The sequence below is a fragment of the Pseudoduganella sp. RAF19 genome (assembly GCF_052114165.1).
In the GTDB taxonomy this organism is placed as follows: domain Bacteria; phylum Pseudomonadota; class Gammaproteobacteria; order Burkholderiales; family Burkholderiaceae_D; genus Rugamonas.
In genome coordinates, this window is the sequence record NZ_JBFREF010000013.1 from 57,672 (window position 1) to 115,342 (window position 57,671).

46 protein-coding genes and 2 pseudogenes (2 of these 48 cut by a window edge) are annotated in these 57,671 nt (G+C 53.3%); 31 read left to right on the forward strand and 17 right to left on the reverse strand.

Annotated features, from left to right (window positions below; genetic code table 11):
• The 4 genes from AB4Z19_RS27930 to AB4Z19_RS27945 all read left to right on the forward strand — a co-directional run.
• Positions 1-408, forward strand: the end of a protein-coding gene (locus AB4Z19_RS27930) for a methyl-accepting chemotaxis protein (protein WP_442029255.1). 1,608 nt of this gene lie to the left of the window's left edge; the window shows 408 of its 2,016 coding nt (coding positions 1,609-2,016); its start codon lies off the left edge, out of view; the stop codon is at positions 406-408.
• Positions 409-701: 293 nt separating this feature from the next.
• Positions 702-902, forward strand: a complete 201-nt coding sequence (locus AB4Z19_RS27935; protein ID WP_442036791.1) for a hypothetical protein — start codon at positions 702-704, stop codon at positions 900-902.
• 605 nt (positions 903-1,507) lie between these two features.
• Positions 1,508-7,198: a beta strand repeat-containing protein gene (locus tag AB4Z19_RS27940; protein ID WP_442036793.1), complete on the forward strand. Its 5,691-nt coding sequence runs from the start codon at positions 1,508-1,510 to the stop codon at positions 7,196-7,198.
• Between the two features lie 667 nt (positions 7,199-7,865).
• Positions 7,866-8,492: a hypothetical protein gene (locus tag AB4Z19_RS27945; protein ID WP_442036795.1), complete on the forward strand. Its 627-nt coding sequence runs from the start codon at positions 7,866-7,868 to the stop codon at positions 8,490-8,492.
• A gap of 25 nt (positions 8,493-8,517) precedes the next feature.
• Here AB4Z19_RS27945 and AB4Z19_RS27950 read toward each other — a convergent pair whose 3' ends face one another.
• The 3 genes from AB4Z19_RS27950 to AB4Z19_RS27960 form a co-directional block, all read right to left on the reverse strand.
• On the reverse strand, positions 8,518-9,093 hold the full coding sequence (locus AB4Z19_RS27950) for a hypothetical protein (protein WP_442036797.1): 576 nt from the start codon (positions 9,091-9,093) through the stop codon (positions 8,518-8,520).
• A gap of 491 nt (positions 9,094-9,584) precedes the next feature.
• Positions 9,585-9,959, reverse strand: coding sequence for a flagellar protein FlaG (locus AB4Z19_RS27955; RefSeq protein ID WP_442029073.1), 375 nt, complete (start codon positions 9,957-9,959; stop codon positions 9,585-9,587).
• Between the two features lie 98 nt (positions 9,960-10,057).
• Entirely contained in the window at positions 10,058-11,635 is a 1,578-nt protein-coding gene (locus tag AB4Z19_RS27960; protein ID WP_442036799.1) for a flagellin N-terminal helical domain-containing protein, read from the reverse strand.
• 810 nt (positions 11,636-12,445) lie between these two features.
• Here AB4Z19_RS27960 and AB4Z19_RS27965 point away from each other — a divergent pair.
• The 4 genes from AB4Z19_RS27965 to AB4Z19_RS27980 all read left to right on the forward strand — a co-directional run bounded on the left by AB4Z19_RS27965 (position 12,446) and on the right by AB4Z19_RS27980 (position 16,266).
• Positions 12,446-13,378: an S-4TM family putative pore-forming effector gene (locus AB4Z19_RS27965; protein WP_442036801.1), complete on the forward strand. Its 933-nt coding sequence runs from the start codon at positions 12,446-12,448 to the stop codon at positions 13,376-13,378.
• Entirely contained in the window at positions 13,375-14,817 is a 1,443-nt protein-coding gene (locus tag AB4Z19_RS27970) for an SMODS domain-containing nucleotidyltransferase (protein WP_442036803.1), read from the forward strand. The genes AB4Z19_RS27965 and AB4Z19_RS27970 overlap by 4 nt, the downstream gene beginning before the upstream one ends.
• Before the next feature lie 127 nt (positions 14,818-14,944).
• Positions 14,945-15,703 carry a hypothetical protein gene (locus AB4Z19_RS27975; protein ID WP_442036805.1) on the forward strand — a complete coding sequence of 253 codons (759 nt, stop codon included), beginning with the start codon at positions 14,945-14,947 and terminating at the stop codon, positions 15,701-15,703.
• On the forward strand, positions 15,700-16,266 hold the full coding sequence (locus tag AB4Z19_RS27980) for a hypothetical protein (protein ID WP_442026912.1): 567 nt from the start codon (positions 15,700-15,702) through the stop codon (positions 16,264-16,266). Before AB4Z19_RS27975 ends, AB4Z19_RS27980 begins: the two co-directional genes overlap by 4 nt.
• 341 nt (positions 16,267-16,607) lie before the next feature.
• Here the strand turns inward: AB4Z19_RS27980 and AB4Z19_RS27985 are convergent, their stop codons facing one another.
• From AB4Z19_RS27985 to AB4Z19_RS28030, 10 genes are all read right to left on the reverse strand, one after another.
• A complete protein-coding gene (locus AB4Z19_RS27985) occupies positions 16,608-17,447 on the reverse strand; it encodes an IclR family transcriptional regulator (protein ID WP_442026913.1) in 840 nt (279 codons plus the stop codon).
• Positions 17,448-17,592: 145 nt separating this feature from the next.
• Positions 17,593-18,738, reverse strand: a complete 1,146-nt coding sequence (locus tag AB4Z19_RS27990; protein WP_442036807.1) for an RNA-guided endonuclease InsQ/TnpB family protein — start codon at positions 18,736-18,738, stop codon at positions 17,593-17,595.
• Between the two features lie 521 nt (positions 18,739-19,259).
• A complete protein-coding gene (locus AB4Z19_RS27995) occupies positions 19,260-21,971 on the reverse strand; it encodes a hypothetical protein (protein ID WP_442036809.1) in 2,712 nt (903 codons plus the stop codon).
• A gap of 160 nt (positions 21,972-22,131) precedes the next feature.
• Positions 22,132-22,446 (reverse strand): hypothetical protein, encoded by a 315-nt coding sequence (locus AB4Z19_RS28000; RefSeq protein WP_442036874.1) that lies wholly within the window; start codon positions 22,444-22,446, stop codon positions 22,132-22,134.
• Positions 22,447-22,975: 529 nt separating this feature from the next.
• Entirely contained in the window at positions 22,976-23,203 is a 228-nt protein-coding gene (locus tag AB4Z19_RS28005) for a hypothetical protein (protein ID WP_442026032.1), read from the reverse strand.
• Entirely contained in the window at positions 23,203-23,358 is a 156-nt protein-coding gene (locus AB4Z19_RS28010) for an SUMF1/EgtB/PvdO family nonheme iron enzyme (RefSeq protein ID WP_442026033.1), read from the reverse strand. The genes AB4Z19_RS28005 and AB4Z19_RS28010 overlap by 1 nt, the downstream gene beginning before the upstream one ends.
• A 158-nt stretch (positions 23,359-23,516) precedes the next feature.
• Positions 23,517-24,674, reverse strand: coding sequence for a hypothetical protein (locus AB4Z19_RS28015; protein WP_442036811.1), 1,158 nt, complete (start codon positions 24,672-24,674; stop codon positions 23,517-23,519).
• A gap of 860 nt (positions 24,675-25,534) precedes the next feature.
• The gene (locus AB4Z19_RS28020; RefSeq protein WP_442026030.1) at positions 25,535-25,978 is read right to left on the reverse strand and encodes a DUF3592 domain-containing protein; all 444 of its coding nucleotides are present in this window, start codon (positions 25,976-25,978) and stop codon (positions 25,535-25,537) included.
• A gap of 711 nt (positions 25,979-26,689) precedes the next feature.
• Positions 26,690-27,913, reverse strand: coding sequence for a tyrosine--tRNA ligase (gene tyrS / locus AB4Z19_RS28025; RefSeq protein ID WP_442036813.1), 1,224 nt, complete (start codon positions 27,911-27,913; stop codon positions 26,690-26,692).
• Between the two features lie 213 nt (positions 27,914-28,126).
• Positions 28,127-29,650 carry a HipA domain-containing protein gene (locus AB4Z19_RS28030; RefSeq protein WP_442026028.1) on the reverse strand — a complete coding sequence of 508 codons (1,524 nt, stop codon included), beginning with the start codon at positions 29,648-29,650 and terminating at the stop codon, positions 28,127-28,129.
• Positions 29,651-30,151: 501 nt separating this feature from the next.
• Between AB4Z19_RS28030 and AB4Z19_RS28035 the strand changes: the two genes are divergently transcribed.
• Positions 30,152-30,583, forward strand: a complete 432-nt coding sequence (locus tag AB4Z19_RS28035) for a hypothetical protein (RefSeq protein WP_442030184.1) — start codon at positions 30,152-30,154, stop codon at positions 30,581-30,583.
• A 768-nt stretch (positions 30,584-31,351) separates the two neighbouring features.
• Here AB4Z19_RS28035 and AB4Z19_RS28040 read toward each other — a convergent pair.
• Entirely contained in the window at positions 31,352-31,684 is a 333-nt protein-coding gene (locus AB4Z19_RS28040; protein ID WP_442030097.1) for a helix-turn-helix domain-containing protein, read from the reverse strand.
• Between the two features lie 137 nt (positions 31,685-31,821).
• Here AB4Z19_RS28040 and AB4Z19_RS28045 point away from each other — a divergent pair, with 137 nt between their 5' ends.
• On the forward strand, positions 31,822-32,637 hold the full coding sequence (locus AB4Z19_RS28045) for a hypothetical protein (protein ID WP_442030099.1): 816 nt from the start codon (positions 31,822-31,824) through the stop codon (positions 32,635-32,637).
• A gap of 126 nt (positions 32,638-32,763) precedes the next feature.
• Here AB4Z19_RS28045 and AB4Z19_RS28050 read toward each other — a convergent pair whose 3' ends face one another.
• Entirely contained in the window at positions 32,764-33,561 is a 798-nt protein-coding gene (locus AB4Z19_RS28050) for a hypothetical protein (protein ID WP_442036815.1), read from the reverse strand.
• A gap of 399 nt (positions 33,562-33,960) precedes the next feature.
• Between AB4Z19_RS28050 and AB4Z19_RS28055 the strand changes: the two genes are divergently transcribed.
• From AB4Z19_RS28055 to AB4Z19_RS28115, 13 genes and pseudogenes are all read left to right on the forward strand, one after another.
• Complete coding sequence (locus tag AB4Z19_RS28055; RefSeq protein ID WP_442030251.1) at positions 33,961-34,428, forward strand: helix-turn-helix domain-containing protein; 468 nt, start codon at positions 33,961-33,963, stop codon at positions 34,426-34,428.
• 191 nt (positions 34,429-34,619) lie between these two features.
• Positions 34,620-35,375, forward strand: a complete 756-nt coding sequence (locus AB4Z19_RS28060; RefSeq protein WP_442036817.1) for a hypothetical protein — start codon at positions 34,620-34,622, stop codon at positions 35,373-35,375.
• Complete coding sequence (locus AB4Z19_RS28065; protein WP_442029127.1) at positions 35,368-37,413, forward strand: Mu transposase C-terminal domain-containing protein; 2,046 nt, start codon at positions 35,368-35,370, stop codon at positions 37,411-37,413. Before AB4Z19_RS28060 ends, AB4Z19_RS28065 begins: the two co-directional genes overlap by 8 nt.
• Positions 37,406-38,434, forward strand: coding sequence for a TniB family NTP-binding protein (locus tag AB4Z19_RS28070; protein ID WP_442036819.1), 1,029 nt, complete (start codon positions 37,406-37,408; stop codon positions 38,432-38,434). The genes AB4Z19_RS28065 and AB4Z19_RS28070 overlap by 8 nt, the downstream gene beginning before the upstream one ends.
• Positions 38,431-39,897: a hypothetical protein gene (locus AB4Z19_RS28075; RefSeq protein WP_442027337.1), complete on the forward strand. Its 1,467-nt coding sequence runs from the start codon at positions 38,431-38,433 to the stop codon at positions 39,895-39,897. The genes AB4Z19_RS28070 and AB4Z19_RS28075 overlap by 4 nt, the downstream gene beginning before the upstream one ends.
• Positions 39,898-39,913: 16 nt before the next feature.
• Positions 39,914-40,309 (forward strand): annotated as a pseudogene (locus AB4Z19_RS28080) (TniQ family protein); the annotation flags it as partial.
• 339 nt (positions 40,310-40,648) lie between these two features.
• On the forward strand, positions 40,649-41,467 hold the full coding sequence (locus AB4Z19_RS28085) for a hypothetical protein (RefSeq protein ID WP_442027341.1): 819 nt from the start codon (positions 40,649-40,651) through the stop codon (positions 41,465-41,467).
• A gap of 321 nt (positions 41,468-41,788) precedes the next feature.
• A complete protein-coding gene (locus tag AB4Z19_RS28090) occupies positions 41,789-42,457 on the forward strand; it encodes a hypothetical protein (protein ID WP_442027335.1) in 669 nt (222 codons plus the stop codon).
• Between the two features lie 73 nt (positions 42,458-42,530).
• Positions 42,531-42,688: pseudogene (locus tag AB4Z19_RS28095) on the forward strand (IS5/IS1182 family transposase); the annotation flags it as partial.
• A 166-nt stretch (positions 42,689-42,854) separates the two neighbouring features.
• Positions 42,855-43,187 carry a hypothetical protein gene (locus AB4Z19_RS28100; protein ID WP_442027333.1) on the forward strand — a complete coding sequence of 111 codons (333 nt, stop codon included), beginning with the start codon at positions 42,855-42,857 and terminating at the stop codon, positions 43,185-43,187.
• Positions 43,188-44,203: 1,016 nt separating this feature from the next.
• Positions 44,204-46,654, forward strand: coding sequence for a penicillin acylase family protein (locus tag AB4Z19_RS28105; protein ID WP_442036821.1), 2,451 nt, complete (start codon positions 44,204-44,206; stop codon positions 46,652-46,654).
• A gap of 771 nt (positions 46,655-47,425) precedes the next feature.
• Positions 47,426-48,721 (forward strand): porin, encoded by a 1,296-nt coding sequence (locus AB4Z19_RS28110; protein WP_442027385.1) that lies wholly within the window; start codon positions 47,426-47,428, stop codon positions 48,719-48,721.
• A gap of 19 nt (positions 48,722-48,740) precedes the next feature.
• The gene (locus tag AB4Z19_RS28115; RefSeq protein ID WP_442027386.1) at positions 48,741-48,953 is read left to right on the forward strand and encodes a hypothetical protein; all 213 of its coding nucleotides are present in this window, start codon (positions 48,741-48,743) and stop codon (positions 48,951-48,953) included.
• A 570-nt stretch (positions 48,954-49,523) separates the two neighbouring features.
• On the opposite strand, the gene AB4Z19_RS28120 is transcribed toward AB4Z19_RS28115, so the two are convergent.
• A complete protein-coding gene (locus tag AB4Z19_RS28120) occupies positions 49,524-50,834 on the reverse strand; it encodes a YifB family Mg chelatase-like AAA ATPase (protein ID WP_442027387.1) in 1,311 nt (436 codons plus the stop codon).
• Positions 50,835-50,903: 69 nt separating this feature from the next.
• On the reverse strand, positions 50,904-51,152 hold the full coding sequence (locus AB4Z19_RS28125) for an accessory factor UbiK family protein (RefSeq protein WP_442027388.1): 249 nt from the start codon (positions 51,150-51,152) through the stop codon (positions 50,904-50,906).
• 204 nt (positions 51,153-51,356) lie between these two features.
• On the opposite strand from AB4Z19_RS28125, the gene AB4Z19_RS28130 reads away from it, so the two are divergent.
• The 8 genes from AB4Z19_RS28130 to ptsP form a co-directional block, all read left to right on the forward strand.
• Positions 51,357-52,124, forward strand: coding sequence for a TorF family putative porin (locus tag AB4Z19_RS28130; protein WP_442027390.1), 768 nt, complete (start codon positions 51,357-51,359; stop codon positions 52,122-52,124).
• Positions 52,125-52,135: 11 nt separating this feature from the next.
• Entirely contained in the window at positions 52,136-52,474 is a 339-nt protein-coding gene (locus tag AB4Z19_RS28135; RefSeq protein WP_442027391.1) for a P-II family nitrogen regulator, read from the forward strand.
• 11 nt (positions 52,475-52,485) lie between these two features.
• On the forward strand, positions 52,486-54,033 hold the full coding sequence (locus tag AB4Z19_RS28140; protein WP_442036823.1) for an ammonium transporter: 1,548 nt from the start codon (positions 52,486-52,488) through the stop codon (positions 54,031-54,033).
• 193 nt (positions 54,034-54,226) lie between these two features.
• Positions 54,227-55,525 (forward strand): glutamate--cysteine ligase, encoded by a 1,299-nt coding sequence (gshA, locus tag AB4Z19_RS28145; RefSeq protein WP_442022401.1) that lies wholly within the window; start codon positions 54,227-54,229, stop codon positions 55,523-55,525.
• A gap of 130 nt (positions 55,526-55,655) precedes the next feature.
• Positions 55,656-56,609 (forward strand): glutathione synthase, encoded by a 954-nt coding sequence (gene gshB, locus AB4Z19_RS28150; protein WP_442022403.1) that lies wholly within the window; start codon positions 55,656-55,658, stop codon positions 56,607-56,609.
• A gap of 11 nt (positions 56,610-56,620) precedes the next feature.
• Entirely contained in the window at positions 56,621-57,022 is a 402-nt protein-coding gene (locus AB4Z19_RS28155) for a PTS sugar transporter subunit IIA (protein WP_442022405.1), read from the forward strand.
• A gap of 39 nt (positions 57,023-57,061) precedes the next feature.
• Positions 57,062-57,331 carry an HPr family phosphocarrier protein gene (locus AB4Z19_RS28160; RefSeq protein WP_442022407.1) on the forward strand — a complete coding sequence of 90 codons (270 nt, stop codon included), beginning with the start codon at positions 57,062-57,064 and terminating at the stop codon, positions 57,329-57,331.
• 17 nt (positions 57,332-57,348) lie between these two features.
• Positions 57,349-57,671 carry the 5' portion of a phosphoenolpyruvate--protein phosphotransferase gene (ptsP, locus tag AB4Z19_RS28165; RefSeq protein ID WP_442022451.1) on the forward strand. Its footprint extends 1,426 nt past the window's final position, so the window shows 323 of its 1,749 coding nt (coding positions 1-323); the start codon lies at positions 57,349-57,351; its stop codon lies beyond the right edge, outside the window.

Consider the following 57,671-nt stretch of genomic DNA (forward strand, 5'->3'; position numbering starts at 1 on the left):
GCTGCTAAGGAAATCAAGAATTTGATTGCACACAGTGTTGAGCGAGTCGAATCTGGCAATAAGCTCGCGAGCTTGGCTGGTGCGGCGATGGAAGACATCCTAAAAAGTGTCGACGGGATTACGGGGATTATGTCCGAAATCGCCATGGCGTCTCGGGAACAAGGAATGGGCATCGAGCAGGTGAACCTTGCAGTGAGCCAGATGGACGAAACGACTCAACAGAATGCAGCTTTGGTTGAGCAAACAGCCGCTGCTTCTGAGAGCCTTAAGGAGCAGGCGCAATTGCTTGTTAATGCAATCAGCGTCTTTCAGCTGGATGAGCGTGATGTAAGTGTTTCTCCTTCTTCTTTCAACAGCACTCTGAAGTTGAGTCGTCGTCCCTCAATTATGATTTCAGGAGCGGTTTAAGTTGAGCGCGTGAATAGAGAGGCGTCGGACTCAACTCAACTACCCTACCAAGCGCTGGCTTAGCCTTATGGCTAGGCCAGTGGAGTATCTGAGGTGTGGAAATAACCGGCTATTCGCCTGGACCATCGCGTGCGACAGTGGGAGATAGCAGCTACATCACACTATGGAAAGCAGCCAGGTGCGGAAATTAAAGTCGGTTGCATCGAAAACTGATAATCATCTAGCCGTCCCCCTTCGGCCGAGCCGACGGATAAAGTCACGGTACGAATCCGAACTTTATCGAGGAGGACGTCATGTTGTTTTGTGGCATTGATCTTCATTCCAACAACTGCTTTATCGTCGTCTCCGACGATGCCGACACGGTCGTGTATTCGAAGCGGTTGCTCAACGATCTGGCGACCATTTGTGTGGCGCGGAGTCCGTATCGGCAAGAGCTATTTGGCGTGGTCGTGGAGTCCACGTATAACTGGTACTGGCTGGTTGATGGCTTGTAGCAGCTGGGCATTCGCTCCACTTGGCCGATACCACGGCGATCAAGCAGTACGATGGTCTCAAGCTTCATGGCGACGAATCCGATGCGCGTCATCTTGCGCACGTTCTTCGGCTTGGTCTGCTGCCGAAAGCCACATCATACCCAAAGCCGATCGCGCGTTCCGAGACCTTGCACGCAGGCGCATGCAGTTAGTTGGGCAACGGACGTCACAGATCGTAAAAGTGATGACTCGCACCCAAAACGAATTCACGAACAGCTACAAAAGAAGAGTCTTGAGGAGGATATGGGGGAGTGAAGCGAGGGGCGGACTAAGCGAGTAGATCTGGCAAGCAAACGATCCATTTCGTGCTGAGCGTTGTCAGTATCTGATGGAATTTTGGCGGAGTTTGGATTCTTCGAGGTTTAGGATGAGTCTTACGACGACAACACGAAAACAGTGGTTGGAAAGTGATTTGCAAAAGCTCGGATTTTTTTCGAGCTAACGGCATTATCGGTGGAATAGGTTGTACCACTTTCTGGCACAACCTAATTGTTTCTAGATTTGCTTTGCTTCTGACTTGCTTACCCTGAGTAATCCCGTACATCACTTTACAATCTGGAGTGCAAATGAGCTCACGACGGGCTGTCACAAATCTTACTAATCTCGATGCACTCCTTAGCGCGATTGATAATGACGCCGTAACTAATGCCCTGTATGAGATGCGTACGCCAGAAAGATTGATGGGGACGCTCCCTGATGGGAGTACCGTCAGTACGAGTCTCGCGAGCTATATCCTTGGGAATAATGTGGCGAACCTGGTGGCGATCGGCAGCGCTACATTTTCTGGCAAAGGCAATCTCCTCGACAATCGTATTGAGGGAGTCGCAACTGCTGCCAATAAGCTTGATGGCGGAGCTGGCAATGACACTTTGATTGGCGGCAGCGCTAACGACAACCTGCTTGGCGGCGATGGCAACGACAGCTTGGCCGCTGGCACCGGCAACGACACGGTAGATGGCGGGAACGGCAACGACGTCGTTCAGCTCGCCGGTAATATTTCGGACTACCATATCGCTCGTCTGAATCCGGCAGACACCCAGCTTGTGAGTGAGGCGCTTGGCATTACGCTCACCGCACGGAACGTGGAGAGTTTCAGCTTTGACGACCGCATGTATTCGCTGGCGGAAGTCCAGTTCGGCCTGTTCAGTAGCGGTAATGATCGCATTCTTGGTACTGATGATGCCGATACCTTGGCTGGTGGACTGGGAAACGACACCATGCTTGGTGGCGCTGGTAACGATATCTATATCGTGGAACAGAGCGGCGATGTCGTCACTGAGATTGCCAACGAAGGCTTCGATACAGTCAGGGCGGCTTTGGCCAGCTATATCCTCAAAGATAATCTCGAAGGTCTGGAATATACAGGTACCGGGGCATTTACCGGCACCGGCAACTCTCTGGATAACGTCCTTAAAGGTGGTGCTGGCAATGACAAGCTGAGCGGAATGGCGGGCAACGACACACTAGCTGGCAACGGCGGCACAGACCGTCTCGACGGCGGCGCAGGCGACGATACCGCCGTGGTGCTTGGCAACCTCGCGGACTACAAGATTGTGCGCGTGAGCGCAACGGACACGCAACTGGCCAACGTCATCACCTACGAGACGGTAACACTGACCGGCATCGAGTCCATGAAGTTTGCGGATGTCGGCACGCTGGCGATGAGTGCGGTGTTGACCAACGTAGTCAGCGCATACGGCGATAACCTGGTGGGTGGCTCCGGCGCTGATACTCTGGATGGTCTGAAGGGCAATGACACCATGGCCGGCATGGACGGCGATGACACCTATGTGGTCGACAGCGCCGGCGATGTCGTCGTCGAAGCCGCGAACGCTGGCAATGACCTGGTGAAAGCCGCGATGTCGTCGGGCTTGTATATTCTAGGCGCCAACATCGAAGCTGGTATCGTCACCGGCACAGGCGCTGCAGGCATTATAGGCAATGATCTGGGCAACACACTGACCGGCAATAGCGCGACAAACGTGCTGAATGGCGGCGCTGGCAATGACATCATCGACGGCAAAGGCGGCGCGGACAAAATGGCGGGCGGCTTCGGCGATGATACCTACAATGTCGACGTAGCCAGCGACACGGTCACCGAGCTACCAGGCGAAGGTACCGACACTGTGCTGTCCTCCGCCACATCCTACACTCTGTCGGCCAACGTCGAAAACCTGACTTACACCGGCAGCCTGGCGTTCAAAGGTACCGGCAATGCGCTGGAAAACATCCTGACCGGCAGTACTGGCAACGATTCTCTGAGCGGCATGGCGGGGAGCGACAAGCTGTTTGGTGGTGCTGGCAATGACACCCTGATGGGGGGCGATGGCAATGACATCCTGAACGTGGGCGCTGGCATCGATATCGCCGATGGTGGTGCTGGCGACGATACGGTGGCAGTCCTTGGAAATTTCGCTGATTACACGCGCAGCCGCACCTCGCTGACGGACACACTGCTGGTCAACCCATCCACTGGCGAGAGCGTCACCCTGCGCGGCGTTGAAAAAGTATTGTTTGCTGACGGTGCGAAAACTCTGGCTGATATCCAGCTCAATGTGAAGAGCCCACTGAATGATGTGTTGACCGGCTCCAACCTAGCAGACACCATGGACGGTGGCCTAGGTGCGGACACCTTGCAAGGTGGCAGCGGCGACGATACCTATATCGTCGACCAGGCAGGCGACATGGCCGACGAAGCGCCGGCAAATGGCCACGACACCGTGCAAGTTGCTTTCACCAAAGCGGGCATCTACACCCTGGGCGTCAATGTGGAAGACAGTGTAGTGACGGCAGCAAGTTCGCTGGCCGTCGGCATTACGGGTAATGCGCTTGACAACCGACTGGTCGGCAATGCGGGTGTCAACGCGCTGACAGGTGGTCTCGGGAACGATACTCTCGATGGCGGTGTTGGTGCCGACAAGTTGGCGGGTGGCCAGGGCGATGATGTCTATTACGTGGACAACGCGGCCGATAGTGTCACTGAACTGGCTAATGAAGGCGTAGATCGCGTGATCACGACACTGACAAAATACACGCTGGCAGCCAATGTCGAAGAACTGGTGTACTCCGGCACTGCAGGTTTCGCAGGCACGGGCAACACGCTGGACAACACCATTACCGGCGGCAGTGGCAATGACACCTTGCTCGGTGGTGACGGCAACGACGTGCTGCGCTTTGGAGCTGGCCATGACATTGTCGACGGCGGTGCGGGTAACGACGTAGTGGAACTGACCGGTAATATTATCGGCTATGCGACCACCCGTGTGAACAATACGGACCTGATGCTGACCAACACTCAAACGGGCGACAGCGTCACTCTGCACAACGTTGAATCGGTCCACTTTAACGATGGCGACCTCACCACGGCACAGCTGGCAATGAACGTCAGCAGCAATTTCAATGACAACTTAGTCGGCACGGCGGGCGATGATCAGCTCGATGGTGGGGCTGGTGCCGACACCATGGCGGGCCTCGGTGGCAACGACGTGTATTGGGTGGACAACAAAAGTGATGTGGTAATTGAGCAGTCCGCTGGTGGCGACGACTTAGTCATGGTCAATATTGTGGCCAATGGAATCACTTACCAACTGCCTGCCAACGTCGAAGGCGCGCAGGTGTATAGCAACGCGGCCGTTAACCTAACGGGCAACGGCGCGGATAACAGCCTGGTTGGCAATGCTGCCAACAATAGCTTGCTAGGCGGTGCTGGAAACGACTACCTGGACGGCCGTACAGGCAATGACACAATGGACGGCGGCTCGGGAAACGATACGCTAAACGGCGGTAGTGGCCTAGACAAGATGTCTGGAGGGGCCGGGGATGATACGTACTACGTGGATAGCACGGGCGACGTCGTAATGGAGGTTGCCGAGGAGGGAATTGATTCCGTGATTTCGAGCGCAACCTCTTTCGCTCTGCCTAACGGCATTGAAAACCTAACAAGCATTGGGGCGGCTCCATTTAAAGGAATAGGGAATTTACTGGACAATCATCTGACCGGAGGCACAGCGGATGATACTTTATTTGGTGGCGGCGGTAACGACGTATTAGACGGACGCGGTGGTAAGGACACAATGGATGGCGGTGATGGCGACGATGTTTATTACGTCGATTCACTTGCAGATGTAGTTCTGGAACAGTCGTCCGCAGGTACAGATAAAGTCTTAACCTCACTCGAGGCATACACCTTAGGCGCAAACATAGAGCGCTTGCAGTATGGCGGAGTTAATTCTTTTGTCGGAGCTGGAAATGCGCTGGACAACACATTGGTGGGGGGCGTTGGAAATGATACGTTGGCTGGTGGTGACGGCAGCGATTTGCTATGTGGCGGAGGCGGTAAAGATGTAATTGATGGCGGGGCCGGAAACGACATTCTAGAAGTATCAGGGCGATTCAAGGATTACACGTACTCACTTTCCACGAATTCGAATCTGCATCTGATGAGTTCCATCACAGGTGAAAGTTTGACTGTGCAGAATATCGAGTCAGTCAGGTTCCAAGATGGGTTATGGTCAACGGCAGACATTGCTAAAACCATTAGTAGTGGTGTCCACCTTATCGGGACTGCGGCACACGACCTTCTGGATGGAGGCAGCGGCGCCGATATGATGGAAGGGCTAGCCGGTGATGACACTTACGTAGTCAATAACCTGGGTGACACGGTGGTTGAGCAAGCCGAATCGGGGCACGATATAGTTTCACTCCAGATTGTCGGCGATGACATCACTTATGCATTGCCAAGTCAGGTCGAAGACGCAGAGATTTTTGGCGCATCACGTATCAACTTAGTGGGTAATGCGCTCGACAACCGTTTGTTTGGTAATGACGCCAACAACCAGATGAGTGGCGGCGCGGGCGACGATACGCTTGATGGTTTTAGTGGCGCTGACACAATGGCTGGCGGGGACGGTGACGATGTCTACTTTGTCGATCAGCCAGGCGATGTGGTGGTGGAAAATGTGTCGGCTGGCACAGACCGTGTCGCGACGGGCCTCGTCAGTTATACGCTGGGCGCGAATGTAGAAGACCTTTGGAGTACCTGCTCTGCTGCCTTCAATGGCACAGGTAATGATCGCGACAACGTGATCGTAGGCGGCACGGGCAAAAATATCCTGTATGGATTGGGTGGAACTGACAACTTGTTTGGGGATGCCAATGCTGACATGTTGGATGGTGGTGATGGAGACGATGGCCTAACTGGTAACGGCGGCGATGACTCCCTTTTCGGTGGCAATGGCGATGATTTCTTCGCGGTCACTCAAGCAGGTAAAGTCCTCGTAGACGGTGGTGAAGGCGATGGTGACGTCTTATGGCTACTCGAGAGTCGTGATTCATATGTCGTGACCATTATTGGTGATAACGAGGTGAGACTTGTCAACAACGCGATCGGCGTTGACGTGACCGTAAGCAACGTTGAGGTTGTCCAGTTTGGCGAACAGGTTGTGCCATGGAAATCTCTCTTCCTGAATGCCAGCAAGGGCGACGACGATTTGTCTGGTACGACTGATAACGACTGGTTAGACGGTCTTGCAGGAAGTGACACGATGACTGGATTTGCGGGGGACGATTCATACGTAGTTGATTCGGATGGAGATGTCGTAGTCGAAAAAGTTCACGAGGGTCTAGATGAAATTTATACGTCGCTGATGAGTTACCAGCTGCCTGCCAATGTTGAGAACTTGTCCTTCACAACAAACGTTGGCGTTAGAGGAATCGGCAATGAACTTGATAACGGACTGTACGGCGGAAGTGGAGACGATACGCTTGAAGGCGGAGATGGGCAGGATGGGATCGTGGGCGGTGGCGGAAACAATGTTCTAACTGGTGGAAACGGCGCCGATACGTTTGCGTTCATTTTCTTCGAGGGCGCCAACACGGTGACGGATTTTGTCGCGAAGCTCGACTGTCTGATGTTCTATCGGGCACAAATGGGTTTTGGTAACGGTAATTGCGTCCCTAACACGGTCCTAAACATCGATGCAGAAGTACTTCTGGCCCCAACTTATGAGGTGGCTATTTTCCAGCAACAGGCCAAATCATTATCTGTCGAGGATGCGGCGGAAGCAATCGGTAGCGCCTCCGAATCCTATGCCGTTGGGGACCGCAGATTGTTTGTCGTGGGGGACGGAACTTCTACCGCGGTCTACGTGTTTACTTCGTCCGATTCAAATGCTCAAGTCACCGCATCAGAACTAACCATGTTCGTAGAACTAACAGGGCTCAAGCAGATAGAGGCGGTTGATATCGTATGTTATTGACTGTCGAGACGCGACATCGGGTCGTTTGCGAATTTCGGCTGTTCTCTGGTGTATCTTCATTCGTCAGCAAAGGTCGTCGAGATAATCTCTAAATCGACCAGCGCAGAACATTGTCAGTATTTGATGGGATTTTGGCTTCGTCACACTTCCTTAGACACTAGAGTGAGATTTGCCTCGCCTTGATGGTCGAATCGAGTCTAACTCAAATATTGCCGCCGCTTAGATAGCCTTTTGCTCGATAAGAGTGTAATAGGTTCGCCTCAACACAGGTAGCGAATGCAGGACGTCAGCGATACATGGTGCTGTCATCAAAATTGTGGCTTAGCTACCTTCATGATACTTATTATCAACAGTAAGACACCAATTACAACACCCAATCGGTGGCCTTAGCGGGCCTTCGAACGATATCGCTTTGAGTCAGAGTTCTGCGTATTGAGTATTTGAATTTGCTGACGCAAGATCGGGTGTAGGCAAATAAACCTAATGCGGCTACAGCAAAATACCGTAATAGTGATATTGCTAGCCATGGCGCCGCTAGGGGGATTCGTGCTGCATGCGCCATTCCCAACACTGTTAAGAACAATGCTGCGTATGCTGGGTCAGCAACGTAATTGTCGATGATCTTAGTTGCTTGATTCAATGATGCATAAGCTTGTAACATTCCTCGATGAAACGAACTGACATTCTTGGTCACGGCCTAACCTGGTGCGCACTTCTCTCACTTTTAACAGTCTCTGCCGTCCTATTCAACATGTACGTTGATTGGCAGCGTTGGTCGCGGCAGGATTGGGCTGCTTGGGCTAGTGCTATCGGCACTCTTTTAGCTTTTGCCGGGACAATTTACTTAGCTCGTTCAGAAGCTAAGCGTCGTGAGGATCTTGAGTATGCCCGAATGACGTTGCTTGTCGAAGGCATGCGAGATGAAATTAAGTTTTGTGGTGACAGGTGCCGATATATTGCGGCTATGCTTCCCACCATTAGGTTGCATTGGAATTACGACCCATCCAGATATAAACATCATCTCGAAAGCATTGAGGAGTTCCCGAGATGGAGTGATGAACAGTTGTTATCTCTTATCGTCATCGATTCCAACCTTCCATGGCGACTTAAGCGTACGTTTGGCACTGTCAGTAGCGCCAAATCTCACTTAGACGTAATGTTCAGGATCGCCAAGCGCGGCGGCGATATCCGAGGGACTAATGAAGATCAAGAGGCAGCAAAACTTCTACAAACGGCAAGCGAAGCTTTGGCTGAAATTTTGCGACAAATTGAAACAGCAATGCCAGCGCATTGATACGTGGTGATAACCTCCGGACGATCTAATTGCTCAACTTCGTCAACTTTGCGGCGAGATCATGAGGCAGCACATTCGGACAAGCTAGTTGGATCTCCCGAAGGAAGTTCACGCACAAATCAGGAGATTTCTTCCCAGGCGCTTGTAACACGCCATCGGCTAGAGTCATCTCAGGTGAAACTAGATGCGCGCGCTGCAATGCTTGTGCGGCGTCCAGTTGATCGCTAAGGCCCTGCATCGCGCAAGTCTTCACTCCTGCTCCTTGAAGGTAGTGCACCCGGGAAGGCGGTAGTGGGCACTGTAGCGGATCGAGCGTAAGGAAGATATCCACGCCTTCGGCCAAAACTTCAGCCCGTCCTGCTTCAAACGCGCGGTGTTCAGTAAATACTGCAAGCAGGCTCAGGCCGCTGACGACTGCAAAGCCACCAATAAAAGCGGGCCTCTTGATTGAAGAAAAGTCCCCAAGCAAAAAAAGAGTACCGGTCAGCATGCCAGCTACAAGATACTCGACCGCGCTAACCCAATGTTGCTGCAAGATCTGCGAAATCGATAACGCGATGCCGCACAAAATTGCTGCCCCCGCCATAATTTTTTTAAACATCGCTCTCCTCTCAAAAGTAGCATTGCTGCGCAGAGTATTAGTAGTTCGAACTACGCCGTAACTTGAGCAAGTCATTGGTCGAGTGAGGTGCCTGGCCGGAGGGCAGCGTTTGTCATTGCAGATTATTCGCCTTCAGTATTCGTGCGAACGTTCAGTTTCCACTGAACTGGCCCCTGGCCGGTTGGGTGTTGATGGTGGTTTTGTGGCGGGAACGGGTCTCCCTTGTTGCAGGTGACCTCCTTCTTACATCCGACGCATTTGTAAATTCCGGACATCGGAACGGTACTCCCGGGGTTGTGTTTTTGGTTCCACCATTCACCGCCACTGCTTTTCGTCAGACTAGATTGGTCAAGATACCAAGACATTGAAATCTCCTATAGAAATCGTTGAAAAAAGTAACGCGGCAGCTTTTGACGATACGGATACAGCAATTAGAGGGTGACAAGAAAGTCGTCCGAAACACGATGAAGATTGCTCTTCATTTCGTCATCTCAAGCAGTATCCCTGATGAGACTGAGCTTGCAGTCGATTGATTTTGCAATCTCCAAAACTTCTTCAGTTGGTATCTGGCGAAGCACTTCCTTGGAGTTCAAATCAACGACTTTAACGACTAAGATTTTTGTGTCGCTGTCGATGGAGAACTCCAGGTCTAACGCCTTCTCGTGCGCAGCCTTGTTCAGCTTGGATACGGCCTTCGTGATCTCAGTCGAAGCCGGTGTGGGAGTACCGTCATTGACGGCGTTATCAATTCCAGGTGAGGGACTTCCACTCGAAGCAGGCTCCCAACCTTGTCGGAGACTGACTTCGTTCGAGTTTGGACGTTCTACAATCTGGTTGGACTTACTTGTTATCGAATCGACGCTCATGATGCTTCCCGTGTGCATAAGCCCCGGCCTGCCTAACGGCATACCGGGGTGATAATTACGAGATATGTGATCCCATCACATAAACCGGCGATACTGGATTAGCCGCGTAGCAGGGACAGGACACCGTTAGGCAACGAGTTGGCTTGTGCCAGCATTGCAGTACCAGCTTGTTGCAGAATCTGACCGCGGGTCATGTTGGCGGTTTCAGACGCGAAATCAGTATCTTGGATTCGGCTACGAGACGCGGACAGATTTTCAGAAGTCGTTTGCAGATTTGAGATCGTGGAAGCGAAACGGTTCTGGATCGCACCCAAGGATGCACGGTTGCTGTTAATTGAGTTCAGTGCCGAGTCGATGGTCTTCAAGGCGGCGTTGGCACCGTCCACGGTCGACACGTCAATTTTGGCTACGGACTGCAGGTCGGAACCGGTAGCAGCGCCAACAATCTTGCCGGCACCGACGCTACTTGACAGGGTAAAGCCGCTGTCGGACGAGAAGTCAAGCTTGCCGCCAATCGTAGCGAATGTGTTCACCGCGCCGACAGCAATCTTTGCTGCGGCCATAGCTGGACTGTTACCGGAGGCGGGCTGATCTGCACCGCGGATATTGGCCGTTGCCAGCTTGTCAGTCGCGTCGGCGTTGGTGTTTTTGATCTGGATATCGGAGCCGGACGAGTTGGTCAGCTGGATTTCCTTACCGCTTGCACCAGACTTGATCGAGGCCGAGATACCGGTCGTGCCGCTCTGAGCATTAATTGCCTGAGCCAGAGCTGACAAATCGCCGCTTTTGACCTTGGCCGAAATGGTCACGGCCTTTGAGTTAGGATCAGCTTCCAGCGAGTTGTCGCCGCGCAGTTCGAACTGGTAGGAGCCATCCGCCAGGTCAGAGAGATTGGCTTCAGTGGTTGCGGTCGCAGTTACTCCGGAAGTACCGGATTTCGCGTTGACGTTCGCCGCAATCTTTTTCGCGCTGTCGCCGAGAGTGTGGGCGGTATTGGCGCCGTCAGTGATGATGTTGGTGCCCTTGACGTCGACCGTGGTCGACACGCCGTTGCCGGAAGTGAAGGTCAGCGTCTCGTCAGTGATAACGCCGTTCGATTCAGTGGCGTACGCGTCGGACACGAATTTGGCAGCGGTGCTATCGAAGCCGGACTTCATGGTGTTGTTGCCGATATCGGTCGCACGGGCCGACTGCACGCCGATATTGATGGTCTGACCAGAGTTCGCGCCAACCTGGAATTGTGCGGAGGTGAGGGAACCGTCCAGCACGTTCTGACCGTTGAACTGAGTGGTATTGGCCACGCGGTCGAGCTCCTTTGCCAGCGACGACACCTCGTTCTGGATCGATTTGCGGTCGGAATCAGAGTTTGTGCCATTAGCAGACTGCACGGAGAGTTCTCGGATGCGCTGCAGCAAGTCGCCGGCGGTGCTGAGACCACCTTCAGCCGTCTGCGCCAGCGAGATACCATCGTTCGCGTTACGAGCCGCCTGGTTGTTGCCACGAATCTGCGAGGTGAAGCGCTCGGAGATTGCTAATCCGGCCGCGTCGTCTTTAGCGCTATTGATTCGCAGCCCGGAGGACAGGCGCTGCAGCGAGGTCGACAGGGAAGCTTGAGACGCATTCAGGTTACGCTGTGCGTTCAAGGATGCAACGTTGGTGTTGATGCTCTGAGCCATGATCTAGGTCTCCGGTACTGTAAGTTGGGCAAATTGCTCATTCACTTTGGCCTGCCACTTACTTGTGACAATGAAGCCGCTGTTGTGTCTGATTACGGGGAACCGTCGGAAACCTTGAAGTGCAGTGACGAGTCCAAACTGCTAGTTTTGGCTCTATAGTCAAAGAGGTGCCATTGCTACCGTCTCACGCGACAAGTTCTGCTGGAACTTTAGGGTTCAAACGAATATTTGTAGTTGTCCTAAAACTCCTTCTTGCCACTTGATGCCGTCACGCCCCGCCTTTATCAAAAGTGTCATCGGTGACTAGTCACGACAATCTGTTCAACTTCAACAATTCGTTAGCTTTATCTAGGAAGCTTGCGGCGAGCACCTGGCAGTATTCTTTCAAACGGTAACGCAGCGGGCGATATATAGACCTGACGTGACAGCAATTTGGGACCCACACGGGTTCGCTTTCGTCGTCATGACCGCTCGTTACTGTCATTAAACCCATATCCTTGCCGCTACGGTACTCATCAACGAACTGCGTTGAGATGAAGCGAAGTTTCGGTCATAGCGGCCGTAGTTCCCCTGCGGATGTAACTCTTGGAGTCATATTCAGCAGTGATCTATGGACCTAGATTTAGTCTTTGGTGAACACGTTTCAGTTCTCGAAGTGCCTGATGTTTTTGAACATGGCTTCTGGTTGTTCGGTGCTGTGCACAGCACTGCATGAAGATTTCGTAACAGCAACTAGTGTTGGATTTGAGGCAATTGATTGAAATGTCTGTTACCATTTATCGGTGACTGGGAAGATTTCATTCAATGACAATGACTACACTTATCAATAATGAGATTGCGGAAAAGCAGCGTAAATCGGAGTTCATCGCCTTGCTGCGCGCCAGATTTGTCATTTCCAGCAGAGCGAAAAGTACGCAAGGTTGGTTCATTGTCCTTACGGTTGCATTACCGGTACTAAGTCTCCTGCTGGCACCACACTATCCAGATTTGAAACCGTACTTTGCGTTGGCCGCGCTAACGGTTTTGCTCTTGGATACTGCGGTAGTGGAGCGAATTCAAAAGGACCGCACAAAGCGGAGTGCGAAACTGCAAGAAGAATTCGATACCAAGATTTTGGGTATGYCGTGGAACCGATTTGTGGTTGGTGCCCCTGTGGATCCGGAAGACATACGTGAGGCGTCCGGAAAAGTTCTGTCGAAAGAGCGTGAAGCGGGATTCTTGGATTGGTATGAGACCTGCGTCAGTGATGTCCCGCTACGCTTCGCGCGATTAATCTGTCAGCGCACTAATCTCTCATACGACGCCCGTATTCGTAAGCGCTACGGAGGCTGGCTTCTTGCGCTTGCCGTCATCTTGGCTGTTGGTTTGGTAGCCTCAGGGATCGCGTTGAAGCTGAAATTGCCTGAACTCCTGCTGTCCGTGATTACGCCCGTTATGCCGATATTCAACTGGGCGATTCGTGAGCACCGCAAGCAGATCGACACCGCGAACACTTTGGTAACGCTTAAGACTGAGTGCGAGAAATTGTGGGATAAAGCCCTGGCCGGCGCCAGCGAGCAAGATTTGGTTAAGGGCTCTCGCGAACTACAGGACGCCATATACCAGCACAGGGCCAGCAGTCCGTTGGTGTTTGACTGGATTTATCGCCGCCTCAGGACAAAGAACGAAGATGCCGCTCGCCACGCCGCCGAGAAGCTTGTAGGGCAAGTCAAAGAGATGCAAATGAAGGAGATGAAAGTATGAAGCTACACGATCATTTCCGCACCTTTCTTGAAGACTTTGTTAACCTCAATGCCACTCGACTGGACTTATTGGAAAACAGCATCGAAGCCGTTAAGACAGCTGTGAAGGCCAGTTCCTGGGAGGCTAAGATCATAGACTTCGCGCCCCAAGGGTCTTGGGCGCACAAGACGATCATCAAGCCTTTGCCAGACAAGGAGTTCGATGCCGATCTTTTGGTCTTCGTGGAAGCAAAAGAGGATTGGACCGCTAAAGAATACGTCAATAAGCTGGCAAATGCATTGGAGGCTAACGCAACATATGCAGACAAAATTCGACGCTACTCGCACTGCGTAACCATTGAGTATGCATGCGATCGTCGCATCGATATTGCTCCATGCGTCGTCGATAGAACGTACAGGGGACAGTACGAAGTTTGCAACCGCGGCACCGACATGTTTGAACAGTCCGCACCCAAGGCGTACACCGACTGGGTTATTCAGAAAAACAGTATCGCGGGAGGCAACGATCTCAAAAAGGTGACGAGGCTCTTGAAATACCTTCGTGATATCAAGACAAACTTCACCTGCCCTTCGTTCTTGTTTACTACCCTGCTGGGGATGCAGATATATTCAAGCGATAAGGATTCCAGCGCATTTGCGGACTTACCGACCTCCCTGAAGACTTTGGTCGGCCGCTTGGACGACTGGCTCCAGGCACGCCCCAACGTTCCTCATGTCTCCAACCCAGTGCTTGCAACGGAAAATCAAAGCCGTGGGTGGAACGAATCCACATATTCGAACTTCCGCGACAAGATCAATCTGTATCGAGGATGGATTGATGACGCCTATGATGAGACCGATCGCGACGAAAGCATCGGCAAGTGGCAGCGTGTCTTCGGCGATAACTTCGCGGCGGGTGAGGCCAAGGAATCTGCACGTATTAGCGAAGCAGTCGCAAGGGAGGACGGGGCTATTGTGGTCGCCGGCCAGTATCAGGACTTGGTGCAAAAGGTTATAGCGATCGGCGGCAGGGCTTTGCCCGCGCGTCTTACCAAACTGCCATACATCAACCGGCCAAAGTGGAGACGTGCAGCGCAGCAATCACAGCTTACCGTGAATATCATTGCAGCTCTCTATCCGAGCGAGTACGGTCAGCCGATTTGCGCGGTGCAGTCGTTGGATCCTTTGAAAAGCGGCTACTGGGTCAAGTTTACCGCGATGAACGTGACTGGCGTCCCATTCCCGCCGGATTACATCGTCAAATGGCGCATTACCAATACTGATAAGGCAGCCTACGACGCTCAACAGTTGCGCGGCGACTTTTACGACTCGGATAAGGGAGGTAGCCGGATGGAACATCTGTCGTACCGCGGTGTTCACTTTGTGGAAGCATTCCTCATCAGGAGGGGCGACAGCCGTCTTGTTGGACAGTCCCAGCCATTCTATGTGGTGATCATGTGATGACAATGGTGCGCGCTGATCCCGGCTATCTGTATGCTGGCCAACGGCACGTGTCAATATTGAGATTCACTGTAGCAGGTATGCGCCTCATAAGTCTGAGACGCCAGGTTGTGCGGGGACTCTGGTGGTGTCCACCATTGCTAGCATGCCGCGCTGGGCAAATCATGAAGGAACCTTAGCAACGATGGATATCTACGAAAATATCGTCATTGGTAATTTTCTTTTTTCCTTGGGCGTGGCTATGGGGCGGCGTCAAGATGCGGAGGGACTCCCCATATCCGCAAATCTACTACAGCAAACGCCACTGGATCAGGGCTGCGGTGATGTCCTCATCCGGGGCTCCCGCGCGATGCGCATTCTTGAATTCAAGCGCGCGAAAAATGACAATTCAAAAGAGAAGGCAAAGTTGCTGCATTTAACTCGGGCACTTTCTGCAACGGGAAATGAGGACCTCAATTCGATCTCACGGTCAGTACACTGGTACATAAGTTCAATGATGCGTGATGGTGAGCTGAATTTGCGCATTGTCCCTTACTTGGACTTTCAGGAAAGCCAGGGGGACGGTCGCAAGTTCCAAGTGTTTATAGATGATCTGGTAAGTGAAGCGACAAAGTCGGGAAGTGATAATTCGAATCTCTACAACCGCTACTTGCAACTTGTCGCGATGTGCCAAGGTTCGGCTAAGGGATCTTCAGGCGGAGTGATCGTTTCAGTGACCAACGAAGGCAAGGTGAACTATTTTGTAGTTGAAGATTTGCGAGAACTGGGCTTTGAACTTTCTCAACTGCATACTAAATTCCTGCAAAGACAAGCGCAACAGCAACGTGAAATAATGCCTCAGCATGAGCGGACCTCTCGTCCGGCAGGTCGGGAGTACACGCTTTGACCACCGACAAACAACTAAATGTTAATGCGACAATCGGGGCGCTTTTAGAGGCCGCCATCCGAGATCAGGATGCAGTCCATAAAGCCGCTGAAGGGCTTGCAAGCTCAAAGAGAACACTTGACGCGGTAGCGAGTCAATTGCCTGGTGCAGTTGCGTCGAGTGTTGACGCATCGCTAGAGAAGGTTCTCGATAAGGCCGCAAAAGCGTTATTGAAAAATCTAAATGAAGCCGACGCCAATGCGGAACGGGCTTCCGCGGCATATGAAAGGGCAGCTCAGTTTGCGGTTTCCCGCATTGTGATTTGGGCGCTAGGTATCACCACTATTGCTGCAATGACCATCATCGCTGTGGCTTGGCTATTCATGCCGGACTTAGCTGAGCTACAAGCGCGCCGTGCCGAAAGGGATGCCTTGGAAAAACGCATAGCTTGGCTCAAGCAGGTAGAAGGAAGCGACATCTCAAACTGCATTTTGGCCGATCGACGAAGTAATCGTGTTTGCGCACGAATTGACTCGAAGTTTCCAGATGCCTGGAATGGGTACCGAATTCTCTCCAGCAAATGAAGTTGTCCGTTTTTTTGGGAAGTTTAGCCGCGCTAAGCTCGCGATGGGCGGAAGGAAACGCCGTTGGACCGAAGGCCATTGTTGCGTCTATCTCACGCGACGAGTGTGGAACGCTGCGGTAGCGGGCCGGGTATGAGGTCATCAAAGCCACTCAGCGGCTTCTGCGCCGGATAGCTTATCTATTCTCCGCCAGTAGGAAGTAACCTCTTCATGGAAAACAGCTGTTTAGGCATAAGAGGCTGCTGCATGCAGGAGCTGCTCCAGTAGTCAACGCCGAGCTGGTTAACGGCGCGGCGGCCAAGGTGATGAAAATAGACGGCAAAAGGTTCTTTTGTACGGCATTACACTGACGCATTTCGTGCCGGCGGCGCCAGGAGCTCAACATTGGGAGATGAGTAATTTCGAAGTGATGTTGCGCATTCGAGTGGCACTTTGACTCGTTTGCAGAATGCCCTAAGGGCGTTCGCAGTTCTTCCACGCCATCCCCAATCAAATGTGCTTGAAGGACCAACTACAGATACTGCCCCCCAAAAAATCCCTGACTCATTGAATACAGGTGAGGACATAGCTGACAGACCTTGCAGATATTCTCGGCTCCGCGCTGCCTGCCGTTTGACGATATCTGCTCTCATATCGTCCAGGTCGAAGGAGGTCAGCTGGGTTCTTAGCCCCGATTCCTTATGAAATCTAAGCTCTCGTTGCACTAAGGGCTCGGTCTCCAATCGATTGGCAAATCCCAGCCCCACCAATCCTCCGGCGGTTGATAGAATGGGTAACACTGCACCCAATCGGAGGGTTATCGGCAAATTGGATTTACCGTCGAGAACCAATACCACTTGAGGGCCTTCGCGAGTCCATCGTGAGAGCGAAACTGTTTGGTTCATCTCTAGTTGAAGATTGATGATGGACTGAACGAATGGCGACAGATGTTGGTTCTGGAAATGACCGCTTGACTCCGCGAGCTCTTCAAACAGTGGGCCTAAGAAGTAGCGGCGTCTCTCATCCTTGAGTAAAAAGCCGGTACTCAACAGTGACTTTGCATAGCGATGCGCTAGTCCCACGTCGATGCCTACCGATTGTGCAAGCTGTAAAACGCCCATGCCGTCTTTGGCCGAGCCTACCGCGCGCAACAGTTCTTCGACTCGATATACGGTTCCAATCCCGGTTTTTCCCGTGTTCATCTTGTCGCTCTTCCAGTACGCGCGCAAATTAAAATATCGCGGTTCATTTGGTGAACCGTAACGTTGACATCCTTCCCAAAGGGAATCCTACGGCGATAACAATGTCGCGTAATCGCTTCGGTGGGTTCCTGCTTCGCCGAGAGGCCTAACTACTCCGCTCTCCACAGGCTAAAACGCGATGTCCTCGCGCTAATATGCTGATCGCTCCAACTAAATCAGCGTTCTTTTTGCAGCCACATGTGACGCACAAGAATTGCGTACGATGCTGTTGATGTTTTATCGATTGCTCACAAGAAGAACATGTCGGGTCCTCTTGTCCATGCGTCATTGCTAAGAAGTGTCCGGCGCGCCAGGCGAGCTTATATTCCAACAGGCGTCGAAACTCTCCCCATCCTCGCGGAAAAGCTCCAATGTCTAATTCTCTTTTTGCCTCAGCTTCTTCGGGCACACTCTTACGACCGTTTGGTTGGGCCTTTGCCTCTGAACTCTGGAAGCACACCAGCGAATGGTTCTTCGTAATTGATGTTGAAGCCTTATGCAGAAAATCTTTGCGGGCGTTTGAAATCCGTGTGAGCATTTGCTGAAGTCGAGCATAGGCTTTCTTCCAATTGCTACTCGACTTAACTTTACGGTCCAGGCTTCGCTGAAGCTGGGCGAGACTACGAAGACGCTTTTCGGGTTGGTGAGGCTGCAGTACAGAGTTCCCGTCGCTCAGTGTTGCGAAGCAGTCAGCACCCTTAACGATACCGACGGCGCTCTCCTGCAATGGAGGCAGTTCCACCTCTCTCTGCGTTTGGATAGACACAAACCATTTTCCGTTCGACTCGCTAACGGTAACGTTGCGTAGATCGCCAAGGACATCTCGGCTTTTTCTATAGCGCAGCCAACCAAGCTTTGGCAGAAAAATGCGTCCGTTCAATTGGTCCAGCTTGATCTGATTCCTGTCGGGATAGCGAAAGCTGTCGCCTTGAGTTTTTCTCTTGAAGCAAGGAACGGAAGCGCGACCATCAAAAAAATTCCTGTACGCCTTCTCCAGGTCCTTCAACGCATGCTGAAGTGGATGCATTGGTGCCTCCTTGAGCCAAGGTATTTCCGGACCATTTCGCCAGGCAGTAAGTAGTTTCGCCATAGCGAAATAACCTATGAACTTGCCTCCAGTCGCTCGTGTCTCCAGTTGTAATGAAAGGCCTTTGTTATACACAAATCGGCAGGCGCCACCGAACCGTCGCATCTTGCGCGTCTGTTCGCCATTGGGCATAAGCTCGAATTTGAAGGCTTGGAGTCGAAGCATACGAGGTGTGTTCAGTAACCTATTCCGAAAATATTGATGCTGCTAGGATGGATATAGGTTCTCACAGTGATATGCGCCTTTGCTGACAAATCCGTGTGGATTGCTGCCAAGCATCGCTCAAAAAATTGGGAGGACAGACTGGGCTGCTGCCAAGTTCGGCATGCATCAGAACGCTACGGTGCGTACGGAGGATAAGCCGGATCGCCAATGTCGCGACCATTGACTATTTGTGGCGCGGTAGCAGTGTTCTTCACGTTCGGTTCCCGCGGTCAGCTAATGCGTGCGTGAGCTGAATCGTTTCTATCCCAAAAAGCACCACGGCGCTGGTCGCTCCATTTCGGAGGTATGTCGTCACTACCATGATTAATGAAAATAAAAGCTAGCAATGAACTGTCGATGCCTCATTTCTGTTTGCCCTCGTGCGTGATGCGCTCTGCAGTCTGAGTTGCATTCAATCTGCTCTGCCAAAAAATACGGCAAGGCGGAAGCCTTGCCGTATTGAGCTAAGACGAAATGTCGTATTACTTCTGAGGACTGGTCAACAAGCCGCTGTTGCCCTGCTGTTGCAGTGCTTTCAGACGCAGCTTGCTGTCGTCGCTGTTGGCCATCGCGTCAGCTGCAACGTTCAGCTTGCCGTTCGCATCGTAGCCCCTCATCACGTCAGCCATCTGAGCCACATTGGCTGCAACGTTGTTGCTGTTGAAGCTCAGGTTGCCTGCCGGAGCAGCCGGGGTAGCGCTGCTGTCGAAGGACGAGATCGCTGCGGCCAGGCTGGAGGCGCTGGCTGGCTCGCTGACTTGGAACCAGACGTCGGCGGCTTCGTGAGACTTGCCGTCGCTGGTCTCGAAGGTCGAGGTCAGGCCAACAGTATTGCCGTTGGTATCGACGTTGGCTTTCTGAACATCCAGATTCAGCTTGGTGACGTTCAGGTCAGCCAGCGACTTCAGCTCGTTAGCCTGGCTGATGCCGTCAGCGTTGCCATCCACCCACACCTTCAGACTGCCGAAGTCCTTGTCGGCTGCGGTGATCATGCCGTCGCCGTTGGTATCCAGCTCAGCCATTGCTTGGTAGCCGTCGGATGCCTTCTGGCCGTTCGCCAGAGTGGTGCCGTTACCGAACAGCTCGGAACCATCGTTGATGATGCCATCACCGTTGCGATCCAGAGCGAGCAGGCCGTCGTCGCCGCTCACCCAGCCGGTGTTCAGCTTCTGGCCGTTGGCCAGCAGGTCGAACTGCACTCCCTGAGTGACGTCCAGCGTTTCGATGCCGTTGCCGTTGAGGTCTAGAACAATCGGGCTAACCTTGAGTGCTTGAATCTGGGAGTTAGTGGTCAAACCTTTAAGCTGAGCTGAGGTCAATGTTCCAGCTTGAGCCATGCTGAAGGCACTGAGCTGAGCGATAGTCATATGCCCAATCTGATCAGAGGTCAGGCCTTGCATCTGCGCCGTGCTCAATGCCGCGATAGTACTGGTCTTCAGGGCCGCAACGTCTACAGTTTCCAAAGCGCCGATGGCTGCGGAGCTCAATGACTGGATCTGCTTGGTCGTGATCATGCTTGCCTGAGCTGTGGTCAGAGCAACGAGCTGGTCTGTAGTCAGTGAACTGAACTGTTGTGTGCTCAATGCAGCGATCTGCGAGGTCTTCAAGCCACACATGTCGCGGGTCTCGATTGCCTGAATATCGTTGGTAGACAGCGATCCCAACTGTGTGGTGGTCAATGCGCCCAACTGATCGCTGCTCATAGCGACGACCTGGTCGGTGCTCAGCCCAGCCAGAGCTGCCGTGGTCATTGCTGCGAACTGTACGGTGCCCAGTGCGCCAATCTGGTCAGTGGTGAGAGCCGCAATCTGCGCGGACTTCAACGCTGCCATAACCGTGACCTTCAACGCACCGATGTCAGCAGTTTCGATTGCTGCGATTGAGTTACTGCTTAGAACACTTACCTGTGCCGAATTCATCACGCTGAACTGGGTCGAGGTCAGAGCCACGATCTGGGCGGAGCTTAGACCGTTTGTCATCTGGTTGGTGGTCAGCACAGCGACATCGGCAGTGGTCAGGTTCTTCACCTGGTCCGTGGTCAAGGCGGCAACCTGCGCAGTACCCATCGCGGCGATCGCCGCCGTCTTCAGGACTACCAAGTCAGTGGTCTGGATGGCTGCAATCGCGTCGGTGCTCAGCGCTGCCACTTGGTTGCTGTTCAGAACCGCAGCCAGTTGGGTGCTCAGGGCAACGATCTGGTCGGTCGTCAACGCTTTGGACTGGTTGGCGGTCAGCGCGGCAATCGCGGCAGTCTTCAAGTTGGCGAAATCAGCTGTTTCCATCGCGGCGATGTTGGCAGTGCTCAGTACCGCCACTTGGGCGCTGGACAGCGCTCCAGCCTGGTCGCTCGTCAGCGCTACGATCTGGCTCGAGTTCAGTCCACCAGCCATTGCTGCCGTGCCAAATGCCGTCACCTGGGCAGTGGTCATTGCAGCCACCTGGTCTGTAGTCAGCCCTGCCAGCTGTGCCGTCTTCAACGACGCAATTGCCGCCGTGCTCAGGCCGCTGAAGTCTGATACCTGGATCGCGCCAAGGGCTGCCGAGGAGAGTGCCCCCACCTGGGCGGTGGACATTGCGGCAACCTGCGTTTGCGTCATCGCCACCATCGCATCGGTAGAGAGCCCGCTAATGCCTGCGGTACTCAGGGCGGCGATTGCATTGGTTGTCAATCCCTTTACCTGGTCGGTCGTCAGCGCTGCGACCTGCGCTGAGCCCATTGCTGCCAGTGTCGAAATTTTGATCGCGTTCAGGTCTTGCGTCTGCAATGCGGCGATCTCATCGCTGGTCAGAGCAAGGAACTGTTTCGACGACAGGGCAGCGGCTTGCGCCTGAGTCAGCGCCACAATCTGGTCGGTGCTCAGCGCCACGAGCTGGTTAGTACTCAATCCTGTGATTGCACTGGTACTGATTGCCGCGAAATCCATCGTTTCCATCGCAACCAACCCGGCTGTAGTAAACGATGCGATCTGGGATGAATTTAAGACACTAGTTTGAGCAGACGTCAAAGCTTTTGTTTGATCGCTGCCAAAGGCTTGTGCGATCTGTTGCGTTGATAACGCTGGAATTTGTACAGTGGTAAGCGCCGCAATTTGGTCCGACGTCAATGCCATCAAATCAGCTGCCGAAATAGCAGAAACTTGGCCCGCGCTCAACGCAGCAATCTGATCTGTTCCAAAACTAGTGATTAAACCCATTTCTTCTCCTGTTCTTGTGGAAAGTTCTCTACTTGTATCAAGACTGCCAAGCAGAAAAATCGACCGATATTTCGTTTTTGCGCCGTGGAACCAGGAGCATTCTTCGCAGCGCGAAATTTTTAAGCAGCTCACAGACGCCGATCTGCGCGACTACTTTCGCTTAGGCGCATCGACCTTTGCGGGACGGAACAACCTTACCGTCGTCGAATTCAGCCCCCTTCAGTTCAGCCAGACGATGGACTTCGTCCATCGGTAACTTCGCGAACAAGGCGAAAAATCGTCCGACTTCGTGATCATGGACGTTGCGCCAAAACTGCCAGTAGTCGAATGGGTTCCGTCCGTCAGCGTTCAGCCATACCGCATCATTGGTGGACTTTCCCATCTTTCGCCCATCGCTCGTGGTCAGCAGAGGCATCGTTAGTCCATACAGCGTCTGGGCCTGGGTGCGACGTCCCAGGTGAACGCCGTTGATAATGTTGGTTCACTGGTCTGCACCACAGCCATGCCTTCTTGCTAGTTCAACGAAGTCATACTTCAGTAACCTATTACGCAAATATCGATACTGCTATGCATGGAAGTAGGTTCTCACGGCAACTGTCGCGTTTGCTGACAAATGCATGTGGATTACTGCCACGCATCGCTGGAAATTCGAAAAAGACATACATGAGGCCTCTCTGCTGCAATGCGGACTACTAATCGCCAGTCCGAGTCAACGGGTCGAGCACCACCAAGCGTGTGAAGACGGTATGTTGTGTTTACTGGACGGTCGTTATGGCTGGCTGCATGAATTCGTGATCAGTACCGTTCGCGGTTCAGCGCATGAACTAATCACGGCAAGCAGCGGCGAGGAAATGAAGCACTAATGGGTCTCGCTGATGTGTCCGGAAGGAGAAAGTGCACCGGTGAGTCAACGTGATCCGGGTAGTATTGCGCGAAGTGGGGTCTCGAATTTGAGTGCCCCATTTTTATGATTGGTAACGGTCAGCGAAGGCCGGATTGATCTTTTATCTTTGAGGCTTTGCATGTTTGCCGAGCTCCGCGGCCTGCGCTGAGGTCAGTTCTCTTTCAAACGCAGTTGTCCCTGTGGTTTTGTCGGTGTTGTCTGTCAAATCCTCAGCAATACGGAATCTCTCGGCCACGCTGTTGCGATTATCGGTGCTGGTATGCCCGCGATAGGTCGGGCTGGCACCGATTGCGCCGCTGTTATAACTTCCGCCACGATGGATTACCATTATTCCACCATCGAATGGGGCGCAGCCGTTGATCCAGGCGCTTTCATCGTCGGCGCGCCTTCATAGTTTAAATGCTGGCAGTCTTCGACCTGTTCCCCTGCATTGCCTAGCATGTCGTACAGGCCAAAGGCATTCGCTTGGTACGTACCGACGATTGTCGAGAACTCGGGGTGATCATCGCATCCGACCGCTTCCGGCTTTTTCCGACGAGGTGGAAAAGCTAATTAGCTAAGCTTGCTCGCCAAAGAGAGCGGGTTAGCCTGAGCAGCCAAGGTAAATACATGCCAATCAGCAAAGCTCAGGCAACGTATTCCTATTTTTGTATTTGAGGATGTGGAATTGGATTCGCGTAGGCAAAAAGGCGTGTCACGATATCTCTCATCTCTTCTTGAAGCTTGAGGCCTATCAGTCCAGGCGAAAGCAGGCCTTTAGACATTTGATGCATAACTAATTCTTGAAATTTCTTGTATTTTTGCAAAGTATTAATTTTATTCGGAGTTAGTTCGTCGGAAAATGACGACCGGCTTCGAAGCGCCATACTTTCGGCAAAAACTATATTCGCTCTAGAGTAATCCCAAAAAATCCATACTGCGGCAACAAAATACGCAAACGAAAGGCCACGACCATTCTCCTTATCAAGACTCGCGCGGCAGAGGGAATAAGAACACCATGTCGGGCTCACGTAAGCGAAGTCCTTTAAGCCCTCTGGTGTCCGTTCAACATCAAAGAAATCAGGCGCCAGCTGGATGGCGTCTTTTAGGGCGGCTACAAAATAGGGTGTGTGAGCATCCATTGTCGCGAAAAGGTTGGCCGACTCGACTAAGTGCTCCTTGATTGCCAAAACCTCTTCCTCCGCGGTGTCGGAAAAATAGTGACGAAAGCCAGCAATGCTGGCCATGTTACCTTCAATACTGACATCACTAGTGGAGTACCTTGGCATCGTCTTGATAAATGTGGTGTAGTGGTTGACCATTGATTTCGGGAAATATCTTGCTGCCATTTGAATTCCTTCCGCAGATCTAAGCAAATCACGCTCGATCCGGTCTTTCAGATACCAGTCGATTAGTTTCCCAGCTTTCTCTACACCTTCTATTAGCGACTTCACTTTAGTTGAAGGTGAAGTTGTATAAAATGGAATGAAGCCGTCACAATCCCATTTGAAAACTCTCTCAAGAATGTTTTTTTCCTCGTCTTCAGAGACCGCTGCCTTTGAGTGAGCTTTGTGTTTGCAGCTCACAAGCCATCGTATTTTGCTTCCATCGCTGAAGGTTTCTTTCACCCCTAAATCAATCCCATTATCTGCACCGGTTGAAATCTGCTCGAAAATGACAGTGGGACGAACCGATGTGAAAAAGTCAAGGCAAAATGTCTCGAAATCGTCTGGAAGAGATGATTTGCCAATCGGCGTGTCTTTAACTGACGCATGGTCTGCTTTTGGTGAGACGATCTCGCGAAAATCAATGATTCCCATAGTTCCTTATTGAGATATAAGTCATATCTATGATTATAGAGCTGGCATCTGCAATATCGTACTTAAACTTTATCAAAGTTTTGCGTCTGCGCGCCCTTGAAATGATAAGGTGCTGTGACGCGGTCAGTGTATTTGGACGAGCTCAGTCGACCGGTTCAAGTCGTGGATGTCGCGTTCAACCAGCAAAAAGGTGTATCTGGCCTACCTTAGCATTTACGCTCTGGTCTGCACCCGACATGGCTGCTCCATTGAAACGCAGCTCACGCCCAGCAACTAGCCGACGAGCAACCCGAGGCCAGGACAACCGAGCTTCGCTCCGTTCGGGTCCCACTAGGGCAGGCAGGCGATAGACTTCGTCCATCAGTAACTCCGTGAACAAAGCTATGAACCGCCCCGCGTCGCAATCATCTACGTTATGCGTCAAGCGGAACAAGTTGGCTTGTGGTCGCTCTCATGCTGGCGGTTCTTGAGCTAGCGGTTGAGCTTTTTTGAGATTGAAAGAAAAGCGTTCCCCCTGCTGTATGTAATGGCGCTTTGCTTGAGCCAGCTACTTGCGACCACCGTATACTCGTCTGCACCGTCGCCAAGCTGCTGCGGCATTTTGCACCTCTGTTTTCAAGCGCGCGATATCCAATTGCTGTACGGCTCCTGCTCGCCCGATGTGAACGCTCCTCCGCAAGTTTGTCGGATTCGCGCACAGCGCCACATTGTCGCCGGGCTGGCGCGGTTCACTCTGGTTGTCAGACCTTTGATTGCGAATATTTCGCGTCGCAGTGAAGCCAGGCTTGCTGCGGATCGAATGTCCTGACTTAAGCTGCTGAGGCCCTAACCTTGACAAGCCGCCGGTTCGCCTCATCTTCTCATTTCAAGAGGCGCCATAGCGAAAATCCTAGCACGCCAATGCCGAATAAGAACAAACAAACATGTCCCGACTTCATGCCAGGATAGAGTGTGCTCTGCTGCGGCTGTTGCGGGTCAACGTAAACATCAATGTACTTGCCTGCGATAAAATCGCGCGCGCAATGCATGACAATGTCGCGATCTTCGTTGCTTTCACCGACATACTGTCCATTGCGATAGCGCGCATCTTCGAACACATACTCGAAGTCGACTCTCGCGGTGAATACATCGAGTTTTGAATCGATGTCGCCCCGGCGAGACTCGATTACCACGTGGCGCACTACACCGCCCACTTGGCGCCAACGTTTGGACGCGGATCCGGCCCTCAGTGCACGGGTTGAAAGCGTAACAAACCCTAATCCAATGACGCAGCCGACAATTAGAAATAATTCTTCCATCAGCATTAAAGATCTAACTTTCTAGTATTCTCGCACGAAGAATGCAAACTATTCCAGCCAGCGCGACATGCGGTAACGGGCAAGCTTGTCGATATTGAGAACCGCAAAATTCAAGCGACTAAGCCGAAGCTCAGTCGACAAGTTCAATTCGTACATGTCGCATTCTGCCAGCCGAAAGGCGTATCTGGCGTACCTCGGCATTCAAGCCGTTGTCCGCATGAGCGACCACGATCCCATTGAGCCGCAAACCTCCAGCAGCAGCTAAACGACGTGCATCGCCCGTTGAGGCGCAGAGTCCAGCTAGGACTACAAGCTCGCACAGAGTGATGCCGCCGGCATATCGTTTACTCCCGCTATCGTCGTCTTGCATAAATTCGCTTATGTTGACATGCGACGTCAACTCTTAACGCGCAAGGTGCTGCCATTATGCAATTCCGCTGAACGCTGGACTGACAATTATTGCTAATTTCGGCCACGGCGTTTAAGTTGCCACTTTGATCTGAACAGGATCACAGTCAGCCATGCGGTGTAGCCTCGAAGACTTTGCTTGCGCGCCATGTGTATCCAGGAGCCAAATCCTGAACGCGTACAAGGGAGTACCGCTGCCATCGCATTATCCGAAGAGTGATGATTGCCTAGCGCCGCAGCGACATGTGGTGCCAAGGCAAGCATTGTCGGTATTAAAGACAGTAAATTCGGAGAGGCGTAGCTTGGGGGTTAGTCGCCGAGTTCAATTCGTACATGTCGCTTTCGACCAGCGGAAAGGTGTACCTGGCCTACCTCGGCATTCACGCTCTTGTCTGCGTCCAAAACCGCTACTCCATTGAGGCGCAGACCGCCACCAGCAGCTAGACGACGTGCGTCGCTCTTCGAGGTACAGAGTCCAGCTAGGACCGCGAGTTCGCCCAGCGTGATGCCGGCCGCGTGTTGTGCGCGACCTAACGTCACAGTCGGTAGGTCTGCACTATCAATTTCATTGTTGAATGCCGCGTTGGCTCCGCGAGCAGCGTAATTAGCTGCGTCATCTCCATGAGCTAAACGAGTCGCTTCCGACGCTAGGACGACCTTAGCGTTGTTTAGTTCAGCCCCCTCTAGTGCAGCCAGGCGATGGACTTCGTCCATTGGCAACTCCGTGAACAAAGCGAGAAACCGTCCGATATCGCGATCATCTACGTTGCGCCAAAACTGCCAGTAGTCGAATGGCTTCAATCGGTCAGCGTTCAACCACACCGCACCATTGGCGGACTTACCCATCTTTCGCCCATCGCTCGTCGTCAGCAGCGGCATCGTTAGCCCATACAGAGTCTTGACCTGGTTGCGACGTCCCAAATCAACGCCGTTGATAATGTTGGCCCACTGGTCTGCACCACCTACCTGCAGTGTACATCCATACCTTTTTGCCAGTTCCACGAAGTCATACGCTTGGAGTAGGGTGTAGCCGAACTCAAGGAACGAGAGCGAGTGCTCGAGTTTCGTGCGGATCGCATCGAAAGTAAGCATACGATTTACACTGAAATGGCGGCCTACGTTGGATAGAAACTCGAGATAGCCTAGTCCATCAAGCCAGTCTGAGTTATCGACGATCTGGGCGTCGCTCCCCAGGAAGCGGTGGAATGCATCTTTGATGCCGCGAATGTTCGCAGCAATGACATCGGAAGACAATACAGGCCGAGACGTATCTCGGAAGCTTGGATCTCCGATTCGAGTTGTCGCCCCGCCGATTAGAAGCAATGGCTTGTGGCCGGCACGCTGCAGCCAGCGCATCAGCATTAAACCTTGGATGTGGCCGACATGCAGGCTATCTGCAGTTGCATCAAAGCCGATGTACGCAGTGACCTGGCCAGCCATGAAGGCTTGCCGTAAGCCTTGGTCATCTGTGCACTGATGGATAAATCCGCGCTCGCCAAGCAGGTGAAGCAGGTCATTTGAGACATCAGACATTACGAACTCCTTAAGTGGTGGTTAGCCGCTCAGGAGATCTCGATGTCGCAACCCGTCCCCTGATGGCGGACCGGGTTGCATGCGCAAGCTCCTACCGCCGGAAGCGGTAGGCGTAATAGCTAGCGATAGAAAAAATCGACGAAATCATGTTTGGCATCTTATAGCTGTTCAAGACATTGAGTCAAATGCCTGCTAATACCTTGGGTCGTGCGCTTAACTAGACAAACGCCAGGCCATCTCTTTCCAAATTGTGCTTCTTACGATCCGCATCAGGTGCGCTTCTCCAGCAATGTAAGCTCGTGCCGCTCCTTCAAGTGCTGCGTGCCGCTGCGCGACGGCGTCGAGTTCTGCATCAAGAGCAGAGGTGACGCGAAACAAAACATCGTCCAAGATCTGGCTGGCAGCGCTACTCGAAAGACCAAGCTCGCAACCTGCGCGTAGCATATTCGCCCGCCGTACTTGACCGAAGAAGCGGGCTTCTGGCAAACCAATTGTCATGTCAATCCAAGGCCATCCATCACCATTCGTGATGGCCCTAGTCGCATAGGGGCCAGTCGAAAGCAGGTCGTAATGCGGTGTGAGTTTTATTCCTTCGTTAGACACAAAGAAGGACAGATTTTTTAGATGGGCATCGTCGTTCCCGATTAGCACATTGAAGACGAGCCAACGGTACAACGCTTGGCGCGTCTGTTCCTGATCTGTGGTCAGTGAAATGAGACGCTGCAGTGCTGTCAGAGTAGCGACGAGATACTTGTTTGTTCGGGCGATGTTTAGAAGCTGACACGCATCGACGACATGAACGCTGTCTGCGCTTTGCTCAGAAACCGACAAATTGAGGGGAGGGCGCGCGACTCGGTCAAATCTCTCAACGATGTAAACTGGCTCAGGCACGTACGTGAGATAAACTCCAGGTACTTCCAGACCGGCTGCACGAGCAAGGCGCATCACTATGTATTCATTGATGGCCGACGCGGGATATCGAAGACTCTCCGGATGGTCCGGCTTGAGTATGTGCGTGGAAGCTGTTGTACCTACAGGCTCGAAGAGTCGTCCGTCATTCATCACGACGACGAGGAGCTTGTGTTGAGCGCCAGCGACGGCGACTCGCTTGGGTGAGTACGCTGCCATTGTGCGAGTTCCAAGTGCCGTAATGCGTTCGCTTAACTGCTCGCGACTCAACTCTCTTAAGCCTGAGTCACACGCCAACTCTTGCCCAGGTTCGCGGAAATTAAGTGCACCGGTCGATTCCTCTCCCAGATACTTCAGCAACGCGAAGGTATCTCCTCCGGGAATCCCGGCCTCTTTGAAAATAGAATGTTGAAGTGCTTCCTCTGGAAGTAGATTCTCGAAGTACCATTGCACGTGCCTGTTACGCTCGTCATCCACATGCACGTGCCGTGTGCGGGTAAGTGCAGGTGAGAGGTCAAAACTGATTGCGCTCCTCGCCCATTCGTGCTCATAGGTAAAGCTCCATCTGCCTTCTTCTTGGAGTTGTCCAATGCAATCATGGTCAATAAAAACGTCGAGGCACCTCATTTTGAGAGTCCGCTCATCGAGACAGCGTTTCAACTCGCCGCGTCGGGTATGGGCCAGCCCAGTGTAGTCGCGGTTCTTCGAATAACCCAGCGCATCTCTTCGTCGCTTCCCCAGCGCGTGAGCAAAAGCTTTTTCAGCAGTCCCGAAAGTATTCCCTCTTCGGTCATTGCAGCGTACTTGGTTGCTCGATTTCGCTGACACTTCTCTACCAGCTGGTTGGCTATGTCCTCGCATATTTCGAACCGTTTTGCCAGCTCTTTTGGTAAATATCCAGAGTAGTACTTACCGTCCTCACTATTAAAGCGAACGGCCAATTTGGGTTGAGCTCCGCTAAGGGATGCGATTGGTCCTCGCGGGAAGTCTTCCGGAACAGTCACATCGCCTGACATCGAACCTCCTATTGCTTAGCTGCCAGTCATCCCAATTCGCTATGCGCCCGACACACCTCAACCGAGCTCACCCTCCGGATTACATCTGATCATGTTATTACGAAAAACGTAGAAGTCAACTCAAGCTTAGTTGACGTGGAGGAAAAGGAGCCGGACAATGAGGTGGAAGAGTCCCCGCGGAAGAGGTTCGGGATTCGCAAGCATCGCGACAAAAGATGCTATGTCTCCCCACAGCATGCTCTTTGGTGAAAGAACATGTAAGACCAATGGTAGACTACGTCTTGTCTACTTAACCGATCCGCTGAGGCGCGCTATGGCTGTCTGGCAGTTTGATCTGTATTTCATTCATATTGGCGCTCCTCCACCAGACACGAGCGGTGAAGACTGGGACGCTCCCACTCTACCGCCAGAGCAAGTACGTCAGGCGCAGGAGCGGTTAGCGTATTACTTCGGCCCACCTTGGTTCATGCTAGACGACTGGCTTGTGTTCGGGCCAGAGAATGGCAACCGCATTGATATCCAATTTGATGAGGAGCACTACGCCAGCATCTTTGTGCGTTGTGACGTCCGTAGCGAAGCCCCACAATTTCTGTCTTTGGTTGCGGACCTGGCACAAATATTGGACTGCATGCTGTTCAGCATCGACAACGAGCAACTGATTCCCGCCAACGCTCAGCGACTTTTGCTAGAGGTCGGGCAACGAAGCAGCGACCTTGATGCAGCACATATGAAAGACATCGAATAAAGCATATGGGCACGGATGCAAAAATAGTCTGCTTGGGCTGGGGTTCGTTAATATGGATCAACGAGAACTTCCAGTGCAGGGAAATTGGATGAACGATGGGCCAATTTTGCCCATCGAATTTGCTAGGGAATTCTGAGATGGGCGTATCACTCTCGTACTTTGTGCAGACGCAAAGCCTGTGCGGACGTGCTGGTCGCTTCTGGATCTAGAAGACGTGTCCGACGCGATAGTTGCTTTCGCCGCGCGCGAAGGCATCACGAACGCTATGGCGCATAGTATCGGACGCTGGAATTCAGTCGACGGCAAGCATTACGGTCTTCATGCCTATACCATTGTGGACAGGGCCGCGCGCCAGAACCTCAAAGGTGTGGTCTGGACCAATCTACCTTGTGGATTTAGGAACTCGCGCTCAGATGCCTACAGAGGCAGCTGTTCTGGCATACCTGGCTGCCTTAAGGGTGAAGCGCTGCTCGCGGCGAGACGCGACATCGCGAACACATCAGCGCAAATCGAAACTAAATTCCGCCCGTCTTTGACCGCATACCTTCAGCTGAGCGCTGAACTAGCAGCATCGCGGTAGTCGAACAGAAACAGCACGCACCTATCGCTACTTCTATACGCAAAGAGGAAACCAAGGAACTCGACAATGACCTATTCGCTTCAATGAATCGACGGAACATGATCATTCGAGACTTGCGCACTTTTATCAACGGCATGACTGTCGATGGCAACCAAAAGGCGGTGCCCGGCGCCAGCTTCCTGGACAAACTAACTGTTTGAGGCTGCAAGCCAATCTTTCATCAATCGAACAACGTGCTTACGGTCCGACTTAGTCAGACCGTGCCAAAAAAGCACCCATTCGGCTAAATCATCACCGTCACAGTAAAAGTAAGCAGCCGGCACGTTCAACACTTTCGCTAGCTTTGCCGCAACTTCAAATGCCGGCTCATGCGCGCCAGTCTCGTACCTGCTTATCCGGGCACTGGCGACATGCTCGTCGAGGCCAATCGCGACCCCCAATTTGTCTTGGGGAATACCAGCGTTCTTGCGAGCTTCCCGCAGGCGATGTCCGATTAATGATGCCAACTGCTGTTTTGTCATTGCACGAATATCGTAGAATTTGCTTGAGAATTCTCTACGAAATACGTAGTATTTCCCCGTAGTAAGGCACTTTCCCTAAATCGCCAAGCGAGATGCAATGCCTTCGCCCGTGTAGCACTTTCACAATGGAGGAATATTTGAAGCGTGTAATTCTGACCGGAGCGATCTCGATATTTATCTACGGGTGCGCTAGTACGTCCTCGTTGAAAGACTCGTCGGCTTCGTTGACTGGGTATGCGGACAACCGTGTCGGCTATATTTTGTCCAACGGGCGAGAAGTCACAGGGACTCGGGTATGGTCAAATGACAATCAAATTTTGGCCCTGCGAATCAAGGGCCGACTAATCAATGCGAAGGACTTAGACTCAGTTACTGTGACAGAGACCAAACAATCACGCGCGCCTTTGAAAATTACAGTTACGCTGAAGGCTGGCGAAGTCCTGGCTGCCGATGTTCCAGACTGGGGATATGAAGTCGAGTGGGTGGCTTGCACTGCGGCCAAAGTCTGCGAATATCTTGTTCGTGCGCCTTCAGCAGTTCGGCATTTATCGTTCCCAACCTTCCCTGCTTTGTTGTCCGTTGCGACCTTCCCCGCCATCGAGGTTGCTGCTCACAAAGATGGACTTCCAGAGGCTCTTGCAAAATCCGTCCTGACGCATAACCTTGACGACGCATTCGGGTATTCTCAAAGCAGCTACACAATCAAGTTCCAGCCTGTCGACCAAGCATCTGATCTAAAAGGCGCCATCGAAAAGCAGCGCGCCCGGCAGCTGGCCAAGGCTCAATGCATCTCTGAGGCTATGCGGCGAGGTGACGATGAGCGTCAAGCACAAGAAAAGGAGGTTCGCCGACGCGCGCCTCCAGGGAAGGAGAACGAATGGGTAGAAGCTTGGCGGTCATCCAATTCTCCGAGTTTCTGGCGAAGCCAAGCGGAGATGGCCTGCAACCGGTAGACGAAGAACGCCCCCCAGCCTTGAGACAGAGCGCGTTGTATTTTAGGGAGTGAAAAAAAGAGAGCCGGAGCATCAGCGCTTCAGGTAAGTGGCTCCGGCGAATTGGTCCCGCCGATGAGTGAAGAATTAAATTTCAGCTTTACTCACACGTGATCTGTGATTGCGAGACCGGCGTTTTATGCGAATTGCAGTGCTGACTGCTGTCATAGTAACGACCGCTGCAAGCGCTATCCCTAAAATGGGAAACATCTTCATCGCCATTGATGAAGCAGAAGAATCGCTGACAGAGTCGAACACTCTGCTGCCGATCAGAGACGTCGCCAAGGCGGCAGCGACACCTAAGAGGGGTGTTGTTACGGCCAACAAGCGTTCCTTCGATTCCTCCGTCCGAATCGTCGTTTCCCGCAGTTTCTGAATCAGGGATGCGACAGTCAAAAGCACCGCTTGGGCCTCGGCTGTTTTTTCGGCTGGCAAAAACTGCTGCAGTTCCTGGAGCTTGGCTGAAAGCTCTTCGTCTAAGTCTTCCAACCGGAAAGGCTCACGGCGTTCTCGGATCTCACGAATCAGGTGGTCAATCTTTACCGAGTACTCGGACTTCTGTGGAATATCTAAATGTCGACTCCGTTGAAGGCGCAGCGCTACATCTTGCAGCAACGAAATCGCAGTGAATTCTGGACGGAGCGCGACCAAGTGGCCGCGTTCAGATGCGTGAATAAGGTTGTCAATGACGTGTTCGGAAAGTTGCTGTTTGTTAATGATGTAGCTCTCTATAACGTCTAGCAGTTCGGTGGCGGCATGTTTTTTCCGTTCCGCGGAAGCGGACGCGCTGTCTTTCTTTTGCAGCCGATAAAACACATAGGACACAACAATACCGATAACGATAGACAGAATCGATAGCCAGTTATTCTCGATGAACACCTGCATAGGCTTGAATAATGAGTAGGGATATCGCAGTGTAGGGGCGAAATGTTCCTATCGCAACAACAATGGCAGGCATCTTCTAGGTGTTCGGTCTATCGCGGATATGAGTGGCGTGCGTACGCGGCCGTGACTCATTAGAGTTGGCCCTAGTGGGCGCTGCCGGAAATAGGCTCTATTGCACCGATACGCACAATATAGTTGTCTGAAAAATATTGGATTACCGTAGGGAATTAACTGCTCAACAAAGCTTTTGAATGAGCTATTTCGCGTTATACACTGTACGGATTCACAGCGTATAACATAAAATAAGCTTTTTAAATCAATAGCTTACAAACATATTTTCATATTGCAGAACTGTGCAAATGTGACTACACTGCCGCCATTACCCGATTAGAGGCGGCCGTGAAAAAGCAGTTGCGTGATTCAATCGAAGTGGTCGTCAGCGAAGTTTCTTCGCTGCGCTCTCCCACGCCTGAAGCTTGCGCACTCCATACGGATCACCCCGAAACTTTCACGCCGCAATTCGGGGGCGAGCTTTTTCGATTGCGCCAAATTGCCGGATTGCAGCAATCAGCACTCGCAAAGAAATCCGGTTTGACAAGGGGTTATTACGGCCAGTTGGAAAACTCAAAGAAATTGCCGCCCCCGAGCAGGACGGTTGAACGAATTTCTGACGCGCTAGCGCTCACGCGGTCGCAGCGCTGTCGACTGGCCTGTTTAGCGTTGATTGAACGGGAGAATTATTTTGCCCCGCTGATGTCGGAAGCGCTCGAGGCTATCCTCAAAGACCTGGCCTTCAAGGCCGATGGCCTTTCGACGAACCAGATTCGACGAATCGCCGAGATTTTGGAGGAGGTGCCTAGCGCATAAAGACAAAACGACGAACCACATCACTGCAGTCCGTCGCCCTGCTGGCTCGGAGAAATATACCCCCAAAGACCGATCAATCCAAAGGGTATCTTTCCTAGGCCTGCAGGTCAAGCCACTGCTTTCTAAAAAGCTGCATTTCTAAGCGCTACGGCGCAGAGAAAGGGGAAGATATGTCCTTAGCAAGCCACCCTATGACGAGCTTGGCCTGGGTTGACCAGGTCTTCAACGCGCCGCCTGCCCGCGACTTGAAGGGACCGGCCAAATATACCCAAGCTTTCAGGACGCCAACAACATCGGATCTTGAGGGCGTTGTCGATACACAAGGCTATACCGAGACCGCCGCCGCGCTTCTGTTTGACTACTTCAGAAATCGAGGCCTCGTGGGGCGCTTCAAAGCTCAACCTTTCGTTACCGTCAAAGCAGAGTTTGGAGCTGAAATCTGCCCAGACTTCCTGGTGGAAGTCTTGGTGCCGACCAAAGCCGTATTCATCGTTGAAATCAAGACGGAGGGATACCTCGACGATAACGTTCGGCAAAAGCTTGATGACAACAGGAGGAAATTTGCTGAGTTCGGTTTGCCATACCTCGTATGGACTGACCAAGAACACCTCGGAAACGTGATGACCCTGAATTTGGACATGTGGCGCGTGAATGGCGCCAATGTTCCTAACGCAGAAACCGACACCTTCTCGGCTTGGCTGCGGCGATTCGAAGCGACAACCATCGGAGATGCCGTCCGGGCTGGCTTTACCCTGGATGTGATTGAGGCGGCTGCGTGGCGGTGGAAAGCGTTTATGCCGCTGAATGAGGCGACACGTTACGACATGCTGCTGACTCCCGAGCCGCAAGATGACTTGATGGGCTCCTACTTCGAGCTTCAAGTGGCGCAGAGAAGCTGGTGGAGCAAGCTTGCTACCAAGCACAGGACGGGAGTACGCCATGACTAATCAATTGCAATGGGAATTCACAATGCGCCCTGGGGTGCATTTCCGTCACAGCACTTTGGCCAATGAGACTGTGGTCATTGACTACGTCGCGCCTCAGCAGGTCGCGGTCAGAGAGCTACTCAGTGGCGACCTGCATCAAATACCTAGAGACGTCTTTCTTCAGTTATTTAGCAAAGGCGAAATTTATCCCCTTGCCCCGGAAGAGGCTCACCGTAGCGTGATAGCAAAACGGCCGCCAGGAGCGAAAGACGAACTCCCGGCAGTATCAGGTCTGATTGCTGACAAGAGCAAAGCTGAGCAGGAGCAAGGGTTCAAGAAATTGGCTTATCGGGAAGACCTGCTCAAGGAATTCGACAATCTACGGCCTACTGAAGCCATTGAGAATGCAATTGAGGAGATACGGATACGGCGCGGTGACGCGCGAGCTCCGTCAAAGTGGACCATCTATAGATGTGACTTGGCAATTAAAGAGGCAGGTGGAAATGTTGCCGTGGCATTTCCAAACTACGCGGATCGCGGCGGACCAGGAAAGCGCCGGATGGATGCGATAACTTGGGACGCGCTCAGTGAGACATTGCAGAAGGTAAGGAGCAGCAAAGGCCGCATTTTGTTCTCTGACGTATACGACGAAGTCGAGCTGAAACTTATCGCCCGGGTTGACGATGACGCACCAAAATATAGACCCGCCTACTCCACAGTCAGGCGTCATACGAAGGCGGTAGTGAGCGCGTTGGAAATGACAAAGCGCAATAAGGGGGATAAGCAAGCAGCGCGGGAGTTCGATGAATGGAGCCGCAGAAACAGGGCAATAGCTCCGCTCCAGCGCTATGAATGTGACGACAAAAATACCGGTGTCTTCGGTGTCTGCGAACGTAGCGGCCTTCCATTAGGGAAGATATGGCTGACCGTGGTCCTGGACCAATATTCAAGAATGCCTGTCGGGCATGTGGTCTCTGGCAGAGCGCCCAACCAGTGGACGGCGCTAAACGCTCTGATAAATGCAATCATGCCGAAGGACATGTCGTCCCCATTGATGTGCCGAGTAAAAAGCGAAGTGCCGTACTGTGGCTTACCGTCGCGAGTGATTTTTGACAACGCATTGCAAAATCACGCAAGGGTAATTGATGCCGCGCTCGTTGAGTTGTGCGGAATTGGAACCGCCTATGCGAAGCCATATTCTCCGCGTCACAAACCCAACATTGAGAACTACAACGGAAGAGCGGTGAAGGAATTCCTCGCAGATTTGCCAGGATTTGTAGGACCAAAGTTGTCGCTGGACTTCCGTAAGGAGGCCAAGGAGAAAGCGACAGCGACAGTTGAGGAGTTCGCCAAACTCTACTTTGCTTGGGTATACAACGTTTATGCCAACAAACCTGGTGTCGACGGGTATACGCCTTTGCAGCTGTGGTCTGAGGGGATGATAGGCCGTCAGCCAAGGTTCCCGGGTGATGTCTTTAGGATGAGGCTGGCAGCAATGCCGATTAAAACGCGGAAGCTACGCCCCGAGCATATCGTTTTCCACGGCCTGATCTATCAGCATCCCGGTCTACAGCAAATGATTAAGCAAGGATGGCTAGGGCACGACATTTTCTTGAAATACGATCCAAACGATCTGGGATGCATTTGGTTCAAAGATCCTCTTGGCAAGGACGTCCAGTGGTACCGCGCTGATAGCGTCAACCCAGAATACACAAGCGGCCTGACAATGTACCAACACCGCGCGGTGAGGATATTGGCCTACCGCAACAAGGTGAATAACCCAAGCCGTAAGCAATATGTCCAGTTCAAAGCAGAGTTGAAGAAAGAGGTAATGAAGTTGCGATGGTCCCCGAAGATGGTCGAGCGGGTAGAAGCACAGATTCTAACGTTTGATGAATCCTCTCATCCAATTATGTTGTCGAACCCTGTTCAAATGGGCGAGCTTGAGGCGGTCCTGCATGATAGGGAGCTGGAGGTCGCACCGGAGATGGATGAGCACGATCTTGAGCTTGCGCTGGATTTGGACGAACACATGTGGAGCTTGGACGAAAATGTTTGATGACACCGGCAAAGCGAATTGGCGACATCGCTTAACAACCGAACGCCTCGCACACATCGCACATGAGCTTTTTATCGTGCATCCAGATTTGCGCATCGTTTACTCAAAAATCTCGCATTTAAATAGGCGATGTGTAATAGAAGGCAAAGGAAAAGGAATGCTTATTATCGCTAATAGCGGGATGGGAAAGTCTCGCCTGGCAAAACTTTTTCTGCAACGGAATGAAGCAGACCATTCCGGCACTGTCAGCAGAGTTCCAGTGGTAGTGTTTAGTTCACCAGTAGATCCCAGTCGCAAACAGCTAGGGATCGCTTTACTAGCGGCATTGGGTGACCCTGTGCCAAAGAAAAGTGATGCCGAGGAACTTTTTCGTCGAGCAATTAAATTAATAAAGAAGATTGAAACAAAGATAATTTTCATTGACAACGTTCAGGATGTGCCGGACAGACGCGGTACGAACGTGGTGATGGGTATTGGTAACTGGATACGTGACCTCATTGAACAGTCTCAGTGTCTAGTGGTTCTATTGGGCACCCCAGCAGCCAAAGAGATTGTCAGGGTCAATTCACAATTGCAAAGGCGGGTTATAACTGAACTCCCCTTACGAATGTTTGAAGTCGAAACCCCTGCCGGAAAGCAGCTCTTTCGAATTTTTATAAAAAAGCTGGATGAGTTATTGCCTGTGGCTGATATGTCCTTTGTAGATGATCCAGAATTACCTGATCTTATATGCTATGCCACTCATGGGATCCTTGATTATATTATCGAATTAGTGACAGAAGCCATGCTGGCGGCAAGGGCGAGGGAAAGTGAACGAATTAGCCGAGATGACTTAGCTCTTGCTTTTGAAAAACGGCACGGTAGACATCACGCTAACGTAAATCCTTTCCTCATCGGTGGACCGAAGCGACGCCTTGATCAATTTGGCGAACCGTTTTACGCGTTCTTCGATTCAGCTAATCCGATAGCTTATGAGCCGAAAACAATTAAGCACCGAGTTTCACGGGGTTCGATTAAATGACTGATGATTATTTGGCAATTTCAGTTCGGCCACGGCTGTTAATCAGGCTAGATGCTAACTTCTATCCTAACAGACAGGATTATTTGCTGCGTTTGGCTGACAGTAATTGCTTTGATGGCATCAATGCGCTTTGTAGGGTACTCGGCGTGGGATTCGCGAAGATGGTGACCGCATCTAATGAAGGAATTAATAACTATCTTCGGGGCTATCCTGAGTTGAAAGGGCTTGGCTCCCAGAAAGGACTGTCGCTTCTTCAAAGAGCACGGGGGCGTAAACGAAGGATATGTCCTGCCTGTGTTTTGGAGGACTTACCGCACGCAGCTTGTTTAAACTTCGCCCTTCCAATAATTTGCCCTCGCCATAATATAGTGCCACACGACGTATGTCAGGCATGTGATAAGCCGATTGACTACTTAGCGAGTTCCATTCATCGCTGTAGTTGTGGGTTTTTCTTTGGCGACAGTGCCAGAATAGTTCCTGCCGGTTGGTTTACAGAGTTCCAAGAGGTCTTCTCTCCACAGGTAGCTGAAGGAAGATCTTACGACGAGCTGGCAAAAAGTTTTGTTTATCTGGCACACTTCGCTGCATATTTGACCAATTATGAGCCAGATACCTTTGGAGGAAGACATGTCTCTACTGCATGGTTGTCACAGAAGGAATTTCACCGAGTAAGTTCATTTATGATCAATTGGGTTGATAGGATAAAAGATCGAGCCGCATATCATCAACATCATATGGGTCCAAGAGGTAGAGCCTATTGGAAGAATGTGCTTAAGCACATAAAGGCCCCTTTGCTTTACAATGCGTTTAGCCGTACCTCTACAAAATCTAAGATTCCTCCGAATAGGCTATTGCGAAGCGAGCGTGGCATGGTGGAGGTTTTACCTCAAAATATGATTCCACTTCAGGCTACTTTTAAAATGCTAGGAGGCGGCAGAGGATATTTCATCAACCAATTTGTGAGCGAATTTGAAAAGGACATTATATATTTTTCCCGTAAAAGATGGATCAAAGTCGAACTGGCTGTACCATTTCTTGAGCTTATTGATTCAACGGTTTCGCTTGAAGAGGCAAAGTGCATATCGGGAGCGAGCATATCACAAATTCGTTCGTTTATACGGCTCAAAATTTTAAAGGGCTATAAGTTGTTGCCTAGTATGAAAAATACTCGGAGAGTAAGCAAAGAAGAGTTGCATAACTTGATTTCTAGGGTAGTCAAGCAATCCCAAGACATGCGTGTTGCTGATGGGCCAATGGTTGCCTTGTCGGCGATAGTGCCAGTACGTGATGAAAGTGAATGGCAACCGATAGCACGTGCATGGGACCGGTTTTTTAAAGCGGTTTTTGACGGCAAAGTTCCAACTTTTTTGAGGCGTCGTAACGTCAATTTAACTGAAGTCTACATTTTGGAAAAGGATTTAAGGACGTATAGGGTGCCGCAATACTTATCCCCGATTGTCTAAGTGTCCAGTGGTCACCATGTTTCTTATTCGCCCACTCCCAAATCCTGATGAGTCGCTCTCTTCATGGAGGCAGCGCGGCGGATTGGCGAATGGGTTTCGAATCTATCCGAGACTTTCTGGCTATCGCAATTATGGCGAGTCCGACCTGTTAGTGAAGTCGGACGAGCTGCAATGGCTGAGTGACCACTTCCTCGTCGGGACAGCGGCTATTCATGCGATAAGTCTTGATTCGATAGGTGCGAACCTGCAAAGTAACTTTGCTTCCATTCCCAAGCGCCCCTGGGTGCTTCCATATTCTACAACTCGAACCGTAACAACTGGCGGTGTTTGTTGCCCGCTTTGTCTGCAAAGCGATGAATCGCCGTATTTTCGACTGAGTTGGCGCTTCGCATTTTTGACGCGCTGTCCTGTTCACGGTTGTAGGATGCTCGAGCGGTGCCCGGTCTGTCGGAGCCCCGTCTGGCCGGGGAATTTGCCTCTGCTATTAACAAGGCCGCCTGGTGACTTCGGCGCCTGTCAAATTTGCGGAGCTCACTTTGCATTGCCGGACTCAGTAGGGTGTGGCGGTCATGCATTAGTTCAGACTTTGTTGAAATGCGCCGAAGAGAGGGTTATGCCGCAGTGCGTGTATCCAGGCGCTACGACGCAGGAATTCTTTGGTGCGCTGTGGTGTCTGTGTCAGCTTCAACTTCGAAAGAGTTCGCGACATTTGTCAGAGGCACTTTCAAAGGTGTGCTCATCGTCGGCGATTATGGACGGCAACGTTGTAAACAAGCTGGAATCGCTACCAATTACAACTAGAGAAAGTTTGATTGCAAGGTCTTTCTGGATGTTGTTGGATTGGCCCCGAAACTTCATTTCTGCATCTAAAGTGGCAAATCTTAGCAGGTATCATTTCGCGGCTACTTGGAATCAACAGCCCGCCTGGTTATCGGAGATTGTCGAGACCGAACTGTCAAAAAGGACGATGGGCATTACTACTGAAAAGGTGATAACAGCGAAGCAAAGGCTGGAGCACGACGGCGTCGCGGTTTCCAAATCCAGCCTGCGTCGAGCGTTGGGAGTCCGTGATGCTGTCGCAATTGACGCGGTGGTAATACATCGTAGAAGAGCGAACATTGATGAATTCTCTCTGATTTGCCAAGAGTATGAGAGGCAGCTTATGTCTGCCTCTACAGCGAGGGATCAAAGAGCTTCGATACACAGGGACTACGCAATACTTTTGTTGAGCGCGTTGGCTGGACAGAAAATAGAGCAGATTTGCGCATTGTCGAAGGTCGACCTTACCCACTTGTTGGCGATCCTAAACGCGGAAGCTGACGGAAAATCCTCTGAGTTCAGGAGGTTCCTCAGACGAGCCGAAGATTTAGCACAGGATGATGAGTTATCCGCTCGTGCAGAGAGGAGTGCCTGGTCAGATGCGTGCAAACAGTTCGTTGGCCGATATGGAGAAGTGCTTGCTGGCCACACTGTTAGAGCGCGCGTCGCGAGAGATATGCGCAGAATCTTACCCGCCGAACTGTGGAATAGCGCCGATGTGTTCCGTAAGGTGTTTGTTGCACTTCGTTAAATATTAATACCAAATAAATTCCAAATCGGTTAGGCCACTATTCCTGTATTTGCGAAGATAGAAGCATCGACTGTATTGCAGAAAGTCTCCCACGCGCTTAGAGACCAAGTCCGGAGAAAAGCATAGCTATTTGAAGGGAGCGGCGAGCGGCTGTCTTTGACCTTGAACAAAACATATCTGGCAGTTCGACGCGTCCCCCAAGATGTAAATTTCCTAAAGTTAAGTGTGGCAAGCCGTGAGCTTCGGTTGAGCCTATGCGGACTCGCGCAATTTGGCCCCCTTGAATGGCGTTGTCCAGCAACCTAGACTAGGGAAACTTGTATGCAAGCATTATTTAAGAAATGCAAAGGCGGCTGCACTCGCCAAGAAGTCAATTCTTCCGGACATCTTCGCAAACTGCCTCGCCAAGGCATGCTCTCGTTGTTTCTGGCCTTGGCAGCACCGGCTTGGTCTCAGGAACCACATATAGGTCAGGCCGAGCCGCATGTGATGACCGAGGAAATACGTCATTCTTATACCGTTTATCCATATCAACCGCAGTTCGTGCTCGATGCTCGTTCTGTGACCGTACTTCGCGAAGAGGAGCCTGAGTCTGCTTTGAACGCTTGGATTGGGGCCATGCGCGCAGGCCAGTATGATCTTGCCATGAGCTGTTGGGACGTCGAATCGCAACGTCAGATAAGCGAAAGAGACAAGGCCCTAGGTAAGCAACCCTCTCAATGGCTCCAACAGTGGAAGCGCTTGTTCGGAAACAGCAAGGTGGTTCTCAGCAACAAGATCAAGTATGGAAAATATTGGATGATCACCTACACAGCCACTGACCCAGCTGGTCAAGTCTTGATTCATGAAACTGTGGCGCTGGGCAACAGCAAGGGTAAGTGGAAGCTGACGTTGGCTTTGGCTGACAACGCTGTTCTGAATAATTGGGAATCGGGAAAAACCCGCATCGAGCGCCTTGCCGCCCCCCAATTTAAATCCCGCGTCGACTAGACACTCGCTAAGAGGTCGTTTCAAGAAGAGTCCGCGGCAGCTGTTAACTTTAGCCATAGGCTGTTAACCTTGGTCAGGACAACTCGATTTTTCACGCGATGCCGTCGATTCATCGTCGGTGGGCGCGGTAGGGGCGGGCCAAAAACAGGACCGAACCCCACCGATCGCGCGCGACCCGGTTCCAAGCATCCCCTCCTCGTCGATGCCAATGGCGATCCCGTTAGCACTATAACCTGACAAATTAATCTACCGGACGGCTTACGCGCTGCACGCTTCAGCCGCCGGTTATTGCGCACCTTAGCTCCCTTCTATGGAACCATCAGCACGTCATCTAGCGCTTCACGGAGCCATTGTCCTGTTGGTCGGCTTGCTTTGCGGCGGCCCCTACGGCCGCGCCGTGAACCGCAACGCCGCGCCGCATGTCGTTCACTCGTGGCGCGTGGCTCATGCAAGCCTGCCCATGGGCGCATTGCTCATGTTCACTGTGGCTGCCCTACTCTCATCGTTCGCAGTGGCGGTTTCCATTAAATGGGCTATCGCGGTTGCGCTCATTGTTTCGTCCTACGCGTTCTGCTTTTCACTGCCACTGGCAGCCCTGGTAGGCCAGCGCGGTCTGTCGTCGCAAGGGCCCCTTGAAGCCAAGGTCGTTTTCGCCGGCAACATGCTGGGTGCATGGGCGGCGCTCGTAGCAACGCTGGCGCTTATCTATGCGGGGTTAGTCTTGCTGTGAGGCAGAGAGCTCGCCCCTCCATCGAACAGGCAGCCTCAAGTCAAGCCATTGTGTCAATTCCCCAAGTTACACTCGCGCTAGAGCCAACACAAAGTCAGCACCCGTAACGAGGAACACATGCCACTCATGGCAATCACTCGACTTCGAGTGCGATCCTGGCGGTATCTGCCAATATTCTTCTTGCAAGCATTCCGTTCCACCATTCAGGCGAAGGCCGCGAACGGCAATCTTGTAGTGTCAGTCCTGAGTGAAGCCAATAGAACGTTCTGGACTCGCACCGCCTGGGCTGACGAACAAGCCATGAGCGCGTATATGTCCCCAGGAGTGCATCGAAAAGTCATGCGGAGCCTGGCGAAATGGTGCGACGAAACATTCGTCGCGCAATGGACTCAGGCGACTCTCTCTCTGCCTTCGTGGGAAGAAGCGCATCATCGGATGCAATCTCAGGGGCGCCCTTCGCGGGTAGACCAACCGACTCCGGCCCTTCGTGCCTTTCAAATCCCGGCGCCACTGGTTCGTCGCAGCGACACACCTTGCGCCTGAAGTTGTCAGTACCCGTTGGCTTGCCTAACGATGAATGTGAACCCATCCGCGTGACGTTTGTCGATGAAGGCCATTAGGGCTTGAGTCGGCGGTCGAGCATCGCTTATCTAAGTATGCGCTCGCTGGTTTGGAAATCGCTGGCGTTGCGAAGCACTTCAACTTCACGTTCTTGGCTTTCAGACGTCCTTGCTTGTCCGTATTCGTACCTTCCGATTTGGCAGTATCACGGCCGGGTAACCAAGCGCCGCAAGGCGATCAATGCAGTGTCAACCCCAGGCAACATAAGCTCCAAGGCCACTTCAGTGAGTTCCCATTCGTTGCTTGAAGCAGCATTGCAACGCTGTGCGAGCCAACTTTGGCAGTCTTGCGAGGTTATATGGCGGTCCAAGAATGTGGTTTTTGGTGAGAATTTTGTTATAGAAATCTATCGAAAAACAACTGAAGCGAAGCATTTTCACCAACTGGAGACAGCAATGAATTGGAAGAAGCGGAGTAAGCTCTGCTTGGCCGCTATGTGCATAGCGGCCTTGAGTGGCTGCGGCGGGAAAAAAGCTGGGGAACCGGACGTGACGCCAATGAGCAAAGATGAGGTCGAGGTAACTCGCACGTCATTTGGGGTGCCGCACGTTAAGGCGACAACCGAAGCCGGTCTAGGCTATGGGTTAGGTTATGCGTACGCGCAAGACAATATTTGTCTCATGGCGGACGCTTTGGTCACAATGGCTGGCGAACGATCAAAGTATTTCGGTCCGAATGAGACATACAGGCTGTTCGGCGGGGTAGGGAACGATGCAGTAGTCAATATTACCAGTGACTTTTACCACAAATATTTGAACGAACCTGAGTCTGTTAAGGCGACACTTGACAGTCAGCCGGCAGAGCTGCAGTCGCTGCTATCAGGGTATGCCCGCGGATATAACCAATACTTAGCATCCGTTGGAAGCAACCGCCTTCCAATTGCCTGCAGGGATAAACCATGGGTGCATCCAATAACGGCAGAGGATCTGATCCGTCTGGTGCGTCACTACACCGTTATGATGAGTGGGGGGGATATAACGCTCATGCAGGCATTTGTGGACGCTGCCCCGCCCACCGGTAACGCGATGGTCAGTTTCCATTCGAAAAAATCACCAAATGTTGCGTGGTCCGGTTTGGCAGAACTATCTCGATCTACTGTGCGCAGATCGGATTGGCCTGAATCCAATTTTGGAAGCAATGCAGTGGCAGTGGGCAAGGAAGCGACAGAAAGCGGACGTGGGCTCCTTTTCGCCAATCCCCATTTCCCATGGGGGTCAATTGCGCGCTTCTACCAGATGCATTTGACTATTCCTGGGAAAATGGATGTGATGGGGGCCTCACTCGGTGGCTTACCGGTGGTTAATATTGGTTTCAATAATAACGTGGCTTGGAGTCATACTGTTAATGGAGCGCCTCGCTTCGTCTTCTACGCGCTCGCACTCGATCCTTCCGACCCGACTAAGTACTATATGGACAATCAGTCCAAATCCATGGTGAGGAAGGAGATTTCCGTTGAGACGACAGTTAACGGCGTTTCCTCTATGGTCAAACGCGTGTTTTATTTCAGTGAGCATGGCCCGATCGTTGTTAATTCTGATCTTGGTGCACTATGGAGCCGGCAGAATGCGGTAGCGTTAGCTGACGTGAATTTCAATAACACTCGTATGCTGCAACAATGGTGGGAATTCGCGCGTGCAACCTCCTCCTCGGACATTAAGGCGTCGTTGGAAAAGACAGTCGGCGTGCCCTGGGTTAATACTATTGCCACCGACCGCGACGGTGCCACATTTTTTGGTGCAGTCACGCCCGTTCCGAATGTAACCGATGCCAAAGCGACAGCTTGCATCCCGCCTCCCTTCGTGCCAATGAAAGCAATGGGGTTCTGGGTTCTGGCCGGCACTACTTCCGCGTGCCTGCTCGACGATGATCCTGGTGCGCCACAAAAGGGGATTTTCGCCGGGAAGAATCTTCCCACCTTGCTTAGAAACGATTATGTTCAGAATAGCAATGATGGCCCATGGATGACTAATCCGTCGCAACCCTTGCGCTCCGTCGCCGAAATTATCGCGCCAAATTCGGGCCCACAAGGTGCAAGAACGCGGCTCGGTGTGACACAGATCGAAGATCGCTTGTCCGGAAAAGATGGATTATCTGGCCGTAAATTCACCGCAGAAAATCTGCAGAAAATTGGCTTGTCCAACGAGCCGTATTTTGCGCGCCTACTGCTCGCTGATTTACGGGAAGCCTGTACAGCGCCTTCAGCCGACATCGTCAAGGCTTGCACAATCCTTGCAGGATGGGACGGCAAAGCCAACAAGGAAAGCGTCGGCTGGCCGTTGTTCCAGCAATGGCTGGCGGTGATGCAGCTTAGCGGGTTGGACTACGACAAGTTGAAAGCAGATCCGAACGATCCAATTCATACTCCAAGTGGTTTAAAGGTCACGGACCCCGCTGTGCGGCAAGCGGCTCGCCAAGCGCTTGCGACAGCGACGCAGCAACTCGACAAAGTCGGCGTGGACTACAGCAAGCCATGGGGGAATCTGTTGCAGAGCGATCTGGGTGGTAAGCGGATTGCCTTGCATGGAGGAAGCGGAGGCATGAACTGGGCAGTACCCGGCACCCTTTATGTAGATCAAATCTATAACATCAACCAATCGAAGCTGCGCAGCGATGGCACACTCGCACCTTTCTGGGGAGCATCCATTGTGCTGACCGTATCGTTTGAGGGGGACGCACCGAAGGCACAAGGATTCCTGGCTTTCTCGCAATCGACCGACCCCAGTTCGCCACATGTGTCGGATCAAACGGAACGCTACTCGCGTAAAGACTGGATCAGCTATCCGTTCACGGACCAGCAAATCAAGAGCGATCCGGCATACGCCACCACCAAGCTGAAGATGCAATAAGTTCGGGAAAGGCTGTCAGTCGAAAGGGGCGTCATCGCCCCTTTCTCGCGCAAGCGCATTGGGCGACGCCTTCCAATTCTAGTGGCTAAGTAGGTTTAGCTATCGGGGTCGGCTACCAAGAGCTTCAAGTGGAGTGCATGAAGCTGCGTAGGTTGGGCCTTTAATCGATGAATTGGCCTCTAATCACCTTAAAAGGTATTTTATGCTCATTTACGCGCGCGGCCGTTTATCCATTGCGTCAGTCTTTCAGCAGACTGACGTCTGATTAGAAGAGTAAAGCGGAAAACACAGCCAGCAATCAGAAATATAGGCACGTACTTCAGTCGTTATTTCAATTCTTTAACTCTCGACTGCCTTGCCGGAAAGCGTTGTTATATTGCGAGCGTGGTATTTCTTGCTGAGCTCCCGAATATCAATATCAAGAATCAATTTTGGTATCGATCAATAAATCTGAGTTCCGGATTTATCTAGACTGTAGTTGCCGCAGGACTTATCTTAGCGGGCTTCTCATTGGTTCATTATCTTTTCGATAATTAATTCTAAGCCAAGCTGCTGGACTATAGTCAGATTGCAATGACAAAAATATTAGACTGCTCAATGATTGGCAGTGAATTTTACCATTTTGGCCGTAGTCAAAGTTGCATGGGGATAACATCTAGATGCTTCAGTCTGACTGACTAAGGCATCTAACTTCAACTGTCAATTGTAGATGGTTGCATTTCCCTACATTAAATATGGCCTTATAGGGTCCGATATATCCGGAGACAAACAATGAAATTTAAGCTGTTGTCGGCTGCTATTGCGGCTTGTTTTGCAGTTCCAGCATTTGCTGAATCCTCAATTACGATGTATGGCATTGCCGACGCCGGTGTGATGTATGTAAATAATGGCGGTACTGATTCCAAAGCGAAGTTAGTGAGCGGCATCGCTGATGGCTCCCGCCTCGGCTTCAAGGGCACAGAGGACTTGGGCGGGGGTTACAAGGCAGTGTTCAATCTGGAGGCGCGTATCGAAATGGATAACGGCAAACAGCAGGTGGGAAATTTGTCGTCTAACCAAGGGGTGGCGCTGGTAGAAGGTCTTAACTTTACCGTGCCGGCGTCGGCAGGTGGCGCGACGACTGCGGCGGCTCTTGCGGCAGGCGTGAAGAACGCGCTGAATCCTGCGGTGACTGTCAATATCAACAACGCACTATTTGATCGTACGGCTGTGGTGGGCTTGGTCACGCCAGTGGGTGCCGTACTTCTGGGACGAATGTACACCCCTGCTTATGAGGTAATTAACACTGGCGACGCTTTCGAATCCGGCACTGGCGGCAGCTGGCAAGGTGTCCTTATGGGCACCGGCGGCCTGCTAACGGCCGGCATGGCGGTCCGTACCGATAGAGCGGCGCAATACCGAATTGAATTGCCGAACGGCATCGGAGCGTCTTTGATGTACGGCTTCAAGAATTCCGGTTATATCGGTATGGATAAACGGTTCCGCGCTGCCAACATCCGTTACAAGGCGAATGGCTGGAACGTGGGCGCCGCCTACAATGAGGGCTTGGATCAAGTTGGCGCCCGCGGCCTTGTTACATCTACGATCGCTGGCTCCTACATGACTGGGGATTGGAAATTCTTCGCTGGTGTGCACAAACAGAAGAACGACAACTCGGTTATTATCCGCTACGCCTTGGATTTACTTACGCCAACCTTCAATCAGTTTGGACCGCAATTGGGCCCGGTGTTGATGTCTCAGGCCAACACTGTGCTCCGCCGAAACTTCCAGCTGGATGCAATCAGCTACCAAGTCGGTATGCACTATTATGTCGGCTCTGGTCGCATCATGGCCAATGTGTCACGGCAGCATGACCGTCGTGCCGATGGCTCCGATGCCACTCAGTACGGTATCGGTTATGACCATAACCTTTCCAAGCGTACGGACATTTATGTGGTGGCTGCGTATATCCGGAACGAGAATGATGGCCAGTACGCGATCGGCGCCGCAGCCGCGCCAGGTGGGTTTACTGGCAAGCCAGGGCAAGATAGTAAGGGCGTGCAGTTGGGGATTCGCCATCGCTTCTAAGTTGTCCCGGCCGCTCCGCATGGCGTCCGCGCGCTGCGCTCTGATCATCGGCATCACACTGCTCGGCGCCTGTGCTACGTCACAGGCAACTGCCGATGCATTGCCTCTCCAGGCGCAGGATGACGCCGCAGCCGAACGCGCGCGTGTCATCGACGCCATGCTGTCGCGCTATCTTAAACCCGGTGCACCGGGTGCGGTAGTGATGGTGACCGAGCACGGCATGCCGCTGTAGTCGTGTAGTCGCTCCACAATTCGTCCGCAATGCATAGCGCCGCTGGGTCACGCGTCAGTACGATGTGGAGACATCTTCATTTTGCTAACCGAACGCGATGCAATCGGAGTAAAGAGGTGATGCTCGTTGTCAATCCGTGACCAGGAGCCGTTGAAGTTCATAGTCGCCCGCGTCTCCTGCTGTGGAAGTGGGCCTTTATAGCAAGCATAGCTCAGAATAAATTTCACAGGGGAAAATATCGTGGAAGTTTCAGTGAAATTTTAATGAAATGTGAGCTTAACTTTCACGATGGGCACTCATGTCAAACTTTGGGTTGTTGAGGCCGATTGAGAATTGACCAGCCGGAACCCAGCAAAGAATGTCATAGCAACTCGCTTCGAACGTCGTGCCGACATTCATGAAGCATTCCTCAAACTCGGCTGCGCACTGGTCTGCTGGAGCATCTTAAGCGCACCGAGCTGTCTTTTTGAAACCGCCTCTAAGAGTATTCGCTACAAGTCCTTCATTAAATATAAGAGGCGGCTCGGCTCAAGGTACGGGCCGTAAATGTTCTGTAACTATTTTGTGCGTTTATTTACGACGTTTTGTGCGTTTAATTATGAATTTGCGCAGGTAGCGCAGGATGGCGTCCGGCGTACAACGGCATTGCCCACTGGGGTGCCCAAGAAAACCGCAGGGACAAGGATTCATCGCGGCGATCAGCTGAAAGCGCGCAGGGAATTCAGCATGCCGCAGGGCCCGCGCGATGGTGACGTGTCCGGATTCCAGTGGCTCTCTGAGCACCTCAAGTACCTTTCTGTCGAACTCGGGTAATTCATCCAGGAATAAAACGCCACAGTGCGCGAGCGATATTTCGCCCGGCCTGGGCACAGTGCCGCCGCCAACCAGCGCCGCGCCGGACGCGGTATGGTGCGGCGCGCGAAAGGGACGAGTCTTCCAGCTGCTCAGGGAGAAGTTGCCGATCAGCGATTGGACAGCGGCGGATTCGAGTGCTTCATCATCCGTCATTTCAGGCAGCACCCCGGCGAAGCGTGAAGCCAGCATGGTTTTGCCCGCACCTGGCGGTCCGATCAGCAGGATCGAGTGCTGGCCGGCAGCGGCGACTTCGAGGGCCCGCTTGGCATGCTTCTGGCCCTTTACATCAGCAAAGTCGAGATAGGGTGAGGGCAGCGGCAATGGAGAGCCGATATAGCGCTCCAGTGGGAATACGGGCGGTGGTTCGCGCCGGCGGCGCTTATTTGGCCGGGGCGGGTTTGCATCAGCTTCGCCTCCTTCGGCGCCTTTGCCGCTTTCGTCATTTGCTGCGCTCGCCTCATCGCTCCAGCCTCGGCTAATGGACTCGGGATCGGTGGCGGTCGGCGTTCCGCCAAAGTGAGCGCAGATCTGAAGCAGGGTGGCTGCCGGATAGATTGCAGCGTCGCGTACCAGGGCTGCTTCCTCGGCGTTGGCGAGCGGCAGGATGAAGGCACGGCCGCTGCGCGCGGAATCCTTGTGCATGGCGTAGGTCATGGCCAGTGCGCCGCGGATAGGGCGCAGCTCACCCGTGAGTGAAAGTTCGCCTGCAAACTCGTAGCGGTCGAGGGATTGGGCAGATAGTTGACCAGAGGCGGCCAGAATGCCGAGTGCTATCGGCAAATCGAAGCGCCCGGATTCCTTCGGCAGGTCGGCAGGAGCCAGGCTTACCGTGATGCGTTGAGCGGGCATGTCATAGCCCGTGTTGAGGATCGCTGCGCGCACCCGGTCACGGGATTCTTTGACCTCGGTGTCGGCGAGGCCGACGATGTGGAACGCAGGTAAGCCGTTGGCCAGATGCACTTCCACTGAGACTTCCAGCGCCTGCATTCCGGCCAGCGCCCGGCTCTTGAGGACAGCGATGCTCATAGACCCTCCTGTGTGGAGGAATCGTAGAGCTTTTCGCCTCAAAGGAATTGAGGCGTCACAAAGGCGGGCTTATTTGTTGTCGTCGGCCAGCTTGGCTTCCAGTTCGGCCAGGCGCTGCTCGACCAGCTCCAGCTTGGCGCGGGTTTTTTCCAGCATCTGACGCTGGATATCGAATTCTTCGCGGGTCACCAGATCCAGTTTGGCGAAACCCTGGGTCATCATTGCCTTGACGTTCTTTTCGATGTCCTTGGCGGGCGAATTTTCGATGGCCTGATTGATCTTGCCCTGAAGATCATTAAAAAAATTGTTCATATCCATATGGTTTCCCGTGTGTGTGATGTGTGCGCACCACGCTGGTGCAACTGCGGCTTTATTTGGTGCGGCCGCTTGTCATAGCATCGGCTTATGCAGTTATAACACGCCCACAATGCGCTGGCACGTATTCTGCTACTGACAGGTAAAGCTTGCCGATTAAGCCTGAATTTTAAACCGCAATAAAAATTCACTCAAAAGGAAATCGCCATGAATCACCTGAGCAAGAACCTGACTCTCGCAGCCGCCATTGCCCTGGCAATGGCAACTATGGGGGCGGGCCTGGCCCAAGCGGAAGAACAAGCCGCTGCAGCACCGGAAGCAAAGCCGGATCATGAGATCTCCTTCAACGCCGCCGTAACCAGCGATTACCGCTACCGTGGTATTTCGCAAACCCGCCTGAAGCCAGCCCTGCAGGGTGGCGCGGACTACGTCAACAACCCGACTGGTCTGTATGTGGGTACCTGGGCGTCCACTATCAAGTGGATCGACGACGCCGGTGGCGACGACAAAGTCGAATGGGATATTTACTTCGGAAAACGCGGCGAAATTATGCCGGATATTTCCTATGACGTTGGCTTCCTGGCCTATATCTACCCCGACCACGGACTGACGCCCGCACCGACCACGAAGGAACTGTACGCCCAGATCGGCTACGGTCCCTTCGCCCTGAAGTATTCGCACTCGATCAGCAATCTGTTCGGTTTCGCTGACTCGAAGAACAGCGGCTACATCGATGGCATGTTCAATTACGACGTCTATGACGGTTGGACGGTGAATGCGCACGTTGGCCATCAGAAGGTCCACCACAACAGCGCGGTCAGCTACACCGACTGGAAACTGGGCGTAACCAAGGACTTCGGCATTGCCACCGTGTCCCTGGCCTACGTGGATACCAATACTAAGGCCTACATCGGGCCCTACAACAAAGATCTGGGCAAGGCAGCTGCCGTGCTGATGATTTCCAAGACTTTCTAAGCGAGGCCAGTATGAAAATGATTACCGCCATTATCAAGCCGTTCAAGCTGGACGAAGTGCGTGAAGCGCTGTCGGCCATCAACGTGCAAGGTATTACGGTCACCGAAGTGAAAGGCTTCGGCCGCCAGAAGGGCCACACCGAGCTGTATCGCGGCGCGGAATATGTGGTCGACTTCCTGCCAAAAACCAAGATCGAAGCGGCCGTGGATGACGCTATCGTCGAGCAGGCGATCGAAGCGATCGAAGGCGCAGCGCGCACCGGCAAGATCGGCGACGGCAAGATCTTCGTCACCGATCTGGAACAGGTTATCCGTATCCGTACCGGCGAAACCGGCAACGACGCTCTTTAAGGGGAACTGGAATGAAAAAAACGATGACAAAATGGCTGGCCGGGATGTCGCTGGTGCTGGCGGCCGCCGTTCCTGCCTGGGCGCAGGATGCCAAGCCGGCTGAGGCGCCGGCCGCGGCCGCGACCGCAGCTGCTCCGGCTGCTGCGACGCCGGCGCCAGTGGCCGCCGCGCCTGCTGCGGCGCCCGCTGCCGCTGCGGCCCCGGCTCCAGCCGCGGCGCCCGCTGCCGCGCCGGTGCCGCAGAAGGGCGACACCGCCTGGATGTTCGTCGCGACCCTGCTGGTGATCCTGATGACCATCCCAGGCCTGGCCCTGTTCTACGGCGGCCTGGTGCGTTCGAAGAATATGCTGTCGGTTCTGCTGCAAGTCTTCATGATCTTTGCGGTCGTGATCGTGCTGTGGTGCCTGTACGGCTACTCGCTGGCCTTCACCGAGGGCAATGCCTTCTACGGTGGCTTCAGCCGCGCCCTGCTGAGCGGCATCTACGATCCGGCCAAGGCCGCCTTCTCGACTGCGGCAACCTTCAGCAAGGGTGTGGTAATTCCTGAGTTCATCTACGTGGGCTTCCAGGGCACCTTCGCGGCGATCACCTGCGGCCTGATCATTGGCGCCTTCGCCGAACGCGCCAAATTCAGCGCCGTGCTGCTGTTCATTGTGCTGTGGTTCACCTTCTCCTACCTGCCGATCGCTCACATGGTCTGGTTCTGGACCGGTCCGGATGCGATCACCAATGCCGACACCCTGGCCAGCGAAACCGCTAAAGCCGGCTTCATCTTCCAGAAAGGCGCGCTGGACTTCGCAGGCGGTACCGTGGTGCACATCAACGCCGCTATCGCCGGCCTGGTGGGCGCGATCCTGATGGGCAAGCGCGTTGGCTACGGCCGCGATTCCATGGCTCCGCACTCGCTGACCATGACCATGATCGGCGCTTCCCTGCTGTGGGTGGGCTGGTTCGGCTTCAACGCCGGTTCCGCTCTGGAAGCCGGCGATATCGCAGCCCTGGCCTTCATCAACACCCTGCTGGCTACCGCTGCTGCAACCGTGGCGTGGGTGTTCGGTGAATGGGTCCTGAAGAGCAAGCCTTCCATGCTGGGCGGTGCGTCCGGCGCAGTGGCTGGCCTGGTGGCAATTACCCCGGCCTGCGGCTTTGTTGGTCCGATGGGCGCGTTGGTTATCGGCCTGCTGGCTGGTATCATCTGCCTGTGGGGCGTGAACGGCCTGAAGCGCATGATCGGCGCCGACGACTCGCTGGACGTGTTCGGCGTGCACGGCGTGGGCGGTATCCTGGGCGCCATCCTGACCGGTGTGTTTGCAGCACCGTCGTTGGGCGGCCAGGGCGTATTCGACTACGTTGCCAACAAGGTATCGGCTGACTATTCGATCAGCGGCCAGGTCCTCACCCAGGCGTCCGCGGTGGGCATTACCATTCTGTGGTCGGGCATCGTTTCCCTGATTGCCTACAAGCTGGTGGACGTCGTCATCGGCCTGCGCGTCTCCGAAGAGGAAGAGCGCGAAGGTCTGGACATCACCAGCCACGGCGAGCAGGCATACCACGCCTGATTTCAGCTCTCGGCCGGCCAAAAACGCCCCCGCGGGGGCGTTTTTTTTTACCCCCGCGGCAAAGGCTGGTGGCAGGCACGCCGTGCCTGCCACTTGGCGTACCGGTTTTGGTTTTTTTTGCTTTCCGGACTTTTATTTACCAGCTATGCCCCAATCTGGTGAGTTCGCCCGTCCCTATTAACAAGGAAGTAACATGGTTCCCCACCTCGTGACGGCCCTGACCGGACCGCTGCTCGACCTCGAAGAGAAAATCATCGCCGCCACGCCGGCTATCGAGCGCTGGTTCCGTCTGGAATGGCAGGAGCATACGCCGCCGTTCTATTGCTCGGTCGACCTGCGCAACGCAGGCTACAAGCTGGCGCCGGTGGATACCAATCTCTTCCCGGGCGGCTTCAATCACCTGGCGACGGAAATGTTGCCGCTGGCGGTGCAGGCCGCTATGGCGGCCATCGACAAATACTGTCCGGACGCGCGCAACCTGCTGGTGATTCCCGAAATCCACCAGCGCCACCCGACCTATATGGAAAACGTGGCGCGCCTGATGCAGATATTCCGCCAGACCGGCCTGCACGTGCGCTTTGGCTCGCTGGACCCGGCCATCACCCAGCCAACCCCGCTGGCTCTGCCGGACGGCAATATGCTGGTGGTCGAGCCCCTGGTGCGCTCGCCAAACGGCCGCCGCCTGGGCCTGAAAGATTTCGATCCCTGCACGATCCTGCTAAATAACGACCTTTCGGCGGGTATTCCATCCATTTTGGAGAATATTCACGAGCAGAGCCTGCTGCCGCCGCTGCATGCGGGCTGGGCGGTGCGCCGCAAATCCAACCACTTCACGGCTTATGACGAGGTGGCCAAGAAGTTTGGCAAGCTGATCGGTGTCGATCCGTGGATGGTGAATCCCTTCCACGCCAAGTGCGGTCAGGTGGACATGGCCACCGGCGAAGGCCAGGAATGCCTGGCGGCCAATGTGGACGCGGTGCTGGCCAAGATCCGCAAGAAGTACAAGGAATACGGCATCAAGGAAAAGCCATTCGTCATCATCAAGCCGGATGCCGGCACCTACGGCAAGGGCATCATTAGCATTCGCGATGCGTCCGAGCTGAAGGATCTGTCGCCGGCCCAGCGCGAGAAGATGTTTGTGATCAAGGATGGCAAGGCGGTGACCGATCTGAATATCCAGGAAGGCGTGCCAACTTTCGAACACATCAAGGAATCCGTGGCCGAACCGGTGGTCTATATGATCGACCGCTATGTGGTGGGCGGCTTCTACCGCATCCACTCCGAGCGCGGCGTGGACCAGAACCTGAACGCACCGGGCCAGCAGTACGTGCCGCTGGCCTTCGCCCAGCAGCACGCGGTGCCGGATGTGAAGGCTAAACCGGGCACGGCGGCGCCGAACCGCTTCTACGTTTATGGCGTGGTGGCGCGCCTCGGATTGCTGGCCGCGTCGCTGGAAATGGAACGCACAGACCCGAATCCGGAAGTGTATTAAGGCCAAACCGGGTGACCCAAGTGGCTGCCACATCGTGGCAGCCACTCGCTTCCGTACCGGGTTTCAGGCATACATCACGGGCCCGCTGGCACTCGGCTACAATTAACCATTACTCAATCCGGAAGTGCCCATGAAAATCGCTTTCCTCGCCGACCCGCTGTCAACGTTCAAGATTTACAAGGACTCGACCTACGCCATGATGACCGAGGCAGCGCGCCGTGGTCATGAGGTGTATGCCTTCCAGCAGCGTCACATGGCGCTGAAAGAGGGCGTCGTCACAGCCCACGTGTCGCGCCTGGAATTGACGGGCGGCGGCCAGAACGACTGGTACAAGGCCCAGCCATCGGAAGACACCAATCTCGGCCTGTTCGACGCCGTCATCCAGCGCAAGGACCCGCCCTTCGACATGGAATATGTCTATGGCACCTATCTGCTGGAGCTGGCGGAAAAGCAGGGCGTCAAGGTCTTCAACAAGCCATCGGCCATCCGCGACCACAATGAGAAGCTGGCGATTGCCCAGTTCAGCCAGTTCACCGCGCCGACGCTGGTCACTTCCGACGAAATGCGCATCCGCGACTTCCAGGCCGAACATGGCGACATCATTCTCAAGCCGCTGGACGGCATGGGTGGCGCCGGCATCTTCCGCGTGAAAGCGGACGGCCTGAACCTGGGCTCCATCATCGAAACCCTGACCCAGCATGGTGCGCGCACCATCATGGTGCAGCGCTACATCCCGGAAATCGTCAAAGGCGACAAGCGCATTCTGCTGATCGGCGGCAAACCGGTGCCGTTCTCGCTGGCGCGCATCCCGCAGGCCGGCGAAGTGCGCGGCAATCTGGCCGCCGGCGGCACGGGCGTGGCCCAGCCGCTGTCCGACCGCGACCGTGAAATTGCAGAGGCAATCGCCCCGGAAGTGGCTGCCCGCGGTTTGTTGCTGGTAGGATTAGATGTGATCGGCGATTACCTCACCGAGGTCAACGTCACCAGCCCGACCTGCTTCCAGGAGATCACCCAGCAGACCGGCTTCCAGGTCGCGTCGATGTTTATCGATGCGGTGGAAGCCCAGGTCCAGACGGCGGGATAACAAGGAAAGATATGGTAGGGATCTTGCTTATGACTCATGCCCCTTTGGGGCAGGCTTTTCTGGCCGCCGTCGCACACGTTTTTCGCGGCCCGGTCGAAAGGCTCGAAGCAATTGATGTGCTGGCTGACCAGGACTTGAATGAAGTGCAAAAACTGGCGGGTGAAGCGATCAAGCGCCTGAACGATGGCTCGGGGGTGCTTGTGATCACTGATGTGAAGGGCGGCACTCCCGCCAATTGCTGTAACAAGCTGGCCGATGCGGGCCAGGTGGAAGTCATTGCGGGCATCAGTTTGCCGATGCTGCTGCGGGCGATCACCTACCGGACCGATACGCTGGATGTCGTTGTTGAAATGGCCCTGGCTGGCGCGCAGAGCGGCGCGGTGAGGGTCGATAACCGTATCCGGGTTACCTGACCGGATATTGTGCAATCCTGATTTGAGAAAACTAAAACAATGATTCAGCAAGAACTCGAAATTATCAACAAACTTGGATTGCATGCCCGTGCCTCCGCCAAATTCACCCAGCTGGCCGCGAAGTTCCAGAGCGACGTCTGGCTGACCCGCAACGGTCGCCGCATCAACGCCAAGTCCATCATGGGCGTGATGATGTTGGCCGCGGGGAAGGGCGCCAAAGTCCTGCTGGAGGCGGACGGTGGAGACGAGCAGGAATGCATCAACGCGCTGGTCGCCCTCGTCAACGATAAATTCGGCGAAGGCGAGTAATGCGGGACGGCAGCCCGATGGCCTCATTCTCCCTCCACGGCATTCCGGTATCGCGTGGCATCGCAATTGGCCGCGCGCACCTGCTGGCGCCCGCCGCGCTGGACGTCAAGCACTACCTGATCGCCGAGGAGCATGTGGAAGCGGAAGTGCAGCGCCTGCAGCAGGCGCTGGCCGCCGTGCACCGCGAGCTGCAAACCTTATGGAACGAGCTGCCGAAGGACGCGCCGACTGAGCTGGGCGCCTTCATCGACGTGCATGCCCTGATCCTGTCGGACCCCATGATTTCCGAGGCGCCGCTGGACATCATCCGCAGCCGCCATTACAACGCCGAGTGGGCGCT

Bases quoted from the DNA above. Each gene is read 5' to 3' on its own strand.
- AB4Z19_RS27935 (WP_442036791.1), top strand. From the start codon at position 702: ATGTTGTTTTGTGGCATTGATCTTCATTCCAACAACTGCTTTATCGTC.
- AB4Z19_RS27940 (WP_442036793.1), top strand. From the start codon at position 1,508: ATGAGCTCACGACGGGCTGTCACAAATCTTACTAATCTCGATGCACTC.
- AB4Z19_RS27945 (WP_442036795.1), top strand. From the start codon at position 7,866: ATGAAACGAACTGACATTCTTGGTCACGGCCTAACCTGGTGCGCACTT.
- AB4Z19_RS27950 (WP_442036797.1), bottom strand. From the start codon at position 9,093: ATGTTTAAAAAAATTATGGCGGGGGCAGCAATTTTGTGCGGCATCGCG.
- AB4Z19_RS27955 (WP_442029073.1), bottom strand. From the start codon at position 9,959: ATGAGCGTCGATTCGATAACAAGTAAGTCCAACCAGATTGTAGAACGT.
- AB4Z19_RS27960 (WP_442036799.1), bottom strand. From the start codon at position 11,635: ATGGCTCAGAGCATCAACACCAACGTTGCATCCTTGAACGCACAGCGT.
- AB4Z19_RS27970 (WP_442036803.1), top strand. From the start codon at position 13,375: ATGAAGCTACACGATCATTTCCGCACCTTTCTTGAAGACTTTGTTAAC.
- AB4Z19_RS27985 (WP_442026913.1), bottom strand. From the start codon at position 17,447: ATGAACACGGGAAAAACCGGGATTGGAACCGTATATCGAGTCGAAGAA.
- AB4Z19_RS27990 (WP_442036807.1), bottom strand. From the start codon at position 18,738: ATGCTTCGACTCCAAGCCTTCAAATTCGAGCTTATGCCCAATGGCGAA.
- AB4Z19_RS27995 (WP_442036809.1), bottom strand. From the start codon at position 21,971: ATGGGTTTAATCACTAGTTTTGGAACAGATCAGATTGCTGCGTTGAGC.
- AB4Z19_RS28005 (WP_442026032.1), bottom strand. From the start codon at position 23,203: ATGGTAATCCATCGTGGCGGAAGTTATAACAGCGGCGCAATCGGTGCC.
- AB4Z19_RS28015 (WP_442036811.1), bottom strand. From the start codon at position 24,674: ATGGGAATCATTGATTTTCGCGAGATCGTCTCACCAAAAGCAGACCAT.
- AB4Z19_RS28020 (WP_442026030.1), bottom strand. From the start codon at position 25,978: ATGCTGATGGAAGAATTATTTCTAATTGTCGGCTGCGTCATTGGATTA.
- tyrS (WP_442036813.1), bottom strand. From the start codon at position 27,913: ATGTCTGATGTCTCAAATGACCTGCTTCACCTGCTTGGCGAGCGCGGA.
- AB4Z19_RS28035 (WP_442030184.1), top strand. From the start codon at position 30,152: ATGGCTGTCTGGCAGTTTGATCTGTATTTCATTCATATTGGCGCTCCT.
- AB4Z19_RS28040 (WP_442030097.1), bottom strand. From the start codon at position 31,684: ATGACAAAACAGCAGTTGGCATCATTAATCGGACATCGCCTGCGGGAA.
- AB4Z19_RS28050 (WP_442036815.1), bottom strand. From the start codon at position 33,561: ATGCAGGTGTTCATCGAGAATAACTGGCTATCGATTCTGTCTATCGTT.
- AB4Z19_RS28060 (WP_442036817.1), top strand. From the start codon at position 34,620: ATGACGAGCTTGGCCTGGGTTGACCAGGTCTTCAACGCGCCGCCTGCC.
- AB4Z19_RS28065 (WP_442029127.1), top strand. From the start codon at position 35,368: ATGACTAATCAATTGCAATGGGAATTCACAATGCGCCCTGGGGTGCAT.
- AB4Z19_RS28070 (WP_442036819.1), top strand. From the start codon at position 37,406: ATGTTTGATGACACCGGCAAAGCGAATTGGCGACATCGCTTAACAACC.
- AB4Z19_RS28075 (WP_442027337.1), top strand. From the start codon at position 38,431: ATGACTGATGATTATTTGGCAATTTCAGTTCGGCCACGGCTGTTAATC.
- AB4Z19_RS28085 (WP_442027341.1), top strand. From the start codon at position 40,649: ATGGACGGCAACGTTGTAAACAAGCTGGAATCGCTACCAATTACAACT.
- AB4Z19_RS28090 (WP_442027335.1), top strand. From the start codon at position 41,789: ATGCAAGCATTATTTAAGAAATGCAAAGGCGGCTGCACTCGCCAAGAA.
- AB4Z19_RS28105 (WP_442036821.1), top strand. From the start codon at position 44,204: ATGAATTGGAAGAAGCGGAGTAAGCTCTGCTTGGCCGCTATGTGCATA.
- AB4Z19_RS28110 (WP_442027385.1), top strand. From the start codon at position 47,426: ATGAAATTTAAGCTGTTGTCGGCTGCTATTGCGGCTTGTTTTGCAGTT.
- AB4Z19_RS28115 (WP_442027386.1), top strand. From the start codon at position 48,741: ATGGCGTCCGCGCGCTGCGCTCTGATCATCGGCATCACACTGCTCGGC.
- AB4Z19_RS28120 (WP_442027387.1), bottom strand. From the start codon at position 50,834: ATGAGCATCGCTGTCCTCAAGAGCCGGGCGCTGGCCGGAATGCAGGCG.
- AB4Z19_RS28125 (WP_442027388.1), bottom strand. From the start codon at position 51,152: ATGGATATGAACAATTTTTTTAATGATCTTCAGGGCAAGATCAATCAG.
- AB4Z19_RS28130 (WP_442027390.1), top strand. From the start codon at position 51,357: ATGAATCACCTGAGCAAGAACCTGACTCTCGCAGCCGCCATTGCCCTG.
- AB4Z19_RS28135 (WP_442027391.1), top strand. From the start codon at position 52,136: ATGAAAATGATTACCGCCATTATCAAGCCGTTCAAGCTGGACGAAGTG.
- AB4Z19_RS28140 (WP_442036823.1), top strand. From the start codon at position 52,486: ATGAAAAAAACGATGACAAAATGGCTGGCCGGGATGTCGCTGGTGCTG.
- gshA (WP_442022401.1), top strand. From the start codon at position 54,227: ATGGTTCCCCACCTCGTGACGGCCCTGACCGGACCGCTGCTCGACCTC.
- gshB (WP_442022403.1), top strand. From the start codon at position 55,656: ATGAAAATCGCTTTCCTCGCCGACCCGCTGTCAACGTTCAAGATTTAC.
- AB4Z19_RS28155 (WP_442022405.1), top strand. From the start codon at position 56,621: ATGGTAGGGATCTTGCTTATGACTCATGCCCCTTTGGGGCAGGCTTTT.
- AB4Z19_RS28160 (WP_442022407.1), top strand. From the start codon at position 57,062: ATGATTCAGCAAGAACTCGAAATTATCAACAAACTTGGATTGCATGCC.